The sequence below is a fragment of the Streptomyces sp. NPDC056580 genome, from assembly GCF_042793175.1.
Lineage (GTDB): Bacteria > Actinomycetota > Actinomycetes > Streptomycetales > Streptomycetaceae > Streptomyces.
Map to the genome: position 1 here is coordinate 1 of NZ_JBHTVE010000030.1, position 42,879 is coordinate 42,879.

Consider the following 42,879-nt stretch of genomic DNA (forward strand, 5'->3'; position numbering starts at 1 on the left):
AGCTTGCGGGGCCCTTGCTCCTTGCGGCTCTTCCGGATCTCGAAGTCCATCGCATCCCCTGAACTGGGGTGTTGCGACGACCACTAGAACGGAAGAAGGGAAGCGGGGCCTTCGGCGTGCTCAGCCCTTCCAGGCGCGGGTCACCCGGCCGTCCCGCACCTCGAAGTTGAGCCGGCCCACCCGGTACTCCATGGTGATGATCGCGCCCGGCGGCAGCGACCGTACCGCCGACCATCCGCGCTGCCGGGCGAGCCGCTCGGCGTCCGGCGCTTCGAGGCCGACGTACCCGTCCGGACTGTCCTGGGGCTCCGCTGGCGGAGTGGGAATCGGTGCCATGCGGCCACGCTAGGCCGCATCGGGCGGCGACGGAAGCCGCGGCGGCGGCCCGCTCCGGCCCCTCTCCTGTCACGCTTCTGTCACAGGTTCCGGGCGCCGCTCTTTCTTGAACTCCTTCACACGATCGGGGGTTTCCGACTCGTTCGCCGGGGTATTCGAACACAATTTCCGCGCGTCGGAGGACCCCGCCGAATTGGCCGGCGGAAACGCGCCGCGGCACCCGTCGGGCCGGGTCCGCGGCGCGTTTCCGCGCCGAATCCGCCGCGGCGCCGGGTGGGCCGACACCACAGGGAATTTCAGGGATTCGGCGGGTCACCGGCGTGCGTCCGCGCCGACCGGGCCAGGACGCCGTCGAGCCGGTCGCGGATCCTCCTGACCGACTCGGTCAGCTCGACGGGCTCCAGGATCTCGAACGGGAAGCCGGTCATCATGATGTGAATCACCATCACGTCCAGGCTTGGCGCGCCGCTGCGCAGGACGCAGGCGTCGGGGCCGTCGGCCTCCAGCGTCCCGGCGGACGGCGAGATCCGCTCGGCGGCCTCGTGCAGCGGTACCAGCAGCCGGACCGCGGACCGCTCGGCGTACGCGCGCGTGGAGACGCCTTCGGACACATACCCGGCCAGGTCGACGGCGGGCGGTTCGCGCGGGGTGAAGCGGGGGCCGTGCGGCGGCCTGGGGGTGATGCGGTCGACGCGGAAGGTACGCCAGTCCGACCGGTCCACGTCCCAGGCGACCAGGTACCAGCGGCGCTCGGTGCACACCAGCCGGTGCGGTTCCACGGTGCGCCGGCTCGCGGCGCCGTCGTGCGTGCGGTACTCGAAGCGCAGCCGCTCGGCGTCCCGGCACAGGTGGGCGATCTCGGTGAGCAGCGCCGGGTCGACCGGGGAGGCCGGCGGACCGCCGCGCAGCATCGGCACGGTGAAGGCGTTGAGCGCGCCCACCCGGCGGCGCAGCCGGCCTGGCAGCACCTGCTCCAGCTTGGCGAGGGCGCGCACGGAGGTCTCGCCGATGCCCTCGATGCCCTGCCCGGCGACGGTGCGCAGGCCGACGGCCACGGCGACGGCCTCGTCGTCGTCCAGCAGCAGCGGGGGCAGTTCGGCGCCCGCGCCGAGCTGGTAGCCGCCGCCGGTGCCGGGGCTGGCGTTGACCGGGTAGCCCAGCTCGCGCAGCCGGTCGACGTCCCGGCGGACCGTGCGCGGGGTGACGCCGAGCCGGTCGGCGAGTTCGGCGCCGGACCACTCGCGGTGGGACTGGAGCAGCGAGAGCAGGCGCAGCAGCCGTGCCGAGGTCTCCAACATGGGGCCGAGTCTGCCGGACGATGCGGACAGCCGCTGTCCTCGACGGGACAGCGGCTGCGCGTGCGCGGGCGGCTCAGAGTGCCAGGCGCCGGCCGGGCACGATCAGGTTCGGGTCGTCGCCGATGACGTTCCGGTTGGCGGCGTAGATCCGCTGCCAGGTGGTGCCGTGCCGGGCGGCGATGGCGCTCAGGGTGTCGCCCTCGCGGACGGTGTAGCCGCCGCGGGCCGCGTGGCCTTCGGTGCGGGCCGCCGTGCGCTCGGGTTTCGGCGCGGGCGCGGACTTCGTCGTCGCGCCGCTCGCGGTGCCGGCGGCCGGAGCGGCCGCGGGCGCGGTTCCGGAGGCGCCGGCCCGGCCCGAGCAGACCGGCCAGGCGCCCCAGCCCTGGGCCTGCTGGACCTTGGTGGCGACGGCGATCTGCGCGCCCCGGGAGGCCTGGTCGGCCGTCGGGGCGTAGGCGGCGCCGCCGTACGCGCGCCAGGTGCCGGCGGAGAACTGGAGCCCGCCGTAGTAGCCGTTGCCGGTGTTGATGTGCCAGTTGCCGCCGCTCTCGCACTGGGCGATGCGGTCCCACACCCCGTTGTCGGCCGCGGCCGCGTTGCCGGTGGCGGCCAGGAGGCCCAGCGGGGCCAGCAGCGCGGCTCCGGCCAGGGCGGCCGTCGCACGGCCCTTGCGGGCGCCTTCGGGACGGGCGGTGTTGCGGGTGGTATCGGCACACTCGGACATGTGATTCCCTCTCCACGAACCCGGGCTCCCCCGGGCGGAGCGCGCCTCCCCGCGCAGGACCGCGGTTCCTCGCGCCCGCCCCGTCCGCCGCGGCCGGTGCGGCGTTGGTGCTCTGCCTGGCCGGCCGGCGGACGTACCCGAGCGGTGCTCGTTGCACACGGCGGAGGAATGTAGAGAGAACGGGCGGACGGTTTCAACCAACTCGCCGTCCTTCCAGGCCAGTTCGCCGTTACCTCGGGTATCGGCGATTTTCGGCCAGCCCATTCATACGTTGATTTCACGATTTTTCGGCCACCCGCTCGGCCGATCTGTGACCCACTTCACCCGTTCAAGTTCCTTGACGCGGCGCGCACTTGACGGTGAGTGTCCGGTTCCGCACCGGCCGTGACCCTGCGCGGTGGATGGTTCGATTCCGTTGTCCCGGGGGCGTGACCCCCACCACAGGACGCCCGTTGTCTTCTTCATGAGCCCGGAACCCCGGGGCTCATCGGCCGGGAGCCACCCGGCCGACCCAGCACCGCATCCCGAGGGAGCCACCGTGCCGCGCATGCTCGACGTCAGTGACGCAGTACGCGCCGAGATCGGCGACGAAGAAGCCGACCGGCTGCTCGCCGGAGACAACGCCCCGGGCAGTTACGACTGCACCTCCTGCCGCACCCCGGGCGACTCCGAGCAGGAGCGCACCAGCACCGTTCTGTTCGTCGGCGACGAGACGGCCGTCCTCGCCTTCGCCCACGCCGGCTGCCTGCCCTCGCAGGTCGTCCAGGTCACCGAGGAGCAGTTGCAGGGCGCCGTCCGGTCCATCGGGGGCCGTCCGGCCGTGGACGGCGAGCCGCAGCGGTCCGTGCCGGAGCAGGCCGTGCTCGGTGTGACCAGCGGACTGGTCCTGATCGAGGGCGAGTTGCACCCCGCCCTCGTCGTCGAACCGACGGCGCCCATCGTGCGCCCCGGCTCCTACGGCTCCGGCGACGACTTCCTGCCGCTGCTCATCGAGCAGGGCTTCATGCCGGTGATGGAGCTGACGTCGGTCCCGCCGGTGCTGCACGGCTGGTCGGTGCTGCTGGCGATGGGCCAGCTGCACGCGGTGCTCCAGCCGGGCGTGGGCGGCGGTCAGCCGGTCGCCTGGTGGCAGGCGCACCAGCCGCTGCAGGTGACGGACAGCTGGCGGGCCGCCGCCAACAAGCACCAGCAGGTGCTGATGTTCGCGGCGCCGGTGGGCTCCATCGGCCGGCAGCCCCGGGAGGACCTGCTGCGCGACTCCCTCGACCGGGCCGCGGCGAGCGGCAAGCTGGTGGCGGCCGCGCTGCCGCTCGCCGGCACCTGAGAGGCGTTCCCGCGGGCCGGGAGCACGCCCGAGTCGTCCGACCGCATCCCTTCGGGGTTCCGGTCGTTTGGACATACGTGCACGCATATGACACCCCTCCTCCCCGCCGGCCCGCCTTCGCCTCCGTCCCGTCCGCCCGGTCGGGGGAGAGTCCGGTCGCCTCATCGGCCACGCCGATCTACGACTCGCTCTACGCGGAGTGGGTCAAGGCCTTCCGCACGCTGCCGGGTGACCGCAGTGGTGAGGAGGAGCTGGGGTTCACCGCCTTCGGCACCACCCCGCACAGCACCGGCTCGTACCGCATGACCTCCTACAGCGCCTACAGCGCGGGGGCGTACAGCGCACGGCAGAGCGGCGGCCAGCAGCAGCCGCAGTGGCAGCGGGTCGGCACGCTGGGCCGGCAGCAGGACACCGGGATGCACCACGTCCCGGCGGGGCTGCCGCCCGCCCCGCGGCGCGGCGCCTGAGGCATGACGAAGGGCGGCCCCCGTTCCCACGGGAGGGCCGCCCTTCGTCATGCCGCGAGGGGGCAGGTCACTTCTTCTTGCCGCGCTTCTCGCGCACCCGCACGGAGATGTGCAGCGGAGTGCCCTCGAAGCCGAACTCCTCGCGCAGCCTGCGCTCGATGAAGCGCCGGTAGCCCGCCTCGATGAAGCCCGAGGCGAACAGGACGAACCGCGGCGGCTTGGTGCCGGCCTGGGTGCCGAACAGGATGCGCGGCTGCTTGCCGCCCCGCACCGGGTGCGGGTGGGCCGAGACCAGCTCGCCGAGGAAGGCGTTCAGCCGGCCGGTGGGCACCCGGGTCTCCCAGCCGGCGAGGGCGGTCTCGATCGCCGGGACGAGCTTCTCCATGTGCCGGCCGGTACGGGCCGAGACGTTGACCCGGGGCGCCCAGGCGACCTGGCCCAGCTCGGTCTCGATCTCCCGCTCCAGGTAGTAGCGGCGCTCCTCGTCCAGGGTGTCCCACTTGTTGAAGGCCAGGACGACCGCGCGGCCCGCCTCCACCGCCATGGTGACGATGCGCTGGTCCTGGACCGAGATGTTCTCCGAGGCGTCGATCAGGATGACGGCCACCTCCGCCTTCTCGACGGCGGCCGCGGTGCGCAGCGAGGCGTAGTAGTCGGCGCCCTGCTGGAGGTGGACACGCTTGCGGATGCCCGCGGTGTCGACGAACTTCCAGGTCACCCCGCCCAGCTCGATGAGCTCGTCGACCGGGTCGCGGGTGGTGCCGGCCAGCTCGTTGACGACGACGCGCTCCTCGCCCGCCACCTTGTTCAGCAGGGAGGACTTGCCGACGTTCGGGCGGCCGATGAGGGCGATGCGGCGCGGGCCGCCGACCACGGCGCCGAAGGTCTGCTCGGGCGCCTCGGGCAGTGCCTCGAGGACGGCGTCCAGCATGTCGCCGGTGCCGCGCCCGTGCAGGGCCGAGACGGGGTGCGGCTCACCGAGGCCCAGGGACCAGAGGTAGGTGGCGTCGGCCTCGCCGCTCGGGCCGTCGACCTTGTTGGCGGCCAGCACGACGGGCTTGCCGGCCTTGCGCAGCAGCCGTACGACCGCCTCGTCGGTGTCGGTGGCGCCGACCTTGGCGTCCACGACGAAGACGACCGCGTCGGCGGCCTCGATCGCGTACTCGGCCTGCGCGGCCACGGAGGCGTCGATGCCGAGGACGTCCTGCTCCCAGCCGCCGGTGTCGACGACCTTGAAGCGGCGCCCCGCCCACTCGGCCTCGTAGGTCACGCGGTCGCGGGTGACGCCGGGCTTGTCCTCGACCACGGCCTCACGGCGGCCGATGATCCGGTTCACCAGGGTCGACTTGCCGACATTGGGACGGCCGACGACGGCGAGCACGGGCAGCGGGCCGTGGCCCGCCGCCTCGATGGCGCCCTCGACGTCCTCGATGTCGAAGCCCTCTTCCGCGGCGAGCTCCATGAACTCCGCGTACTCGGCGTCGCCGAGAGCCCCGTGGTCGTACTCGTGCTCAGCCGAGTCGCCGGGCTGGGTCTGGTCGTTCATGAAGTCCGTACCTCGTCGTTCATCGTGGTGATCGGTGGAGCGGCCCTGGTGGGCTGATCCACTACTCAAGTGTCGCTCAGCGCCCGGTGAGGCGCCTTGCGTTTTCCAGGTGGCTGGTGAGCTGCTTCTGGATGCGCTCGGTGGCCTCGTCCAGCGCCCTGCGCGTACGCCGCCCGGACCCGTCGCCCGCGTCGAACGGGTCGCCGAAGACGACGTCGACGCGGGAGCGCAGCGGTGGCAGTTGCTTTATCAACCTGCCGGGCCGCCCGGAACTTCCCAGGACGGCCACGGGCACGATCGGCGCACCGCTGCGCACGGCGAAGTAGGCCAGCCCGGCCCGCAGCGAGGCGAAGTCGCCCTCGCCCCGGGTGCCCTCCGGGAAGATGCCCAGCACTCCCCCGGCCTCCAGCACGCCGAGGGCCCGGGTGATGGCGGCGCGGTCGGCGGCGGTGCGGTCCACCTTGAGCTGGCCGATGCCGGTCAGGAAGGGGTTCAGCGGGCCGACGAACGCCTCCTTCTTGATCAGGAAGTGCGTCGGCCGGGGCGAGACGCCCATGACCATCGGGCCGTCGATGTTGTGCGAGTGGTTCACGGCGAGGATCGCCGGGCCGCTCGCGGGCAGCTTCCAGGCGCCGAGCACACGCGGCCGCCACAGCCCGTGCATCAGGCCGACGCCGATGCGCCGCCCGACCTCGGCGCCCCGCTCCGACGGAAGGCTCACTTCCCGGCCCGCTTCTCCTCGACCAGGGTGACGACGCACTCGATGACCTGGGTGAGGGTGAGCTCGGTGGTGTCCACCTCGACAGCGTCGGCCGCCTTGGCGAGCGGGGAGGTCTTGCGGCTGGAGTCGGCCGCGTCCCGCTTGATCAGGGCCTCGCGGGTGGCGTGGACGTCGGCGCCCTTCAGCTCGCCGCTGCGGCGGGCCGCGCGGGCCTCAGGGGAGGCGGTGAGGAAGATCTTCAGGTCCGCGTCCGGCAGCACGGTGGTGCCGATGTCCCGGCCCTCGACCACGATGCCGTGCTCGGCGCCGGCCGCCAGCGAGCGCTGCAGCTCGGTGATCCGGGTGCGCACCTCGGGCACCGCGCTGACCGCGCTGACCTTGGAGGTGACCTCCTGCGTGCGGATCGGGGCGGCGACGTCGACGCCGTCGACCGTGATGGCCGGGGCGGACGGGTCGGTGCCGGAGACGATCTCCGGCTTGCCCGCGACGGCGGCGATGGCGGTCGGGTCCTCCAGGTCGATGCCGTTGGTCACCATCCACCAGGTGATGGCCCGGTACTGGGCGCCGGTGTCGAGGTAGCTCAGGCCGAGCTTGGCGGCCACGGCCTTCGACGTGCTCGACTTGCCCGTGCCGGAGGGGCCGTCGATCGCGACGACGACGGGCTTGGCGGTCGGGGCGCCGTTTTCCACGGGTGACACCTTCCTGGTGCGGTGCGGGGGCGGGGGGCCGGAGCGCGAGGGCGCCCCGCACAAGGTTACTGGGTTCGGGTGACCCCGGCGGACGCCCGCCCGCCTACTGCCGCAGCGCCCAGCCCCGCTCCCGCAGCGCCTCCTTCAGCATCGGCGCAGCGTTGGGCTCGACCATGAGCTGGACGAGACCGGCCTGCTGCCCCGTCGCGTGCTCGATCCGGACGTCCTCGACGTTGACCCCGGCCCGGCCCGCGTCCGCGAAGATGCGGGCGAGCTGGCCGGGCTGGTCGTCGATGAGGACGACGACGGTCTCGTACCGGCGCGGCGCGCTGCCGTGCTTGCCGGGTACCCGCACCTGGCCCGCGTTGCCGCGGCGCAGCACATCCTCGATGCCCGTGCCGCCCTCGCGGCGCTTCTCCTCGTCGGAGGACTGCAGGGCGCGCAGGGCGCGGACGGTCTCCTCCAGGTCGGCGGAGACGTCGGCGAGCAGGTCGGCGACCGGGCCGGGGTTGGCGGAGAGGATGTCGATCCACATCCCGGGGTCGGACGCGGCGATCCGGGTGACGTCCCGGATGCCCTGCCCGCACAGCCGCACGGCCGCCTCCTCGGCGTGCTGCAGGCGGGCCGCGACCAGGCTGGAGACCAGGTGGGGCATGTGGGAGACGAGGGCGACGGCCCGGTCGTGGGCGTCGGCGTCCATCACGACCGGCACCGCCCGGCAGTGCGAGACCAGCTCCAGCGCGAGGTTGAGGACCTCGGTGTCGGTGTCGCGGGTCGGGGTGAGCACCCAGGGGCGGCCCTCGAAGAGGTCCGCGGTGGCCGCCAGCGGGCCCGACTTCTCCCGGCCCGACATGGGGTGGGTGCCGATGTAGGCGGACAGGTCGAGGCCCCGCCCCTCCAGCTCGCGGCGCGGGCCGCCCTTGACGCTGGCCACGTCGACGTAGCCGCGGGCGGCGCCGCGGGTCATGGCGTCCGCGAGGACGCCGGCCACGTGTGCGGGCGGTGCGGCCACGACGGCGAGGTCCACCGGGCCGTCCGGGGCCTGGTCGGTGCCCGCGCCCAGCGCGGCCGCCGTGCGGGCCTGCTCGGGGTCGTGGTCGGCGAGGTGGACGACGACGCCCCGCTGGGTCAGGGCGAGCGCGGCGGAGGTGCCGATGAGCCCGGTGCCGATGACGAGTGCGGTTCTCACTGGGCGATGTCCTTGCGCAGGGCGGCGGCGGCGCCGAGGTAGACGTGGGCGATCCGGGCGCGGGGCAGGTCCGACTCTATGTGCGCGAGCACGCGGACGACCCGTGGCATGGCGCCCTCGACGTCCAGTTCCTGCGCGCAGATCAGGGGGACGTCGACGATCCCGAGCTTGCGGGCGGCGGCGGCCGGGAAGTCGCTGTGCAGGTCGGGGGTGGCCGTGAACCAGATGCTGATCAGGTCGTCAGCGGTGAGCCGGTTGCGCTCGAGGACCTCGGTGAGCAGCGCTCCGACCTGCTCGTCCATGTGACCGGCCTCGTCCCGCTCCAGTTGGACGGCCCCCCGGACCGCTCGTACCGCCACGGCGCTGCTCCTCGCTGACGTGCGTTTTCGTTGCTGGCCCTCCAGCCTAGTCAGGGCCGGGCCGCCGGGCGCGCGGCGCCCGCCCGCTGAGACGCGGGGCCGACCCGGTGACGGGCGTGTCCGCCCTCCCGCCTCCTCCCTCGACGGGGGCGGCTTTGGTGCGAAGATGTCGAAAATGTTGCTTTTCCTCCATCCGATGTGCGGAGTGACGACATGACCTACAGCACGACGCGGCGCACGGTTCTCGCGACGGGCGCGGCGGCGCTCGCCACCGGCTGCGGGGGCGGCGGCGGTTCGGCGGGATCCTCCCCGTCGCCCAGCGGCCGGGCGCTGGCGAGCACGAGCGACATCCCGGAGGGCGGCGGCAGAATCTTCGCGGAGCAGAAGGTCGTGGTCACCCAGCCGTCGAAGGGCGACTTCAAGGCCTTCTCGGCGATCTGCACACACGAGGGCTGCACGGTGAGCAAGGTGGCCGACGGCACCATCGACTGCCCCTGCCACGGCAGCAGGTTCGGCATCACCGACGGCTCGGTGGTGCACGGCCCGGCGACCCGGCCGCTGCCCGCCGAGACCATCAAGGTGGAGGGAAATTCGATCCGCCTGGCGTGAGCGGCCCGCGTACGCTCCGGGAATGCAGCCCGAGGACCTGGTACGCGACCACACGATCTACGCCTGCGTCATGGGTTCGCGGGCCTTCGGTCTGGCCACCGAGGCCAGCGACACCGACCGGCGGGGTGTCTTCCTCGCTCCCACTCCCCTGTACTGGCACTTCGACAAGCCGCCGGCGCACGTGGAGGGGCCGGGCGAGGAACGCTTCTCCTGGGAGCTGGAGCGGTTCTGCGAGCTGGCGCTGCGCGGCAACCCCAACATCCTGGAGTGCCTGCACTCCCCGCTGGTGGAACACGTGGACGACACCGGCCGCGAACTGCTCGCCCTGCGCGGCGCCTTCCTGTCCCGGCGGGTGTACGACACCTTCACCGGCTACGCCCTGGGCCAGCGCAGGAAGCTCGACGCCGGCATCCGCACGACGGGCGCCCCGCGCTGGAAGCACGCCATGCACCTGCTGCGTCTGCTGACGAGCGCCCGGGACCTGCTGCGCACCGGGGAGCTGCGGATCGGCGCCGGGGACGAGCGGGAGCCGCTGCTGGCGGTGAAGCGGGGCGAGGTCCCCTGGCCTGAGGTCGAGGCGCGCATGGCCCGGCTGGCGGCGGAGACCGAGCGGGCCCTGCGCGGCACCCCGCTGCCGCCGGAGCCGGACCACGCGCGCGTGGCCGGCTTCCTGTTCCGGGCGCGCCGCGCCTCAGCCCGCCAGGCGGACGCGTACGACGAAGTCGTGCAGGGCGTCGTGCGCGCTGGGCGCGTCGGGCAGGGCTGAGGCGGCCTGCGCCTCGTCGAGCACCGCGTGCAGCCGCTCCACGTCGGCCTCCACGCGCGCGTGGTCGACGTCGGCGGTGCCGTGCTCGCGCTCGGCCTTGGCCGCGATCAGCTCGGGCAGGTAGGCGGGCGCGTCGACCTGCTCCAGCAGGGTGGGCAGGTGGGCCTGCACCTCGCCGCTGCGCATCAGGTGGATGCCGGTGAGCAGTACGCGGAACGTGTAGAGCAGCGGCTTGAGTTCGCCGGTCTTGTCGAACAGCCGCCACTGGGTCACCGCGAACCCGCGGTAGTGGTGGGCGTGGTGGCCGGTGAGGACGCCCGGCGCGAGCGCGGCCAGTTCCCGGTGCGCCTCGGAGGTGTGCGCCACCAGGGGCGACAGGAGCTGCTCCAGCACATAGCCGTTGCGCCGGAGCATCAGCCGGGCGAACTTGCGCACGTCGTGGGTGACGAGGTCCATCTCGACACCGAACCGCACCCACGTCCGCGACCGCGTCTCCTCCGGCTCGCGCAGCCCGACCAGGTCCGCCGCGGGCAGCAGGTGGGCGCCGCGCAGGTCCAGGTCGGAGTCCTGGGAGGGGAACCCGTACAGGTGGGCTCCGGAGACGGTCGTGAACAGCAGGGGGTGGGGCTGTTCGGCGATCACGGGCGTCAGGTCCATGTCGAGGTCGTCGATCATGGGCCTAAGCGTCCCAGAGCGCTCCCAGTGCCGACAGATCGCCCCGGTACTCGATCCGGCCGGCCCAGTCGGCGGGCCAGGCTTCCGCGCCCAGCCAGGCGCCCGCGAAGGCCCCGGTGAGGCAGGCGATCGAGTCCGAGTCGCCCGAGGAGCAGGCGGCCCTGCGCAGCGCGGTGACGGGCCGGTCCGGGAAGAGCAGGAAGCACAGCAGCCCGGTGGCGAGGGCCTCCTCGGCGATCCAGCCCTCACCGGTGGCCAGGCAGGGGTCGGTCTCCGGGGAGGCGGTGCGCACCGCCTCCTGGAGCCGCCCGAGCACGTCCAGGCACTCGTCCCAGCCGCGCGCGATGAACTGTTCGGGGGTGCGGTCCTCGGAGCGGGTCCACAGGTCGCCGAGCCAGGTGTGGTGGTAGCGGGTGCGGTTGTCGTAGGCGTAGCTGCGGAGCCGTCCGACGAGTCCGGCCGGGTCGGTGCCGCGGGCGAGCAGGTGCACGGCGTGGGCGGTCAGGTCGGAGGCGGCCAGGGCGGTGGGGTGTCCGTGGGTGAGCGCGGACTGCAACTGGGCAGCGCCGGCGCGCTGTTCGCCGGTCAGGCCGGGGACGAGTCCGACGGGGGCGACGCGCATGTTGGCGCCGCAGCCCTTGGAGCCGGCCTGGCTGGCGTCCTGCCAGGCGCGGCCCTCCTCCTTCAGCAGGCCGCAGGCGGTCAGGCAGGTGTTGCCCGGGGCGCGGTCGTTGTCCGGCGACTGGTACCAGGCCACGAACTCCTCGCGCAGCGTCCGCTCCAGCCGCCGCGGCGCCGGCTCCCCGTGTTCCAGGGCCGCCTGGAGCCCGCGGCCGACGGCGAGGGTCATCTGGGTGTCGTCGGAGACGCGGGCGCGCCGTGACAGCTCCATCTCCCGCCAGGGCCCGAACACCGAGAGGATGAGCGGCACGGTCTTGAACTCGGTCGGGAAGCCGAGGGCGTCCCCGAGGGCGAGGCCCACGAGGGAGCCGGTGGCGGCGCGTTTTCCCGGTCGGGTGGTGGTCATGCGGGGCTTCCTTCCCGGGACGGCCGGAGCAGGGGCGGGTGCAGGACGGTGGCGGGGCCGGCGCGGTAGAGAGCGGCGGGCTTGCCGCGGCCCCCGGTGAGCCGGGCGGCGCCGGGGACGGGTTGGACGAAGCCGGGGGTGGCGAGCACCTTGCGGCGGAAGTTGGGCCGGTCGAGGGCGGTGCCCCACACCGTCTCGTAGACTTGCTGCAGCTCACCGAGGGTGAACTCGGGCGGGCAGAAGGCGGTGGCGGCGCGGGTGTTCTCCAGCCGGTCGCCGACGCGTTCGTGGGCGTCGGCGAGGATGCGGTCGTGGTCGAAGGCGAGCGGCCCCACCGAGCGGTACGGCAGCCAGCGGGCCTGGGCCGCGTCGCCGCCGCCGCGGGGTTCGGGAGGTTCGGGCAGCAGCGCGGTGAACGCCACGGAGACGACCCGCATCCGGGGGTCGCGGTCCGGCTCGCTGTAGGTGCGCAGCTGTTCCAGGTCCAGCCCGGAGACGTCCACCAGGCCGGTCTCCTCGGCGAGTTCGCGCCGGGCCGCCGTCTCCGCCGACTCGTCCGGCAGCAGGAAGCCGCCGGGCAGCGCCCAGTGACCTGCGTACGGCTCCTGCCCGCGCTGGACCAGCAGCACGTGCAGGGCGCCCTCGCGGACGGTCAGGACGGCGAGGTCGACGGTGACGGCGAAAGGCTCGTAGGCGTGCTTGTCGTAGCCCTGCAGCACGGACACCCCCTTTTATAGTCACTGCGACTATAAAAGGGGGTGTCCGGGAGCACAACCTCTTTAGAGGTCGACCTCCTTCATCAGCATGCCGACCTCGGTGTTGGACAGGCGGCGCAGCCAGCCCGACTTCTGGTCGCCCAGGGTGATCGGACCGAAGGAGGTGCGCACCAGCTTCTCGACCGGGAAGCCGGCCTCGGCGAGCATGCGGCGCACGATGTGCTTGCGGCCCTCGTGCAGGGTCACCTCGACCAGGTAGTTCTTGCCGGTCTGCTCGACCACCCGGAAGTGGTCCGCGCGCGCGTAGCCGTCCTCGAGCTGGATGCCGTCCTTCAGGCGCTTGCCCAGGTCGCGCGGGATGGGCCCGACGATGGCGGCGAGGTACGTCTTCTTCACGCCGTACTTCGGGTGGGTCAGCCGGTGCGCCAGCTCGCCGTGGTTGGTGAGCAGGATGACGCCCTCGGTCTCGGTGTCGAGCCGGCCGACGTGGAAGAGCCGGGTCTCGCGGTTGGTGACGTAGTCACCGAGGCACTGGCGGCCCTCCGGGTCCTCCATGGTGGACACGACACCGGCGGGCTTGTTCAGCGAGAAGAACTGGTAGGACTGCGTGGCGACGGTGAGGCCGTCGACCTTGACCTCGTCCTTCTCGGGGTCCACCCGGCGGCCCTGCTCCAGCACGATCTCGCCGTTGATCTCGACCCGGGCCTGCTCGATCAGCTCCTCGCAGGCGCGGCGGGAGCCGTAGCCCGCGCGCGCGAGCACCTTCTGCAGCCGCTCGCCCTCCTGCTCGGCGCCGGGGAAGGTCTTGGGCAGCTTGACGTCCTTCTCGCCCGCGTACCGCTCCCGGTTGCGCTCCTCGACCCGCGTCTCGTACTCGCGCGACCGCGCGGGGGCGCTACGGCCGCCCTGCTGGGGCCTCTTCGGGCCGCCCTTGGCGCCGCCACGGGCGGCACCGCCGCGCCCGGACTTGGGGCCGTCCTGGGAGGCGCCGGGGCCCACGTCGTAGCGGCGCTCCTCGGGGCGGGGCTTGCGGGGACGGTCCTGCCCCTGCTTCTGGTCCCTGTCGTTGCCGGCACCGCGGTAGTTACCGCGCCCGCCGCTCTTGCCGCTGCCGCTGCTTCGCATCAAGGTTTCCGTCTTAGTCGTCTGCGTCCTGACCGCCGGGCGCGTCGGGCGCGTCCGGGTCGAACGACGGGACTCCCTCCTGGGTCTCGGCCTCGATCGCCTCCGCCTCCGGGAGGAAGGGCGCGAGCTCCGGAAGCTCGTCCAGGCCGCGCAGGCCCATCCGCTCCAGGAAGTAGTTCGTCGTCCTGTACAGGATCGCACCTGTTTCGGGTTCCGTGCCCGCCTCCTCGACCAGACCGCGCTGCAGGAGGGTGCGCATCACGCCGTCGCAGTTCACTCCGCGTACCGCGGAGACGCGGCTGCGGCTGACCGGCTGGCGGTAGGCGACGACCGCGAGGGTCTCAAGCGCGGCCTGGGTGAGGCGGGCCGTCTGGCCGTCCAGGACCAGACGCTCGACGGCGGGGGCGTACTCGGCGCGGGTGTAGAAGCGCCAGCCGCCGGCGACGAACCGCAGCTCGAAGCCGCGGCCCTGCACGGTGTAGTCGTCGGCCAGCTCGCGCAGCGCGTCCGCGATCCGCCGCCTGGGCCGCTCGAGGATGCGTGCCAGGTGCTCCTCGGTCGCGGGTTCGTCCACGACCATCAGGACCGCTTCGAGGGCGGGCTTGAGGTCGAGCCCGGCGACCGTGCCCGGTCCGGCGGGCACGCCGCCGGTCGCTCCGGCGGTTCCGGCGGGCAGGCCGGTGACCGCGGCGGATGCCTCTGGGCGGTCCGCGGGCGCCTCTGGCCGGTCCGCGGGCGCTCCGGTGGTCTCGCTCACGCCTTCTTCTCCTCCTTGGGCTCCTCGGGCGGCCGGTCGAACTCGTCGGTGACCATCGGCGCCGCGTCCCCGTCCCCGCCGGTCCAGCGCACCAGCAGCTCCCCCAGTGCGGCCTCCTGCTCCAGGGCGACGGCCTTCTCCCGGTACAGCTCCAGCAGCGCCAGGAAGCGGGCCACGACGGTCAGGGTGTCGTCGGTGTCCTCGACCAGCGCCCGGAAGCTGGCCTCGCCCAGTTCCCTGAGCCGCGCCACCACGATCCCCGCCTGCTCCTGCACGCTGACCAGCGGGGCGTGGATGTGGTCGACGTAGACCTGCGGCTTGGCCTTCGGCTGCATCGCCTTGACGGCGAGCCTGGCGAACCCTTCGGGTCCGATGCTGATGACGACCTCGGGCAGCAGCTCGGCGTACTGGGGTTCCAGGCCGACGGTACGGGGGTGGCGGCGGGCCTCCTCGTCCAGGCGCCCGTTGAAGATGTCGGCGATCTGTTTGTACGCGCGGTACTGCAGCAGCCGTGCGAACAGCAGGTCCCGGGCCTCCAGCAGCGCGAGGTCTGCCTCGTCCTCGACCTCGGCGGCGGGCAGCAGCCGCGCCGCCTTGAGGTCGAGCAGCGTGGCGGCGACGACCAGGAACTCCGTGGTCTGGTCGAGGTCCCAGTCGGGGCCCATGGCCCGGATGTGCGCCATGAACTCGTCGGTGACCTTGGACAGCGCGACCTCGGTGACGTCCAGCTTGTGCCTGGAGATGAGCTGGAGCAGCAGGTCGAACGGCCCCTCGAAGTTGGCGAGCCGCACCTTGAAGACACCGCCGGCGGCGGCCTCGGAGCCATCACCGGCCGCGGCATCGGCACCGGCACCGCCCTCAGCCGACGACCCGGCCCCGGCGAACGACTCCGGCGCGTCTGCTGTGACAGTCCCGGTCCCGGCCGGCGCCTCGACAGCGGCTCCCGCCGACGACACGGCCCCAGTGCCCGGCCCGATCCCGGCAGGCGGTTCCAGCACGCCTCCCGCTGCCGCCGCTGCCCCTGCCGCCGCCTCGGCACCGGTCTGCCCGGGCGGTTCGGGTGCGGGCTCGGTCGTCGGTTCCCGGGCGGGCGGCGAGGCTTCGCTGGGAGTCGCCGGCCCGGGTTCGGTGCTCGTGGGCGGCTGGGCTTCGTCCCGGGCGGCCGCCCATGGGCCGTGCTCGGTGCCGGGCGCCCGCGGCTCGGGCGGGGCGGCCCCCTCCGCGGCCGGCGGGCCCGGCTCGGTCCGCGCCCGGGTGGCGGGAGCCGTTCGCGGGGGCGCGGTGTGCGGCGCTGCGGGGGCCTCGGGGGGCTGTGGGCGGGAGGTGCCGGGTCCACGGCCCAGCGCACGCCTGCGGCCGGCACCGGGGCCGGAGGCGGGGGCGTCGTTCGGGGTCATGGCCGTCGCAGGCTATCGTCTGGCGCCCGCGTGGCCGACTACCGACCCCGCAGCCGCCGTACCAGGATGCTCGCGTCCCCGCGGGACTCCAGGTCGGCCAGGACCACCGCGACCGCCTCGCGGACGATGCGGCCGCGGTCCACGGCGAGGCCGTGCTCGCCCCTGAGGACCAGCCTCGCGTGTTCGAGGTCCATCAGTTCCTCGGCGGACACGTACACCGTGATCTTCTCGTCGTGCCGCTCCCGCCCGCTGGGCCGCCGGTTCGCCGCCCGGCCGCGCTTGCGCGGCTGGGCGGCCGCGGCAGCCGCGGCGGCGGCCGAACCCTCCGGCGGCGGCTGGCGCCGGGAGGGCCGGGTGCGGGACTCGCCGGCCTCGGCCGGGTCCGCGTCGGCCGCGACGTGCTCCGCGCCCTCCCCGTCACCACCCTGTACTGGCACCGACGGCGGGGCGTCCTCCGCGGCCGCCTCGTCGCTCTCCCCCGCGGGAGCCGGCACCCGGGCCTCGCCGTTGGCCCCGCGCCGGGGCGTGGACGGCTGGAGTGCCATCCCCCCTGTCGTTCGGAACAGTTCGTCGGCCCCGGGCAGACTCACTCGGCGTGACACCGGGCGAGCACCTCCCTGGCGAGCTGGCGGTAGGCGGCGGCGCCGACGGAGTTGGAGGCGTACGTGGTGATCGGCTCACCGGCGACCGTGGTCTCCGGGAAGCGGACCGTGCGGCCGATGACCGTGTGGTACACGTGGTCGTCGAACGCCTCGACCACGCGCGCCAGCACCTCACGGCTGTGCACGGTGCGCGAGTCGTACATCGTGGCGAGGATGCCGTCGAGCTCCAGGTCGGGGTTGAGCCGCTCCTGGACCTTCTCGATGGTCTCGGTCAGCAGGGCCACACCGCGCAGCGCGAAGAACTCGCACTCCAGCGGAACGATCACCTTGTGGGCGGCCGTCAGCGCGTTGACCGTGAGCAGGCCGAGCGAGGGCTGGCAGTCGATCACGATGTAGTCGTAGTCGTCCATCAGCGGCTTGAGCGCCCGCTGCAGGGTCGACTCGCGCGCGACCTCCGAGACCAGCTGCACCTCGGCGGCGGACAGGTCGATGTTGGAGGGCAGCAGGTCCATGTTGGGGACCGCCGTCTTCAGCAGGACCTCGTCCGCCGACATGCCCCGCTCCATGAGCAGGTTGTAGACGGTGAGGTCGAGCTCCATGGGGTTGACGCCGAGACCCACCGACAGCGCGCCCTGCGGGTCGAAGTCCACGAGCAGCACGCGCCGGCCGTACTCCGCGAGCGCGGCGCCCAGGTTGATGGTCGACGTGGTCTTGCCGACGCCGCCCTTCTGGTTGCACATCGCGATGATCTTCGCGGGGCCGTGGTCGGTCAGCGGGCCCGGGATCGGGAAGTACGGCAGCGGGCGCCCGGTCGGGCCGATGCGCTCACGGCGCTGACGGGCCGCGTCGGGCGCGAGCGTGGCCGCGTACTCGGGATCGGGCTCGTACTCGGCGTCGGGGTCGTAGAAGTGCCCCTCGGGCAGTTCGTCGTAGTCGGCGAGTTGGTTGTGGGGCGCGCCACTTCCGTCGCCGGCCATGGCGTTCACGTGATGGCCATCCATGCTCTGGTGTGCTGTCCGGACCGTCTGCGGACCCGGAGTCTGATGGGCTGCGAAGGTGCGCACAGCTACGGAGCCGACAGCCTCGAATCCCGCGGAACCGGCCTGGCCCCGTACCGGCATTCCTGGTTGACCACCCCCGGGAGTAAATGTCGACTCATTCACAAGTCGTCTTACCTCCTTGGTGACCAGGAAACTTCTAGACAAGGTCAGCGTGGCACCATGCCGACGGTTGGCGACTCTATGGCGTGTCGGCGGTCCGCAGCAACACAATCCGCCGGACCCGGCAGGATGTGTCGGCAATGAAACATCCCTCTGTCAAGGGCGTACGGGCGTCGCACGGCAGGTTTCACCGGTGTGCGAATCGGTCGAAGGGTTACGTTCGAGGCGAGTTGACCGCAAGCGGCAAAGTGACCATACACACATCCGGCCGGACCTTGACGGGCAAGGTCCGGCCGGGCGTTCGGTGTTGACGGGGCGTGTTGACGAATCGTCTTTCGCCCGTTGGCGACTTGGCGACACGCCAGGCCGCGTGGGTCAGCCGAGCACGGACTCCAGCTCCACGTGCTCCAGGCCGAGCGCCTCGGCGACCTCCTTGTAAACCACCTTGCCGTCGTGGGTGTTGAGGCCCTTGGCGAGCGCGGCGTCGCGGCGCAGCGCCTCCACCCAGCCGTTGTTGGCGAGCGAGACGATGTACGGCAGCGTGGCGTTGGTGAGGGCGTTGGTGGAGGTGTTCGGCACCGCGCCGGGCATGTTGGCGACGCAGTAGAAGACCGAGTTGTGGACGCGGAAGGTCGGCTCGGCGTGCGTGGTGGGACGGGAGTCCTCGAAGCAGCCGCCCTGGTCGATCGCGATGTCGACAAGGACACTTCCGGGCTTCATGCGCGACACCAGCTCGTTGGTGACGAGCTTCGGGGCCTTGGCGCCCGGGATGAGCACCGCGCCGATGACGAGGTCGGCGTCCAGGACGGCCTTCTCCAGCTCGTAGGAGTTGGACATGATGGCCTTGACCTTGGTGCCGAAGACCTTGTCGGCCTCGCGCAGCTTGTTGATGTCGCGGTCGAGCAGGGTCACGTCGAAGCCCATGCCGACGGCGACCTGGGTGGCGTTCCAGCCGGAGACGCCACCGCCGATGACGACGGCCTTGGCCGGGGTCACGCCCGGCACGCCGCCCGGCAGCACACCGCGGCCGCCGGCCGGGCGCATCAGGTGGTAGGCGCCGACCTGCGGGGCCAGCCGGCCCGCGACCTCGGACATCGGGGCGAGCAGCGGCAGCGCGCGGTTCGGCAGCTCGACGGTCTCGTAGGCGATGGCCGTGGTGCCGGACTCGATGAGCGCGTCCGTGCACTCCTTGGAGGCGGCCAGGTGCAGGTAGGTGAAGAGGATCTGGTCCTTGCGGAGGCGGTGGTACTCCTCGGCGACCGGCTCCTTGACCTTGAGCAGCAGATCGGCGGCGGCCCACACCTCGTCGGCGGTGCCGAGGATCGAGGCCCCCGCGGAGACGTACTCCTCGTCCGTGATCGAGGAGCCGAGACCGGCGCCCCGCTCGACGACGACCTGGTGGCCGTTGCGCACCAGCTCGTGCACACCGGCGGGGGTGATGGCCACCCGGAACTCGTTGTTCTTGACCTCGCGGGGGATGCCGACCTTCACGTCGATCACGGTCCTTGACTCAGAGGGTATGGGGGTGCAATGCAAGACGTACCCAGACATGCAGGGGCATACCGGGAGACACCGCAGGAGAACGAGCGGCAGAGCCAGTTTAATGAAGGCGTTCCTGCTGTCTAGCCTTTCATTGCATCAATCTTCGCTCGCGGCACTACGGATTTCGCAGGCGTCATCGCCGTGTTTCGACGGGACGTCGTCCTCCTGTGCCTCCTTACCCAGCATGCGCTCGGCCGCGGCCCGGTGCAGGTGGGCGGCGGCGGGGTCGCCGAGCCGGTCCAGGGTGTCGGCCAGTCTGAGCTCCAGCGCGGCCTGCAGCCGGGCGTCCTGGGCACGCCGCGCCCAGTCCACCGCCTCCCGGCAGGTGTGCAGCGACTCCTCCGGCCGCCCCGCGTACTCCTGCACCCGGGCCAGCTCGCTCAACGCCCGCGCGTGGGCGGCCACATCGCCCTCCTTGCGGTACCCGGCGGCCGCCGCGCGCCAATTCCTGAGCGCCTCGCCGTAGCGGCCCGCGTAGGTGTGGGCGGTGGCCGTGCGTCCGTACAGCCGGGCGGCCTCCGCGCGCTCGCCCCTGGCCAGCCGCTCGGCCAGCGCCCGGCCGAACCAGTCGGCGGCCCGGTCGTAGTCCCCCAGCTCCTGGTGGGCGCCGCCTACGGATTCCATCGCGCGGCCGGTCGCGTACGGGTCGTTCGCCTCGCGTCCGGCGTCCAGCGCGGCCCGGTACCGGGCCAGCGCGACCGCGGTGCGCCCGGTCCGCGCGTCCACGTCGCCGAGGTTCAGCAGGGCCGCGGCCCGCTCCCGGTGCAGGCCGCGCCGCTCGGCGACGTCGAGGACGAGGCCGTGCACCTCGTACAGGTCGGGCGCGGCCGCCTGCGCGCCGAAGTGCGCCGCCATGGCCCTGACCAGCTGGGACATCAGCCGGCGGGCCAGGGTGTCCAGCTCGCCGTCGGCGACGGCCACACGGGCGGCGGCCAGCAGGGCGGCCCTGCGCACGCTCAGCCACTCGGCGGCCGCCCGGGGGCTGGGGAAGCGCAGCGCCTGCGGCATCTCGCGCAGCTTCTCCCGGGCCTGCGGACTGTCCGTCTCGGTGATCACCCGGCAGGACTGCAGCAGCCGTACGTTGCGCTCCAGCATGCGGGCCCGGGCGAGCTGCAGCTCGCCCGGGCGCTCCTGGCTCTCGGCGCGGGCGCGCAGCAGCGGGTGCAGACAGCCGGGGACCTCGTACTCGGGCAGCGGGGAGTCCACCGCCCGCACCAGGCCGAGCGCGGCGAACTCCTCCAGCGCGGCGCGGGCCGTGCTCACCGAGCAGCCGGCCAGGGCGGAGGCGGTGTGCGGGTCGGCCAGGCCCGCCGGGGCCAGGCACAGCAGGCGCAGTATCCGGGCGGCCTGGCCGGGGAGCTGGTCGTGGACGAGTCGGAAGACCCGGGCGAGCGGGGTGGCCTCGGCTCCGTCGCCGGCATCGGCGTGCAGCCGCTTGGCGAGGTCGGAGACGGCCGCCTGTGGCCGGGAGGCGAGCCAGCCGCCGGCCAGGGTGAGCGCGGCCGGCTGGCCGAGGCAGGCCTCGGCCAGGCTCTCGGCGGAGCGCGGGTCCACGGTGATGCGGACCGAGCCGGTGTAGCGGGTCAGGAGTTCCACCGCCGACTTGGTGTCGAGGCCGCCCAGGGTGCAGGGGCGGACGTCGGCGATGCCGGTGAGCGGGCCGCCGGCGACGGCGACGGCCAGGCAGTCGGGAGCGTCCGGCAGCAGGGCGTCGACCTGCTCGGCGCCGGCCGCGTCGTCCAGCAGGAGCAGCACCCGCCGGCCGGCGAGGGCCGCGCGGAGCACCTCGGTCAGCTCGTCCTCGCCGGCCCCGGCGGGGGCCGGCACGTCGAGCGCGGCGAGCAACTCGCGGGCGGTGCGCGCGACCGGTACGGGGGTGCCGTCGGGTTCGCTGAGGCGGGCCCGCAGCACCCCGTCGGGGTAACGCTCGGCGACCTGCCGGGCGAGTTCCCGGGCCAGGGAGGTGCGGCCGGAGCCGGGGCGGCCCGCGATGAGGAGCACGCGCGCTCGGGGCGCCTTGCGGCCGGAGAGGGTGTCCAGGCCGGCCCGCTCGATGTCGGCGCGCAGTCCCTTCAACTCCCGCGTACGGCCCAGGAAGTGGTCCTCCGCGGCCGGGTGCGCGGGCAGCCGTGCGCCGCCTGTGTCCACCGCCTGGTCCGTCACGGGCCACACTCCCGTCCCACCGCACGCGCAAGCCCGCCGGGTCCTCCCGGAACAGGCATTTCCAGAGCCTAGTTCACGCTCTGCGACGTTCCGGTGGGAGCGCGGCGGGCACGTCCCCCGATCGGATCAGGCGATCGTCACATCAATGCGCGGACGGGCGGGACGGACCCCGGGGAGCGTCGGCCCGGAGCGGGGGCGACAGGGTCCGCGACGGCCGTCAGGGCCCCTGCCGGGGCCCTGGGCCCGGAACCGTTGCGTGGCTGTCCGTCCGGGTCCGGAAGCGGTGCGTGGGCCGCTGCCCGGGCCGGGTCCCGCGGCTCAGGACTCGAAGGGACGCGCGGGCCAGGGCGCGTCGGCCGGGCGGAGGGCGTCCAGGCCGTCCCCGTCGCGGGCGGCGACCAGGGAGAGCACGCCCACCACGAGGCAGTTGTTGTGCAAGTCTCCGGCGAGCACCCGGCGCACCAGGTCGCCGACCGGCACGCGCGCGTGCTCCATGTCGGTCTCCTCGTGCTCCGCCTCGAACCGCTCACCCTCGGCCTCGGAGAGGTCACGGGCGAGGAAGATCCGCACGGCCTCGTCGCAGCCGCCGGGAGAGGTGTACACGTCGGTCAGCACCCGCCAGTCCTCGGCCTTGACGTGCGCCTCCTCGTACAGCTCGCGCTGGGCGGCGTGCAGCGGGTTCTCGCCGGGCACGTCGAGCAGGCCGGCCGGGATCTCCCACAGCTTGTGCCGCACCGGATGCCGGTACTGGTTGATGAGCAGCACCCGGTCCTCCTCGTCCAGGGCGACGACGGCGACCGAGCCGGGGTGCACCTGGTAGTCGCGGCGGACCACGGAGCCGTCGGGCATGACGACCTCGTCCGTGCGCACGGAGGTCTTGTTGCCCGTGAAGGGGGTCTCCGTCGCCCGGATCTCCCATTCCTCGGGGGTGTCCTTGATCGTCATGCCCTGTCCTTCCCCACGCGCACGCAAAATCACGGCCTCCCGCGAAAGCCGGGGTGCCCACCTTTGAAGGTTCGCACCCCGGCCACCGTACAACCGGTGTGTTACTTCGAGATCTTCCGCTCGACCGAGGCCTTCACCAGCCCGGCGAAGAGCGGGTGCGGACGGGTCGGCCGCGAGCGCAGCTCCGGGTGCGCCTGCGTGGCGACCAGGTAGGGGTGGACGTCGCGCGGGTACTCCACGTACTCCACGAGCTTGCCGTCCGGCGAGGTGCCCGAGAAGAGGATGCCGGCCTTCTTCTCCAGCTCCGCGCGGTAGGCGTTGTTCACCTCGTAGCGGTGCCGGTGCCGCTCCTCGACGTACTCCTTGTCGTCGTACACCTCGCGGACGATGGAGCCCTCGGCCAGCTTCGCCGGGTACATGCCGAGGCGCATGGTGCCGCCCATGTCGCCCTCGCCGGCGACGATGTCCATCTGCTCGGCCATGGTGGAGATGACCGGGTGGGCGGTGGCCGGGTCGAACTCGGTGGAGTTGGCGTCCGGGATGTCGGCGAGGCTGCGCGCGGCCTCGATCACGATGCACTGCAGGCCCAGGCAGAGGCCGAGCAGCGGGATCCTGTTCTCGCGGGCGAAGCGGATCGCGCCGACCTTGCCGAGCACACCGCGGTCGCCGAAGCCGCCCGGGATGCAGATGCCGTCGACGTCGCCGAGCTGCGCCTTGGCGCCCGCCGGGGTCTTGCAGTCGTCGGAGGTGACCCACTTGATCTTGACGCGGGCCTTGTTGGCGAAGCCGCCGGCGCGCAGCGCCTCGGTGACCGACAGGTAGGCGTCGGGCAGGTCGATGTACTTGCCGACCAGGGCGAGGGTGATCTCGTGGTCGGGGTTGTGGACCCGGTCCAGCAGGTCGTCCCAGGTCGTCCAGTCCACGTCGCGGAAGGGCAGGTCGAGCTTGCGCACGACGTAGGCGTCCAGGCCCTCGGAGTGCACGACCTTCGGGATGTCGTAGATCGAGCGGGCGTCCGGGCAGGCGACGACGGCGGCCTCGTCGACGTCGCACATCAGCGAGATCTTGCGCTTGATGGCGGTCGGCACCTCGCGGTCGCAGCGCAGCACGATGGCGTCCGGCTGGATGCCGATGTTGCGCAGCGCGGCGACGGAGTGCTGGGTGGGCTTGGTCTTCAGCTCGCCGGAGGGGCCGATGTACGGCAGCAGCGAGATGTGGACGACGAAGACGTTGTCCCGGCCGACCTCGTGTCGGACCTGGCGGACGGTCTCCAGGAACGGCAGCGACTCGATGTCGCCGACCGTGCCGCCGACCTCGGTGATCACCACGTCGACCTCGTCCGTCGCCATGCGGCGGATGCGGTGCTTGATCTCGTTGGTGATGTGCGGGATGACCTGGACGGTGTCGCCCAGGTACTCGCCGCGGCGCTCCTTGGCGATCACGGTCGAGTAGACCTGACCGGTGGTGACGTTGGCGGAGCCGTCCAGGTCCCGGTCGAGGAAGCGCTCGTAGTGGCCGATGTCCAGGTCGGTCTCGGCGCCGTCGTTGGTGACGAACACCTCACCGTGCTGGAAGGGGTTCATCGTGCCCGGGTCAACGTTCAGGTACGGGTCGAGCTTCTGCATCACGACGCGCAGGCCGCGGGCCTTGAGCAGCATGCCCAGGCTGGAGGCGGTGAGGCCCTTGCCGAGCGAGGAGGCGACACCCCCGGTGACGAAGATGTGCTTGGTCGTCGTAGATTTCGGCGGCATGGCCAAGAGGGGGCTCCCGTGGTCGCTGGCTGTCGTGCGGTACGGCCGCCGGACCGGATTCCTCCGGGGGCGCCGTCGCTGCGGTTCGGGGGTTCATCTCCCACCGGTCCACGGGCTACCAGCGTAACAGCGCCCGGAGGAGATGGCTCCCGGCCACGCTCCGCTTCCGGGCCGGTACGCAGCGGTCCGGTTCGCCGGGGGGCTCACGGGGCACCGGCGCGCACACGTACGCTCTGGTCACACGCCCGTCACCCGTTGCTCACTCGTTCGGCCCACACGGGTTGCCGGGAGCGGCGCGCAGATCATCTACGTGCGTCGTATCCTGCTCGGACACTCACCTGCCGAGCCCGTCCGGTAAAGACGGCACACCCCCGCCCGCACCAGCCGGAACAACGAGAGCGCGGCAGTTCGTTGAGCAAGGACTGTCGTTTTGCCCCAGGGCTCGGCGGGCTGCTTTGCTTCACCGCTCAACGACGCACAACAACGACCCCCCTTGACCGCACTAGCGACAGCCCCCTGCGCGGGGGTGACGTGGCCGTTCGACTGGAGTTGCACGTGGCCGGGCGCATCGAAGACTACGCACTCATCGGAGACATGCAGACCGCTGCCCTGGTCTGCCGGGACGGCACAGTCGACTGGCTGTGCCTGCCCCGCTTCGACTCGCATGCCATCTTCGCCGGCCTGCTGGGCACCGAGGAGCACGGCTTCTGGCGGCTCGGCCCGGCGCACGCGGCCGACTCGCAGCCGCCCACGGCCGCCCGGCGCAGCTACCGGGGCGACTCGCTGATCCTGGAGTCCGAGTGGGACACCCCGCGCGGCACCGTGCGCGTGACCGATTTCATGCCCCCGCGTGACGGCGCCCCGCAGCTCATCCGGATCGTGGAGGGCGTCACCGGCCGCGTGCCGATGCGCTCGGCGCTCCGGATGCGGTTCTCCTACGGCCGGGTCGTGCCCTGGGTGCACAGGCACGAGGGCCGTACGGTGGCGGTCGCCGGACCCGACTCCGTGTGGTTCGACACGGAGGCCGAGACCTACGGCAAGGCGCTGACGACCTACTCCGACTTCACCGTCGCGCCGGGCGACCGGATCACGTTCACCGTCTCGTGGCAGCCCTCGCACAATGAGCCGCCGCAGCTGCCGGAGCCGGAGGCGTCGCTGGTGGCGACCGAGGACTTCTGGCGCGACTGGGTCGAGCAATGTACGTACCACGGTCCGTACCGCGAGGCGGTGGTCCGCTCGCTGATCACCCTGAAGGCGCTGACCTACGCCCCCACCGGCGGCATCGTCGCGGCCCCCACCACCTCGCTGCCCGAGGACATCGGCGGCGTCCGCAACTGGGACTACCGCTACACCTGGCTGCGCGACGCGGCGATCACCCTGTCCTCGCTGCTGCGCACCGGCTACCGCGAGGAGGCCCGAGCCTGGCGCGAGTGGCTGCTGCGCGCGGTCGCCGGCGACCCCGAGAACCTGCAGATCATGTACGGCATCGCGGGCGAGCGCGAGCTGGGCGAGGCAGAGCTGGACTGGCTGCCCGGCTACGAGCACTCGGCCCCGGTCCGGGTCGGCAACGGCGCGGCGCACCAGCTCCAGCTCGACGTGTACGGCGAGGTCACCGAGGCCCTGCACCTGGCCCACATGACGGGTCTGGCCCGCAACGACTACGCGTCCCTGCTCCAGCTCAAGCTGATCCGCTACCTGGAGGACCACTGGCAGGAGCCGGACGAGGGCATCTGGGAGGTGCGCGGCCCGCGCCGGCACTTCGTGCACTCCAAGGTGATGGCCTGGGTGGCGGTGGACCGCACGATCAAGCTGATCCAGTCCGGTGACGCGGACGGCCCGCTGGAGCGCTGGAAGGAACTGCGCGACGACATCCACCGGGACGTGTGCGAGAAGGGCTACGACAAGGAGCGCAACACCTTCACGCAGTCCTACGGCTCCCAGGAGCTGGACGCCTCGCTGCTGCTGATCCCGCAGATGGGCTTCCTGCCGCCGGACGACAAGCGGGTGATCGGCACCATCGAGGCGATCCAGCGCGAGCTGTCCACCTCGGACGGGTTCATCCTGCGCTACCCCACCGAGGGCATGGACGAGGGCGTCGACGGCCTCCCCGGCGACGAAGGGGCCTTCCTGGCCTGCTCGTTCTGGATGGCGGACGACCTGGCGATGATCGGCCGCGTGGACGAGGCCAGGAAGCTCTTCGAGAAGCTGCTCGCGCTGCGCAACGACCTCGGCCTGCTCGCCGAGGAGTGGGACCCGCGGCTGCAGCGCCAGGTCGGCAACTTCCCCCAGGCGTTCAGCCACGTGCCGCTGATCGACACCGCCCTGCGGCTGACGGCCTCGGGGGCCTACGGCGGCTGAACGCGACCGGGCGCGCGGGCCCGCCTAGGCTTGGAGCGGACTATTGCCCCTCTCCGGAAGGGGGCGGCCATGGCTTCCCCTTCGAAGGCGGGCGCGGCCCTCGCCGCGTTGCGCGAAGACCTGACCGGCGATGTGTTCGCCCCCTCGGATCCGGGCTACGACGAGGCCCGGTCCGTCTTCAACGCGATGATCGACCGGCGGCCGGCCGTCATCGCCCAGTGCGCGGGCCCGGCCGAGGTGGTCCGCACCGTGCGGTTCGCCCGCGACCTCGATCTGCCGGTCGCGGTGCGCGGCGGCGGGCACAGTGTGGCCGGCACGGCCCTGGGCGACGGCGCCGTGGTGGTGGACCTGCGCCGGATGCACGGGGTGAGCGTGGACCCGGCCGCCGAGGCGGTCCGGGTCGAGGGCGGCGCCACCATGAGCCATCTGGACCGGGCCACCCAGCCGCACGGCCTCGCGACCACCGGCGGCCGGGCCTCGACCACCGGCGTCGGCGGTTTCGTCCTCGGCGGCGGCACCGGGTGGCTGGACCGCGCCTTCGGCTACGCCTGCGACAACCTGCTCGGCGTGGAGCTGGTGACCGCCGGTGCGGAGCGGGTGCACGCGAGCGCCGACGAGAACCCGGAGCTGTTCTGGGCCCTGCACGGCGGCGGCGGCAACTTCGGCGTCGCCACCGCGCTCACCCTGCGGCTGCACGAGATGCCCGAGTTCTCGATCGCCCTGCTGCTGTACCTGCCGCAACTCGGCCGGGACGTGGTCCGCATCTTCCGCGAGATCGTCGCCACCGGCCCCGACGAGGTGAGCGGCGCCGTGCTGTACCTGACCGGCCCGCCCGAGGAGTTCGTGCCGGAGGAGCTGGTGGGCAAGCTGGTGTGCGTCGCACTGCTGACCTACGCGGGCGGCGAGGAGGACCTGCGCGGGCTCGCCGAGCCGCTGCGGGCGCTGCCCCACGAGGCGGAGATCGCCGGGGCGATGCCGTACGCCGACGTGCAGTGCATGCTGGACGATCCGCCCGGCCAGCGGAACTACTGGTCGGCGGAGTACGTGACCGGTATGCCCGACGAGTTGGTGGCCGTCTACTGCGCCCGCGCGGAGAGCATGCCGGTGCCGACCAGCACCCAGCACCTGCTGTTCCCGCAGGGCGGCGCCATCGCCGCCGGTCCGCACGGGTACCCGGTGCCCTACCGGGACGCCGCCTGGGCGGTGCACCCCTTCGCCATCTGGCAGGACCCGGCCGACGACGAGCGGGCGGTCGCCTGGGTGCGCGACGTCCGCGCCGACGTCCGGCCGTGGAGCACCGGCGCCGTCTACCTGAACTTCATCGGGGACGAGGGCCGGGACCGGGTCAGGGCGGGACTGGGCGAGGGCAACCTGCTGCGGCTGGAGAAGGTCAAGCGCGCCTACGACCCCGACAACGTGTTCCGCTTCAACCACAACATCCGCCCGGTGTAGCGGGGGCGACCGGCCCGGTGTAGCGCGGGCGCACGCTGTCGTCCGGGCGTTTGCGCAGGTAGCGTCCGCTGCATGGACAGCGGTACGGACAGCAGACTCGCCTCTCAGGGCGCCGGGATCACCGTTCAGCGGGCGCTGGAACTGCCAGGGCTGCGCAGCGGGCTCCCCGAGATCCTGGCGGGCGGCGACCGGCTGGGGCGCACCGTGCGCTGGGTGCACGCGGGCGAGGTGCCGAACATCGCCTCGCTGCTCAAGGGCGGGGAGCTGCTGCTCACCACCGGCTACGGCCTGGGGACCCGGCCCGCCGAGCAGCGGGCGTTCGTGCGCACCCTCGCCGAACGGGGCATCGCCGCGCTGGTGGTCGAGCTGGGGCCGCGGTTCGCCCGGCTGCCCGCGGCGCTGGTGGACACCGCCCGTGCCGCCGGGCTGCCGCTGGTCCAGCTCCACCGCGAGGTGCCCTTCGTGGCGGTCACCGAGGAGATCCACACGGAGATCGTCAACGGGCACTACGCGCTGCTGCAGCGCGCCGAGGAGGTGCACCGGCGGTGCACTCAGGCGCTGCTGGGCGGTGGCGGGGTCCCTCAAGTGCTCGGCATCCTGGCCGACTTCTGCGCCAACCCGGTGTTCCTGGAGACCGCGGAGGGCCGGCTGCTGTACGCCGCCGGGCCGGGGCCGGAGGGCGCCGACCCGCTGCAGGTGTGGGAGGGGCTGCGCGGTCCGCACAAGGACGCGCCGCCGCCCACCGGTTCGGTGCTGGTGGACGTCCCCGGCGGCGGGCCCGGGCCGGGGTCGGTGCGGGCCAGGCTGGTGCTGCTGCCGGTCCGCTCGGCGCTGGCTCCGGTGCACCGGATCGCCGCCGAGCGGGCCGCGGGCATCCTGGCCGTGGTGCTGATGCAGGCCCGGCAGGAGGAGGAGCTCGCCGCGCGCGGCCGGGGCGACTTCCTCACCGACCTCGCGGAGGGCCGCATCACGGCGCAGGACGCCCCGGCACAGGCCCGCGTCCTCGGGTTCAAGCCGGGCGGCAGCCCGCTGCTGCCGGTGGTGATGCGGGCCGGGGACTCGCTGTCCCCGTCCGGGGGCTGGGCGGTGCTGGCGCGCGCGGTCTCCGAGGAGCTGGCCGCGGTGGGGGTTCCGGTGCTGCTGGGCGTCCGGCCGGTCGAGGGCCGGGTGCTGGTCCTGGTCGGGCTGCGCTCGGAGTCGGAGCGAACGTCGGTCGCGGACCGGGTGGCGGCGGCGCTGCGGGCGGGCGTGGAGCGGGCCGGGATGCGGCGGCCGGGCGCGGCTCCGCCGGTCGTGGTCGTCGGGGTGGCCGGCGGCTGGGCGGCCGCCTCGGCCGGGCTCCGGCACGCGGCGGAGACGGCGACGGCGGCGCAGGGCCTGACCGACCGGCCCTGGTACGACGCCCGCCGCCTCGACATCGACCTGCTGCTGTGGCGGCTGCGTGACCACCCGGACCTTGCGGCGTTCGTGGACCGCGCGATCGGTCCGCTGCGCGATCACGACCACCGCTCCAAGCCGCCGCTGCTGCCCACCCTGGAGACCTATCTCGCACACGCGGGCCGCAAGGCGGAGACCGCCCGCGAGCTGCACCTCAACCGCCAGACCCTCTACAACCGCCTCGCCCGCATCGGCGAGCTGCTGGGCACCGACCTCGACGACCCGCAGACGGTCCTGGCCCTGAGCCTGGCCCTGCGCGCCCGCCGGCACACCTCCTAGGCGGCCCGGCTCCCGGCCGCATCTCCGGCGCGGCGGTGCCGCGTGCCGGAGACGGTGGAGCGGGACCTGCCGGCCCTGGACACCCGTGTGGCCGGCGTGGCGTCGGCCCGCCGCGGCCCGGTCGGCGGCGAAGCGGGGCTGGGCGCCGGCGCAGGTGGCGCGGCCGAAGCCGTCGCCGGCGGTGGCGCTCGGTCGCGCAGTCACCGTAACCCGGCCCTGGGGCCCGTCTGACGATTCGCGTCGGATCAGCCCGCGGCGTCCGGTGCCGTGCATCGCAAGGCGGAGGGTCGCCCTCGTACTGGATCTACCTGGGCGTACCCGACAACGCGGCGAGGTGCGGTGCCAGACGTGGCCGGCCCGGCGGGAAGCGTCAGACAGGCCCTCAGGGCAGCGGTGCGGGCTGGGTGAGTTCGTCGTAGACGCTCAGGACCTGGGCGACGGTCTCGTCCTCGGTGGGCCAGGTCGCGGCCTGCCGGGGGCCGCGCTCGCGCAGCAGTTCACGGCGTGCGGGATCGGCGAGGAGCCGCACGACGGCGGTGGCGAGGGCTCCCGCGTCGCCGTAGGGGACCAGTTCGGCGGCCTCGCCCACGAGGTCGGGGACGCCGCCGACGCGGGTCGCGACGAGCGGCACGCCCGCGTGCAGCGCCTCCTGGGCGAGGACGGACCGGGACTCCCACCTGCTGGTCAGCAGCGCCAGATCGGCGGCCGCGAGCAGCTCGGGCACGTCGTCACGGCGTCCGACGAGCCGTACCGGCAGTTCCTCGTCCTCGATCCGCCGCTGCAGTCCGGGACGGAGCGGCCCCTCCCCCGCGACGACGACCAGCGGGACGGGGTCGAGGCCCCGCCAGGCACGCGCCGCGTCCAGCAGCACGTCGTAGCCGCGCTCCCGGTCGAGGGAGCCGACGGCCATGAGCAAGGGGCGTCCGGTGGCGCCGAGTTCGGCACGGAGCTTGGGCCGTTCCTGGTCCGCTTCGTCCTGATCGGCGCGCCGGCGCCGCCCGGGCAGGGCCACGGCCGCCAGCCGGGCGTCCCGCGCCCCGGCGCGGCGCGCCCGGTCCACCAGGTCGGAGGTGCTGCCGAGGACCACGGCGGCGGCCCGCACCACGCGCCGCTCCAGCAGCCGCAGCAGGTGCGCCCGCGCACCCTCCGCCCGGGCCCGGTTGTGCCAGGTCACCACCAGCGGGGTGCCGCGCCCGCTGAGCGCGAGCACGGTGCGGAAGGAGGCGTGCAGACCGTGGGCGTGCACGAGGTCGGCGTCGGCGCAGGCGGCCCGGAGCGCGGCCACGGAGGCCGGGTCGCTGCTGCGCGGCACGTGCACGTGGTCGGCGCCGGTCCCGGTGAAGTCGTACACGCGGTCGGCCTCGGCGGGGGCGCACACCGTGACCCGCACGCCCCGGGCGACGAGCCCCTCGGCCAGCGAGCGCACGTGCGCGCTGCTGCCGGCGTCGCCCCCGCCCAGCACCTGCACGGTGCGCAGCGGCGACTGGCCGTGCGGTGCGTTGCTGCTCACGGGGCTCACGGGGCCGGGGGCTCCTGATTCGGGGCGGGCGTCACGAGGGAACGTACCGAAGGTAGCGGGCCGGCAGGACCGGAAGGCCGGACCGCGCGCCTCCCGCGCGGACCGCGTTCACCGCCAAGCATGCCAGGGCGTACGGCTGTTCCGGCGAAACCCCGCGAGGAGCGCACCGCGGGGGCCCGGAGCGCTGCGCCGGAGCACGCTCACCCGTACGGGTGAGCTTCGGCCCTGTGGGCCCGAACGGCGGGGTCAGAGATCGGCGCGGGCCGTTTCCAGGAGTTCCTCGGCGTGGGCGCGGGCCGTCTCGGAGTCCTCCTGACCGGCCAGCATCCGGGAGAGCTCGCGGACCCGTTCCTCGCCCTCGAGGACCTTGACGCCGGAGCGGGTCACCGAGCCGTCGTTCGTCTTCTCCACCAGGAGCTGGCGGTCGGCGAAGGCGGCGACCTGGGGCAGGTGGGTGACCACGACGACCTGCGCGGTCCTGGCCAGCTTGGCCAGCCGCCGCCCGATCTCCACCGCGGCCTTGCCGCCGACACCCGCGTCCACCTCGTCGAAGAGGTACGTCGGCACCGGGTCCGTGCCCGCGAACACCACCTCCACGGCCAGCATCACGCGGGACAGCTCACCTCCGGACGCGCCCTTGGCGATGGGCCGCGGCGGGGCGCCCGGGTGCGGGGCGAGCAGCAGTTCGACCTCGTCGGCGCCGGACGGGCCGTACGCCACGGTCCGGCCGCCGACCTCGACGCCCTCGGGGTCCTCGGTCTGCCGGATGTCGAAGGACACGCGCGCGTGCGGCATCGCCAGCGAGGCCAGCTCGGCGGTCACGGCGGCGGCGAACCGTTCGGCCGCCTCGGTCCGGGCGTCCGTGAGGGCCTGCGCGAGTCCGCCCAGCTCGGTGCGGAGCGCGTCCCGCTCGGCGGTCAGCTCTCCGGTCCGCTCGTCGTCGCCCTCCAGCTCGGTGAGCCGGGCGGCGCTCTGCTCGGCCCAGGCGAGGACGGCGCCCACGTCGTCGCCGTACTTGCGGGTCAGGGCGCCCAGCGCGGCCCTGCGCTCCTCGACGGCGGCCAGCCGCAGCGGGTCGGCGTCCAGGTCGTCGGCATAGCCGGCCAGCTCTCCGGCCACGTCGGCGAGCAGGATGCCGACCTCACCGATCCGGTCGGCGAGGGAGGCGAGCGCCGGGTCGTGCGAGCGTACGGCCTCCAGGGCCCGGTGAGCGCCCGCGACGAGGGTGGTGGCGTCGATCCCCTCGGGGTCCTCGGGATTGCCCGCGAGAGCGGCGTGCGCGGCGGCCGCGGCGGACGCCAGGGCCTCGGCGTGCCCCAGCCGTTCCGCCTCCTCGGCCAGCTCCACGTCCTCCCCGTCACGGGGCTCGACCGCGGCGATCTCCTCGAGCCCGTACCGCAGCATGTCGGCTTCCTGGGCGCGCTCACGCGCGCGGGTGACGATCTCCTCCAGCTCGGCGGAGACGGCCCGCAGCCGCCGGTAGGCCTCGGTGTACTTGGCGAGCGGCACGGTGACGGCGTCCCCGGCGTACCGGTCGAGCGCCTGGCGCTGCCGGGTGAGCTTCAGCAGCCCCTGCTGGTCGGTCTGGCCGTGCACGGCCACCAGGTCGTCGGCCAGCTCGGCGAGCAGCCCCACCGGCACGCTGCGCCCGCCCAGGTGGGCCCGCGAGCGGCCCTCCGCGGAGACGGTGCGGCTGATCAGCAGGGCGCCGTCGTCCAGCTCGGCCCCCGCCTCCTCGGCACGTACGACGGCGGCGGCGTCCGCGGGCACGGCGATCCGCCCCTCGACGACCGCCTTGCCGGCGCCGAGCCGCACCAGCGCCGGATCGGCCCGCCCGCCGAGCAGCAGTCCCAGGCTGGTGACCACCATGGTCTTGCCCGCACCGGTCTCGCCGGTGACGGCGGTGAACCCCGGTGACAGCTCGACCACGGCATCGTCGATGACCCCGAGCGACCGTATCCGCATCTCCTCCAACACGGAACAGACCATACGAGGTCCGGGGCGGGGAGCGCACATGGCCCGCCCGTGTCACCCCGGCGAGTGGCCCCGCGTGGTCCGGGACCGCCGGGCGGCTACTGGTGGGGGGCGCCCCGCCAGCCGGTGGTCGGCAGCGCGAACTTCGCGACCAGCCGGTCGGTGAACGAGGCGTGGTGCAGGCGGGCCAGCCGCACCGGCACGGCGCCGCGCCGCACCTCCACCCGCGCCCCGGGCGGCAGCTCGATGGTCCGCCGCCCGTCGCACCACAGCACACCCGGCGGGATGTGCGGCAGCACCTCCACCGCGAGCACCGAGTCGGGCGAGGTGACCAGCGGCTTGGCGAACAGCGCGTGCGCGCTGATCGGGACCATCAGCAGCGCCTCGACCTCGGGCCACACCACGGGCCCGCCGGCCGAGAAGGCGTACGCGGTGGATCCGGTGGGCGTCGACAGCACGATCCCGTCGCAGCCGAACGCGGTGACCGGCCGCCCGTCGATCTCGAGGACGACCTCGAGCATCTTCTCGGCGCCGGCCTTCTGCACGGCGGCCTCGTTCAGCGCCCAGTCGGTGTGCACGATGTCCCCGTTGCGGTGCACGACGACGTCGATCGTCATCCGCTCCTCGACCTCGTAGGAGCGCGCCACGACCCGGTCGACGACCCGGTCCAGGTCGTCCCGCTCGGCCTCGGCGAGGAACCCGACCCGTCCGAGGTTCACGCCGAGCATCGGCACCCCGGAGGCCCGGGCGAACTCGGCGCCGCGCAGCAGGGTCCCGTCACCGCCGAGGACGATGAGCAGCTCGCAGCCGTCGAGGCACTGCGGGGTGGCCTCCTTGACGAGTTCGACCTCGTCCGGCAGCGGCAGGTCGCGCGCCTCCTCCTCCAGCACCCGCACCCCGATGCCGTGCCCCAGCAGCCCCTTGACCACCAGCTCCGCACTGCGGATGGCCGCGGGCCGCCCGGTGTGGGCGAGCAGGAAAACAGTACGCGCTCGGTTCTGTGTCAACGCGGCCCCTCCGCCACTGCTCGGTCGATGTCGGCCGGGTCCAGGCGGGGAGCGCCGGACCGCAGCCACAGGAAGTACTCGACGTTGCCCGAGGGTCCGGGCAGCGGACTCGCGGTGACCCCCCGCACCCCGAGCCCGAGTTCCCAGGCCTTCTCGGCCACCCCGCGCACGGCCTCCGCCCGCAGCTGCGGACTCCGTACGACACCCCCGCTGCCCAGCCGTTCCTTCCCCACCTCGAACTGCGGCTTGACCATCATCACCAGGTCGGCGTCCGGCTTCACGCACCGCTTCAGGGCGGGCAGCACCAGCCCGAGCGGGATGAAGGACAGATCACCCACGACAAGATCCACAGGTTCCCCATCGATCGCCTCAAGCGTCAACTCGCGTACGTTCGTACGGTCCTTGACGGTGACGCGTTCATCGTTCTGCAGGGACCAGGCGAGTTGGCCGTATCCGACGTCCACGGCGACGACGTGGGCGGCGCCCGCGCGCAGCAGGACGTCGGTGAAGCCGCCGGTGGACGCGCCGGCGTCCAGCGCGCGCCGGCCCTCGACGACGAGGCCCAGCGGCACGAAGGCCTCGAACGCGCCGGCGAGCTTGTGGCCGCCCCTGGAGACGTAGTCGGGGTCGCTCTCGTCGGTCTGGACCACGATCGCCGCCGCCTTGTCCACCTGCGTGGCCGGTTTGGTCGCCACGGTCCTGCCGACGGTGACCCGTCCGGCGGCGATCAGCTGGCTGGCGTGCTCGCGCGAACGCGCCAGTTTCCGGCGGACCAGCTCCGCGTCCAGACGAAGGCGTGCGACTCCTGCCACGTTCGGTTCAGCTCCTGTGTCAGTACGGCGGTGCGGGGACCGGGGGGCCGGGACGGGTGTCGAGCGCGGTGAGCGCGTCGCGCAGCCCCCTGTGTACATCCTCGTACACCTCCACGTGGCCGTCGGTGGCGAGGTGGTCGGCGTCGGCCAGCCGCTGGAGCCGCGCGTCGACGCCGGCGTCGCCGGTGGGGGTGCGCGGGACGTTCAGGGGTGCGGGGGCCGCGGGGTCGTGCTCGGCTCCGGGGGCGTCCCCGGGGCCGTCCCCTGCGCCGGGAACGGTCGCGGGGACGGCGGCGCCGGCCGCCGGGGCGACCGCGGGCGGCGCCTCGGATTCGGCCTCCGCCACGGCCTCGGCCCGGGCCTCAAAAACGGACTCGCTCATGCCCAGACGCTACCGCGAACCGCTGGGGTACCGTCGGTGGCCATGGCCACGATCGAGGAGTGCCGCACGGCGCTGGGAAGGCTCTCGGACAACATGCAGGGCGCCGAGGGCGACGTCCGGGCGGCAGCCGCCCTGGACCGCTCGGTGAGCTGCCACATCACCGACCTCGACGTCACGTTCGTGGGCCGGATGACCGGCGGCCGGATCGTTGTCGACACCACGCATCCCGGGCCGCCCCGCGAGAAGGCGCAGATCAGGCTGGCCATGGCCGGCGACGACCTGGTGGGGCTGGTGGACGGCGAGCTGAACTTCGCGACCGCCTGGGGCCGGGGCCGGGTACGCCTGGAGGTGAGCCTGCTGGACCTGTTCCGGCTCAGGAAGCTGCTGTGATCCGTGCCTTTCGGGCCGCCGGGACCACCAGCGGGGTCCCGGTCTCGGGGTCGTCGATGATCTGGCAGCGCAGCCCGAAGACCTCCTCGACCAGCTCGGCCGTGACGATGTCGTTCGGCGCGCCCTCGGCGATCACCTCGCCGCCGCGCAGGGCGATGAGGTGGGTGGCGTAACGGGCCGCGTGGTTGAGGTCGTGCAGCACGGCCACCAGTGTCCGCCCGTGCGTCTCGTGCAGCTCGGCGCACAGGTCGAGGACGTCGATCTGGTGCTGGATGTCCAGGTACGTGGTCGGCTCGTCCAGGAGCAGCAGCGGGGTCTGCTGGGCCAGGGCCATGGCGATCCAGACGCGCTGGCGCTGGCCGCCCGACAGCTCGTCCACGTACCGGTCGGCCAGTTCGGCGATCCCGGTGCGCGCCATGGACTCCTGGACCACCCGCTCGTCCTCGGCGGACCACTGGCGCAGGATGCCCTGGTGCGGGTAGCGGCCGCGGCCGACGAGGTCGGCGACGGTGATGCCGTCGGGCGCGATGGACGACTGCGGCAGCAGGCCGAGCGTCCGGGCGACCTTCTTGGCCGGCATCGACTGGATGACCTGCCCGTCCAGCAGGACCCGGCCCTGGCTGGGCCGGAGCATCCGCGACAGGGCCCGCAGCAGCGTCGACTTGCCGCACGCGTTCGGCCCGACGATCACCGTGAAGGAGTTGTCGGGGATCTCCACCGACAGCGCCTCGGCGATGACGCGCTGGTCGTAGGCGAGGGTGACGTCCTCGGCGGACAGGCGGTTCACAGTGCTCCTCGGGATGTTCGGGTGCGTGCCACGCGGGTCCGGCCCGCCCTTCGTGCCGCTCATATCCGGCCCGCCCTGCGCTCGGCGACCAGCAGCCACAGCAGGTAGCAGCCGCCGAGCACGCCGGTGACCACGCCCACGGGAAGCTGGTCGGCGCCGAAGGCACGCTGCGCGGCCCAGTCGGCGGTGACCAGCAGGGCGGCGCCCATGCACAGGGAGGGCAGCAGGTTGGGGCCCGGCGAACGGGTCAGCCGCCGGGCGAGCTGCGGCGCGGTGAGCGCCACGAAACTGACGGGGCCGGCGGCGGCGGTGGCGGCCGCGGTGAGCAGCACGGCGCAGACCATCAGCACCAGCCGCACGCGCTGCACGCGCACCCCGAGGGCGTTCGCGACGTCGTCGCCCATCTCCATCATCCTGAGCCCCCGCGCACCCGCGAGGGCCGCCGGCACGAGGACGGCGCACAGCCACAGCAGCGGCCGGACCTGCTCCCAGTCACGGCCGTTGAGCGACCCGGTCATCCACACCACCGCACGCGTCGCGTCGACCAGGTCGGCCTTGGTGAGCAGGTAGCCGTTGACGGCGGTGACGACCGCGGAGACGCCGATGCCGACCAGCACCAGCCGGTACCCGTGCACCCCCCGCTTCCAGGCGAGCAGGTAGATGGCGAACCCGGTGACCAGTCCGCCGATCAGCGCACCCGCGGTGACCTGGGCGGCGCTGCCGGACATCAGCACGATCACGACCAGCGCGCCCGCCGTCGAGCCCTGGGACAGGCCGAGCACGTCCGGGCTGCCGAGGGGGTTGCGGGAGACCGCCTGGAACAGGGCGCCGCCGAGGCCGAGGGAGGCGCCCACCAGCAGCCCGACCAGCACCCGCGGCAGCCGCAGCTCGTTGACGATGAAGTCCTGGTAGGCGGTGCCGTCGCCGGCCAGGGTCCGCAGCACGTCGGCCGCCGGGATCCGGGCGTCGCCGGTGCCGATCAGCGCAACACCGGCGGCGCACGCGGCGAGCAGCAGCACGGCGACGACGACCAGCGAGCGGACGTCCAGGCGCAGGGACAGCCCCCCGGGGACGCGTACGGCACGGCTCATCCGTCGGGTCTTCACAGCTGGGCCGTCCTCCGCCGTCGTACGAGAAAGATGAAGACCGGGCCGCCGATGAGCGCGGTGACGATGCCGACCTGAAGCTCCGCGGGCCGGGCGGCCACCCTGCCGAGGACGTCGGCGCCGAGCAGCAGCACGGGCGACAGGACGGTCGCGTAGGGCAGGATCCAGCGCAGGTCGGGGCCGGTGAAGGAGCGCACCGCGTGCGGCACCATCAGGCCGACGAACATGACCGGACCGCACGCGGCGGTCGCGGCGCCGGAGAGCACCGTCGCCGCGAGCATGGCGAGCGCCCGGGTGCGGCCGAGGTTCGCGCCGAGGGCGCGGGCGGTGTCGTCCCCCATCGCCACGGCGTTCAGCGGCCGGGCGAGTCCGAGCGCCAGCAGGGTGCCGGCCGCGAGGAAGGGCAGCACCTGCGCGATGGTCGAGCCGGTGGCCGAGGCCAGCGAACCCACCGTCCAGAAGCGCATCTTGCCCAGCGCCGCGCCGTCCATGATCATCACGGCCTGGAGGTAGCCGTACAGCGCGGCGCTGATCGCCGTGCCGGCGAGCGCCAGCCGGACCGGGGTGGCGCCCCGGCTGCCGCCGAGGAACCACACCAGCGCGCCGACCGCGGCGGCGCCGCCGAAGGCGAACCACACGTATCCGGTGAGGCTGGTGACGCCGAAGAAGGTGAGGGCCGTGACGACGGCGGCGGACGCACCGGCGTTGATGCCGAGCAGCCCGGGGTCGGCCAGCGGATTGCGGGTCAGCGCCTGGAGCACCGCGCCGGACAGACCGAGCGCGGCGCCGGCCAGCAGACCGAGGACCGTGCGCGAGATCCGCTCGTCGACGACCACGTCGCCGTACGTCCCCGTGCTGTGGAACAGGCCGTGCCAGACCTGGTCCGGCGACAGCGCCTTGGCGCCGACGGCGATGCTCGCCAGCGCGACGAGCACCAGGATCACGACCGAGATCAGGAGCCCAAGGGCCCTCGCCGCCCGGCGGGTCGGGGGCGCGGGGGCGGTGTCCGCGCGCTGTTCCGGAGGACTGTCGACCAACACGAGGTTAGGTTAGCCTACCCTCCCTCGAATCTCGATGGCGCGGTCCGCCAACAGGCCGTCAGAGCCCCAGCCGCGCCAGCGCCTTCTCTCCGTCCAGCCCGCAGGAACCGTCCCCGGCCGCGGTCCAGGCCGCCGCGCACAGCGCCCGCAGCCCGTCCAGGGCCTCGCCTTCGCCCTCGAGTTCCAGCCGGTCCGCCGCGGTCGCCGTCCACCCTCCGCACCGGAAACCGTCACCCTCGCGGGTGATCTCGGGCTGCCCCGTGAGCAGCCCGCGCAGATCGGCGTCCACATACGTCGGCCGGTGCCGCGGCGGCGCGGCGAGCAGCTGCGGGCCGTCCGTGACACCGGTCAGCACCAGCAGCGAGTCCACCCCGCCGTTGATCGCGCCCTCGATGTCCGTGTCCAGCCGGTCGCCGACCACCAGCGGCCGCTCGGCGCCCGTCCGCAGGATCGTCTCCCGGTGCATGGGCGGCAGCGGCTTGCCCGCGACCTGCGGTTCCGCGCCCGTAGCGATCCGCACCACCTCCACGGCCGCGCCGTTGCCCGGAGCGATCCCGCGCCCGCTCGGAATCGTCAGGTCGGTGTTGGACGCGAACCACGGCAGGCCCCGCGCCACCGCGTACGAGGCCTCCGCGAACCGCCCCCACGGCAGGTCCGGACCGCCGTACCCCTGCACCACGGCCACGGGGTCGTCGTCCGCCGACTCCACCGGCGTCAGACCGCGCTCGCGCAGCGCCACCCGCAGCCCCTCACCGCCGATCACCAGCACCCGGGCGCCGGCCGGCACCTGCTCGCTGATCAGCCGGGCGACCGCCTGCGCCGAGGTGATGACGTCGTCCGCCCCGGTCGGTATCCCCAGCTCCGTCAGGTGCTCCGCGACGACGTCCGGCGTGCGCAGGGCGTTGTTGGTGACATACGCCAGGTGCATGCCGCCCGCCCGGGCCCGCTCCAGCGCGCCGACGGCGTGGGCGATGGCGTTCCCGCCCGCGTACACCACCCCGTCCAGGTCGAGCAGCGCCGTGTCGTACGCCTCACTCAGGGGCTGCCCACTGCCCTCGGGCCTGGTCCTGACGCTCCCGCTCATTGCGCATCGCTCCTCGTTCGACCGTCTTTCCCCCGATCATCCCCCACCCCGCCGACACACGTACGATGCCGGGATGAACACAGCAGGTCACTCGGAAGCAACGGCGCGCCGGGGCTTGGAACTGACCCCGTTCCGAGGCCTACGTTACGACCCCGACCGGGTCGGCAGCCTGGCCTCCGTCACCTCGCCCCCGTACGACGTCGTCGTCCGTCCCGACGGCCTGCACCACCTCCAGTCCGCCGACCCGCACAACATCGTCCGGCTGATCCTGCCCCAGGCAGGTACCCCGGACGCGCGCAACGAACAGGCGGCCGACACGCTGCGCCGCTGGCTCGCCGAGGGCGTGCTCGCCCCCGACCCGCACCCCGCCCTGTACGTGTACGAGCAGCGGGACGGCGACGGCATGCTCCAGCGCGGCGTCATCGGCGCCCTGCGCGTCTCCGGCCCCGACGAGGGGGTGGTGCTGCCGCACGAGGACGTGATGCCCCCGGTCGTCGCGGACCGCGCCGCCCTGATGCGCGCCACCCGCGCCAACCTGGAGCCCCTGCTGCTGACCTACCACGGCGACGGCAGGGCGGCCGAAGTGGTCGAGCGGACGGTGGTCCGCCCTCCCCTGCTGGCGACGACCACCGAGGACGGCTTCCACCACCGCCTGTGGTCGGTCACCGACCCCGCCGACCTGGCCGGCATCCAGTCCGACCTGGCGCAGCACCAGGCCCTCATCGCCGACGGCCACCACCGCTGGGCCACCTACCTGCGGCTGCGCGCGGAACACCCGTCGCCGAGTCCCTGGGACCACGGCCTGGTCCTGCTGGTCGACACCGCCCGCTATCCGCTCCGGGTGCGCGCCATCCACCGCCTGCTGCACGGAATGCCGGTCGGTGCGGCCCTGGCGGCCCTGACCGGGCTGTTCCGGGTACGGCGCCTCGACGTACCGCTGCCCAAGGCGCAGGAGGTGCTGGCGGACGCGGCCGGCGCGGGCAACGCCTTCCTGCTGGCAGGCGACGGCGCCTTCCACCTGGTGGACCGACCGGACCCCGCCCTGCTGGACCGGACGATCCCCGCGGACCGCCCGGCGGCCTGGCGCTCCCTGGACGCCACCGTCCTGCACGCCACCCTCCTGGAACACGTCTGGCACGTCCCCGAGGACTCCCCCGCCCACATCGCCTACATCCACGACACCGCGGCCACCGTCGCGAAGGCCGAGCAGGACGGCAGCACGGCCGTCCTGCTGCATCCGGTGCGCGAGGAGGTCGTACGCGAACTGGCACGGCAGGGCGTGAAGATGCCCCGCAAGTCCACGTCCTTCGGTCCGAAGCCGGCGTCGGGGCTGGTGCTGCGCGCGCTGGAGATCTGACCCGGATGGACGAAAGGGCGGAACCCCCCCAGGGGTCCCGCCCTTTCACCTTCTCGGACGTCAGTCCTCGTCCTCGGCCGGCTTCTCGTCGCGGGTCTCCTCGCGACCCTCGTCGGCGGGCCGGTCGCCCTGGGCGGAGTCGCCGTCGCTCTCGTCGAGCGCGTCGACGAACTCCACGCCGTCCAGCTCGGCGAGCCGGTCGGAGGCGTCCGTGCTGCCGTCGCGGTCGGCCTCGACGGCCTTGGCGAACCACTCCCGCGCCTCGCCCTCCCGGCCGGCGGCCAGCAGCGCGTCGGCGTAGGCGTAGCGCAGGCGCGCGGTCCAGGGCTGGACCGAGTTGGAGGCCAGCTCGGGGCTCTGCAGGGTCACGATGGCCGCGTCGAGCTGCCCCATGTCACGCCGGGCGCCGGCCGCCACGAGCCGCATCTCGACCTGACCGGCCTTGTCCAGCTTGTGCACCTCGGGGGCGCCCGCCATGTCGAGGGCCTTCTCCGGGCGGCCGAGGCCGCGCTCGCAGTCGGCCATCACGGGCCACAGGTCCACGGTGCCGGTCATGCGCCGCGCTGCCCGGAACTCGGCGAGCGCCTCGCTGTACTTCTGGTTGGCGTAGGCGGCGAATCCGGCGGCCTCGCGCACGGCGGCCACCCGGGACGCCAGCCGCAGGGCGACCCTGGAGTAGCCGTAGGCGCCCTCGGGGTCCTCGTCGATGAGCCGCGCGACCATCACCAGGTTCTTGGCGACGTCCTCGGCGAGCCCCTTGGGCAGGCTCTGCAGCTCCTGCCGGACGTCCTTGTCGATCTCGTCACCGGTGACGTCCTCCGGGATCGGCAGCCGCTTGATCGGCTCGCGGTCCCGGTCGCGGTCGTCGCGGAAACGGCCACCGCCACGGCGGTCGTCACGGCGGTCGTCACGCCCGTCGCGACCCCGGTAGCCGCCGGGCCGTCCGCCCCGGTCGTCACGGCGCGGCCCACGGCCACCCCGGTCGTCCCGGCCACGGAAGCCGCCCCGCTCACCCCGGTTGTCGTCCCGGCGGAAGCCGCCGCGGTCGCCGCTGCGGTCGTCGCCGCGACGGTCGCCGCCGCGGTCGTCGCCGCGACGGTCGTCACGGCGGTCGTCGTCGCGACGGAACCCGGGGCGGTCGTCGCGGCGGAAGCCGCGGTCGCCTCGGTCGTCCCTGCGCGGTCCGCGGTCGCGGTCGTCGCGCTGGAAGCCGGGACGGTAGCCGCCACGGTCGTCCCCACGGCGGTCGTCGCGCCGGCCGTAGCCGCCACGGTCACCGCGCTCGGCACGCTCGCCGTGGCCGCCACCACGGCGGTCATCACGGCGGTCATCACGCCGGTCGTCGCGGCGGTAGCCGCCACGGTCGTCGCCACGACGGTCATCACGACGGAAGTCGCCACGGCTGTCGTCCCTGCGGAAACCACCGCGGTCACCACGGTCGCCGTGGCCGCCACCGCGGCTGTCATCGCGACGGCCGTAGCCACCACGGTCGTTGTCCCGTCGGTCGTTGTCCCGGCGGAAGCCACCCCGGTCTCCGCGATAGCCGCCGCGGTCACCACTGTCCCGTCGGCGCTGGTCGCGTTCCGGTCGATCCTCGGGAGAGTTGGTGGACATGGTGACTCCTGTCTTAGGTACCGCAAGCATTGTAAAAACAAAAGGACCCCTGGTCCCAGCTGAACGCTGGGACCAGGGGTCCTCCAAAGATTGTTCGGCGGCGTCCTACTCTCCCACAGGGTCCCCCCTGCAGTACCATCGGCGCTGTGAGGCTTAGCTTCCGGGTTCGAAATGTAACCGGGCGTTTCCCTCACGCTATGACCACCGAAACCCTAATGGTTTCGAGCGAACAAGCACACTTTTTACTTGTGTTATGAGTTCAGCTCTAAGCCGGCAACTGTTCGTTGCCTCAGAACTTACACAGTGGACGCGAGCAACTGAGGACAAGCCCTCGGCCTATTAGTACCGGTCACCTCCACCAGTTACCTGGCTTCCAGATCCGGCCTATCAACC

The 42,879-nt window shown here is 73.3% G+C and carries 39 protein-coding genes and 1 rRNA gene; 9 read left to right on the forward strand and 31 right to left on the reverse strand.

The genetic code is table 11. The features are described from left to right. Nucleotides 1–120: 120 nt before the first annotated feature. The 3 genes from ACFQ9Z_RS37480 to ACFQ9Z_RS37490 form a co-directional block, all read right to left on the reverse strand. Nucleotides 121–336 carry an I78 family peptidase inhibitor gene (locus ACFQ9Z_RS37480; protein WP_383030804.1) on the reverse strand — a complete coding sequence of 72 codons (216 nt, stop codon included), beginning with the start codon at nucleotides 334–336 and terminating at the stop codon, nucleotides 121–123. Nucleotides 337–632: 296 nt separating this feature from the next. Further along, nucleotides 633–1,634 (reverse strand): helix-turn-helix transcriptional regulator, encoded by a 1,002-nt coding sequence (locus ACFQ9Z_RS37485; RefSeq protein ID WP_383030807.1) that lies wholly within the window; start codon nucleotides 1,632–1,634, stop codon nucleotides 633–635. 73 nt (nucleotides 1,635–1,707) lie between these two features. Further along, nucleotides 1,708–2,358, reverse strand: a complete 651-nt coding sequence (locus ACFQ9Z_RS37490) for a transglycosylase family protein (RefSeq protein ID WP_383030809.1) — start codon at nucleotides 2,356–2,358, stop codon at nucleotides 1,708–1,710. Nucleotides 2,359–2,896: 538 nt separating this feature from the next. Here ACFQ9Z_RS37490 and ACFQ9Z_RS37495 point away from each other — a divergent pair. Next, complete coding sequence (locus tag ACFQ9Z_RS37495; protein WP_383030812.1) at nucleotides 2,897–3,682, forward strand: hypothetical protein; 786 nt, start codon at nucleotides 2,897–2,899, stop codon at nucleotides 3,680–3,682. A gap of 77 nt (nucleotides 3,683–3,759) precedes the next feature. Next, nucleotides 3,760–4,149, forward strand: a complete 390-nt coding sequence (locus ACFQ9Z_RS37500) for a hypothetical protein (protein WP_383030815.1) — start codon at nucleotides 3,760–3,762, stop codon at nucleotides 4,147–4,149. Between the two features lie 67 nt (nucleotides 4,150–4,216). On the opposite strand, the gene der is transcribed toward ACFQ9Z_RS37500, so the two are convergent. From der to aroH, 5 genes are all read right to left on the reverse strand, one after another. Then, nucleotides 4,217–5,695 carry a ribosome biogenesis GTPase Der gene (gene der / locus ACFQ9Z_RS37505; RefSeq protein ID WP_383030818.1) on the reverse strand — a complete coding sequence of 493 codons (1,479 nt, stop codon included), beginning with the start codon at nucleotides 5,693–5,695 and terminating at the stop codon, nucleotides 4,217–4,219. A 76-nt stretch (nucleotides 5,696–5,771) separates the two neighbouring features. After that, nucleotides 5,772–6,359, reverse strand: coding sequence for a lysophospholipid acyltransferase family protein (locus tag ACFQ9Z_RS37510; protein WP_383030889.1), 588 nt, complete (start codon nucleotides 6,357–6,359; stop codon nucleotides 5,772–5,774). A gap of 53 nt (nucleotides 6,360–6,412) precedes the next feature. Then, nucleotides 6,413–7,105, reverse strand: coding sequence for a (d)CMP kinase (cmk, locus tag ACFQ9Z_RS37515; RefSeq protein ID WP_383030820.1), 693 nt, complete (start codon nucleotides 7,103–7,105; stop codon nucleotides 6,413–6,415). 103 nt (nucleotides 7,106–7,208) lie between these two features. Then, nucleotides 7,209–8,294: a prephenate dehydrogenase gene (locus ACFQ9Z_RS37520; protein ID WP_383030823.1), complete on the reverse strand. Its 1,086-nt coding sequence runs from the start codon at nucleotides 8,292–8,294 to the stop codon at nucleotides 7,209–7,211. Continuing rightward, entirely contained in the window at nucleotides 8,291–8,653 is a 363-nt protein-coding gene (gene aroH, locus ACFQ9Z_RS37525; protein WP_360670301.1) for a chorismate mutase, read from the reverse strand. Before aroH ends, ACFQ9Z_RS37520 begins: the two co-directional genes overlap by 4 nt. A gap of 213 nt (nucleotides 8,654–8,866) precedes the next feature. Here aroH and ACFQ9Z_RS37530 point away from each other — a divergent pair, with 213 nt between their 5' ends. After that, the gene (locus ACFQ9Z_RS37530; protein ID WP_383030826.1) at nucleotides 8,867–9,262 is read left to right on the forward strand and encodes a Rieske (2Fe-2S) protein; all 396 of its coding nucleotides are present in this window, start codon (nucleotides 8,867–8,869) and stop codon (nucleotides 9,260–9,262) included. A 22-nt stretch (nucleotides 9,263–9,284) separates the two neighbouring features. Then, nucleotides 9,285–10,028 carry a DNA polymerase beta superfamily protein gene (locus ACFQ9Z_RS37535; RefSeq protein ID WP_383030828.1) on the forward strand — a complete coding sequence of 248 codons (744 nt, stop codon included), beginning with the start codon at nucleotides 9,285–9,287 and terminating at the stop codon, nucleotides 10,026–10,028. Here the strand turns inward: ACFQ9Z_RS37535 and ACFQ9Z_RS37540 are convergent. The 12 genes from ACFQ9Z_RS37540 to ACFQ9Z_RS37595 form a co-directional block, all read right to left on the reverse strand. Further along, nucleotides 9,954–10,703 carry a DNA polymerase beta superfamily protein gene (locus ACFQ9Z_RS37540; protein WP_383030831.1) on the reverse strand — a complete coding sequence of 250 codons (750 nt, stop codon included), beginning with the start codon at nucleotides 10,701–10,703 and terminating at the stop codon, nucleotides 9,954–9,956. The two genes, ACFQ9Z_RS37535 and ACFQ9Z_RS37540, sit on opposite strands and share 75 nt — an antisense overlap. A 4-nt stretch (nucleotides 10,704–10,707) precedes the next feature. After that, complete coding sequence (locus ACFQ9Z_RS37545) at nucleotides 10,708–11,730, reverse strand: ADP-ribosylglycohydrolase family protein (protein ID WP_383030834.1); 1,023 nt, start codon at nucleotides 11,728–11,730, stop codon at nucleotides 10,708–10,710. After that, nucleotides 11,727–12,455: an NUDIX domain-containing protein gene (locus ACFQ9Z_RS37550; protein WP_383030836.1), complete on the reverse strand. Its 729-nt coding sequence runs from the start codon at nucleotides 12,453–12,455 to the stop codon at nucleotides 11,727–11,729. The genes ACFQ9Z_RS37545 and ACFQ9Z_RS37550 overlap by 4 nt, the downstream gene beginning before the upstream one ends. Nucleotides 12,456–12,509: 54 nt before the next feature. Continuing rightward, nucleotides 12,510–13,571: a pseudouridine synthase gene (locus ACFQ9Z_RS37555; RefSeq protein WP_383030838.1), complete on the reverse strand. Its 1,062-nt coding sequence runs from the start codon at nucleotides 13,569–13,571 to the stop codon at nucleotides 12,510–12,512. 13 nt (nucleotides 13,572–13,584) lie between these two features. After that, the gene (gene scpB, locus ACFQ9Z_RS37560) at nucleotides 13,585–14,247 is read right to left on the reverse strand and encodes an SMC-Scp complex subunit ScpB (RefSeq protein WP_383030892.1); all 663 of its coding nucleotides are present in this window, start codon (nucleotides 14,245–14,247) and stop codon (nucleotides 13,585–13,587) included. A gap of 77 nt (nucleotides 14,248–14,324) precedes the next feature. After that, nucleotides 14,325–15,284, reverse strand: a complete 960-nt coding sequence (locus ACFQ9Z_RS37565; RefSeq protein WP_383030841.1) for a segregation and condensation protein A — start codon at nucleotides 15,282–15,284, stop codon at nucleotides 14,325–14,327. Nucleotides 15,285–15,763: 479 nt separating this feature from the next. After that, nucleotides 15,764–16,327, reverse strand: coding sequence for a hypothetical protein (locus tag ACFQ9Z_RS37570; RefSeq protein WP_383030844.1), 564 nt, complete (start codon nucleotides 16,325–16,327; stop codon nucleotides 15,764–15,766). Further along, nucleotides 16,312–17,448, reverse strand: coding sequence for a ParA family protein (locus ACFQ9Z_RS37575; RefSeq protein ID WP_358934856.1), 1,137 nt, complete (start codon nucleotides 17,446–17,448; stop codon nucleotides 16,312–16,314). The genes ACFQ9Z_RS37570 and ACFQ9Z_RS37575 overlap by 16 nt, the downstream gene beginning before the upstream one ends. A gap of 414 nt (nucleotides 17,449–17,862) precedes the next feature. Further along, entirely contained in the window at nucleotides 17,863–18,987 is a 1,125-nt protein-coding gene (ald, locus tag ACFQ9Z_RS37580; RefSeq protein WP_383030849.1) for an alanine dehydrogenase, read from the reverse strand. Between the two features lie 138 nt (nucleotides 18,988–19,125). Continuing rightward, entirely contained in the window at nucleotides 19,126–21,192 is a 2,067-nt protein-coding gene (locus ACFQ9Z_RS37585) for a tetratricopeptide repeat protein (protein WP_383030851.1), read from the reverse strand. A 318-nt stretch (nucleotides 21,193–21,510) separates the two neighbouring features. Further along, nucleotides 21,511–22,137 (reverse strand): NUDIX domain-containing protein, encoded by a 627-nt coding sequence (locus tag ACFQ9Z_RS37590; protein ID WP_383030853.1) that lies wholly within the window; start codon nucleotides 22,135–22,137, stop codon nucleotides 21,511–21,513. A 101-nt stretch (nucleotides 22,138–22,238) separates the two neighbouring features. Beyond that, nucleotides 22,239–23,888, reverse strand: coding sequence for a CTP synthase (locus ACFQ9Z_RS37595; protein ID WP_143635630.1), 1,650 nt, complete (start codon nucleotides 23,886–23,888; stop codon nucleotides 22,239–22,241). A 555-nt stretch (nucleotides 23,889–24,443) separates the two neighbouring features. On the opposite strand from ACFQ9Z_RS37595, the gene ACFQ9Z_RS37600 reads away from it, so the two are divergent. From ACFQ9Z_RS37600 to ACFQ9Z_RS37610, 3 genes are all read left to right on the forward strand, one after another. After that, the gene (locus tag ACFQ9Z_RS37600) at nucleotides 24,444–26,246 is read left to right on the forward strand and encodes a glycoside hydrolase family 15 protein (RefSeq protein ID WP_383030897.1); all 1,803 of its coding nucleotides are present in this window, start codon (nucleotides 24,444–24,446) and stop codon (nucleotides 26,244–26,246) included. A 69-nt stretch (nucleotides 26,247–26,315) separates the two neighbouring features. Next, entirely contained in the window at nucleotides 26,316–27,698 is a 1,383-nt protein-coding gene (locus ACFQ9Z_RS37605; protein ID WP_383030856.1) for an FAD-binding oxidoreductase, read from the forward strand. A 72-nt stretch (nucleotides 27,699–27,770) separates the two neighbouring features. Further along, nucleotides 27,771–29,414, forward strand: coding sequence for a PucR family transcriptional regulator (locus ACFQ9Z_RS37610; protein WP_383030858.1), 1,644 nt, complete (start codon nucleotides 27,771–27,773; stop codon nucleotides 29,412–29,414). A gap of 382 nt (nucleotides 29,415–29,796) precedes the next feature. On the opposite strand, the gene ACFQ9Z_RS37615 is transcribed toward ACFQ9Z_RS37610, so the two are convergent. The 5 genes from ACFQ9Z_RS37615 to ACFQ9Z_RS37635 form a co-directional block, all read right to left on the reverse strand. Then, a complete protein-coding gene (locus ACFQ9Z_RS37615; protein WP_383030860.1) occupies nucleotides 29,797–30,933 on the reverse strand; it encodes a glycosyltransferase family 4 protein in 1,137 nt (378 codons plus the stop codon). Nucleotides 30,934–31,179: 246 nt separating this feature from the next. Next, nucleotides 31,180–32,922 carry a DNA repair protein RecN gene (gene recN, locus ACFQ9Z_RS37620; RefSeq protein ID WP_383030863.1) on the reverse strand — a complete coding sequence of 581 codons (1,743 nt, stop codon included), beginning with the start codon at nucleotides 32,920–32,922 and terminating at the stop codon, nucleotides 31,180–31,182. A gap of 83 nt (nucleotides 32,923–33,005) precedes the next feature. After that, nucleotides 33,006–33,914, reverse strand: a complete 909-nt coding sequence (locus ACFQ9Z_RS37625) for an NAD kinase (protein WP_383030865.1) — start codon at nucleotides 33,912–33,914, stop codon at nucleotides 33,006–33,008. Beyond that, complete coding sequence (locus tag ACFQ9Z_RS37630; protein WP_383030869.1) at nucleotides 33,911–34,726, reverse strand: TlyA family RNA methyltransferase; 816 nt, start codon at nucleotides 34,724–34,726, stop codon at nucleotides 33,911–33,913. The genes ACFQ9Z_RS37625 and ACFQ9Z_RS37630 overlap by 4 nt, the downstream gene beginning before the upstream one ends. A 19-nt stretch (nucleotides 34,727–34,745) precedes the next feature. Next, entirely contained in the window at nucleotides 34,746–35,072 is a 327-nt protein-coding gene (locus tag ACFQ9Z_RS37635) for a hypothetical protein (protein WP_383030901.1), read from the reverse strand. Nucleotides 35,073–35,150: 78 nt separating this feature from the next. Here ACFQ9Z_RS37635 and ACFQ9Z_RS37640 point away from each other — a divergent pair, with 78 nt between their 5' ends. Beyond that, a complete protein-coding gene (locus ACFQ9Z_RS37640; protein WP_383030871.1) occupies nucleotides 35,151–35,498 on the forward strand; it encodes a sterol-binding protein in 348 nt (115 codons plus the stop codon). On the opposite strand, the gene ACFQ9Z_RS37645 is transcribed toward ACFQ9Z_RS37640, so the two are convergent. From ACFQ9Z_RS37645 to ACFQ9Z_RS37660, 4 genes are read right to left on the reverse strand one after another with little or no spacing between them, the layout of a single operon-like run. After that, nucleotides 35,482–36,348 carry an ABC transporter ATP-binding protein gene (locus ACFQ9Z_RS37645; RefSeq protein ID WP_383030874.1) on the reverse strand — a complete coding sequence of 289 codons (867 nt, stop codon included), beginning with the start codon at nucleotides 36,346–36,348 and terminating at the stop codon, nucleotides 35,482–35,484. The two genes, ACFQ9Z_RS37640 and ACFQ9Z_RS37645, sit on opposite strands and share 17 nt — an antisense overlap. Beyond that, nucleotides 36,345–37,376, reverse strand: coding sequence for a FecCD family ABC transporter permease (locus ACFQ9Z_RS37650; RefSeq protein WP_383030877.1), 1,032 nt, complete (start codon nucleotides 37,374–37,376; stop codon nucleotides 36,345–36,347). Before ACFQ9Z_RS37650 ends, ACFQ9Z_RS37645 begins: the two co-directional genes overlap by 4 nt. A gap of 11 nt (nucleotides 37,377–37,387) precedes the next feature. Continuing rightward, entirely contained in the window at nucleotides 37,388–38,431 is a 1,044-nt protein-coding gene (locus ACFQ9Z_RS37655) for a FecCD family ABC transporter permease (RefSeq protein WP_383030881.1), read from the reverse strand. 58 nt (nucleotides 38,432–38,489) lie between these two features. Next, nucleotides 38,490–39,515, reverse strand: a complete 1,026-nt coding sequence (locus tag ACFQ9Z_RS37660) for an HAD hydrolase-like protein (protein WP_383030884.1) — start codon at nucleotides 39,513–39,515, stop codon at nucleotides 38,490–38,492. A 73-nt stretch (nucleotides 39,516–39,588) separates the two neighbouring features. Here ACFQ9Z_RS37660 and ACFQ9Z_RS37665 point away from each other — a divergent pair, with 73 nt between their 5' ends. Beyond that, the gene (locus ACFQ9Z_RS37665; RefSeq protein WP_383030886.1) at nucleotides 39,589–40,872 is read left to right on the forward strand and encodes a DUF1015 domain-containing protein; all 1,284 of its coding nucleotides are present in this window, start codon (nucleotides 39,589–39,591) and stop codon (nucleotides 40,870–40,872) included. Between the two features lie 60 nt (nucleotides 40,873–40,932). On the opposite strand, the gene ACFQ9Z_RS37670 is transcribed toward ACFQ9Z_RS37665, so the two are convergent. Both ACFQ9Z_RS37670 and rrf read right to left on the reverse strand, forming a co-directional pair. After that, nucleotides 40,933–41,703: a hypothetical protein gene (locus ACFQ9Z_RS37670; protein ID WP_383030906.1), complete on the reverse strand. Its 771-nt coding sequence runs from the start codon at nucleotides 41,701–41,703 to the stop codon at nucleotides 40,933–40,935. Nucleotides 41,704–42,578: 875 nt separating this feature from the next. Next, a 5S ribosomal RNA gene (rrf, locus tag ACFQ9Z_RS37675) occupies nucleotides 42,579–42,695 on the reverse strand. Nucleotides 42,696–42,879: the final 184 nt, after the last annotated feature.

Coding starts and splice junctions, on each gene's coding strand:
- ACFQ9Z_RS37480 (WP_383030804.1), bottom strand. CDS start 336: ATGGCACCGATTCCCACTCCGCCAGCGGAGCCCCAGGACAGTCCGGAC.
- ACFQ9Z_RS37485 (WP_383030807.1), bottom strand. CDS start 1,634: ATGTTGGAGACCTCGGCACGGCTGCTGCGCCTGCTCTCGCTGCTCCAG.
- ACFQ9Z_RS37490 (WP_383030809.1), bottom strand. CDS start 2,358: ATGTCCGAGTGTGCCGATACCACCCGCAACACCGCCCGTCCCGAAGGC.
- der (WP_383030818.1), bottom strand. CDS start 5,695: ATGAACGACCAGACCCAGCCCGGCGACTCGGCTGAGCACGAGTACGAC.
- ACFQ9Z_RS37510 (WP_383030889.1), bottom strand. CDS start 6,359: ATGCACGGGCTGTGGCGGCCGCGTGTGCTCGGCGCCTGGAAGCTGCCC.
- ACFQ9Z_RS37530 (WP_383030826.1), top strand. CDS start 8,867: ATGACCTACAGCACGACGCGGCGCACGGTTCTCGCGACGGGCGCGGCG.
- ACFQ9Z_RS37535 (WP_383030828.1), top strand. CDS start 9,285: ATGCAGCCCGAGGACCTGGTACGCGACCACACGATCTACGCCTGCGTC.
- ACFQ9Z_RS37540 (WP_383030831.1), bottom strand. CDS start 10,703: ATGATCGACGACCTCGACATGGACCTGACGCCCGTGATCGCCGAACAG.
- ACFQ9Z_RS37545 (WP_383030834.1), bottom strand. CDS start 11,730: ATGACCACCACCCGACCGGGAAAACGCGCCGCCACCGGCTCCCTCGTG.
- ACFQ9Z_RS37555 (WP_383030838.1), bottom strand. CDS start 13,571: ATGCGAAGCAGCGGCAGCGGCAAGAGCGGCGGGCGCGGTAACTACCGC.
- ACFQ9Z_RS37575 (WP_358934856.1), bottom strand. CDS start 17,448: ATGCCGGTACGGGGCCAGGCCGGTTCCGCGGGATTCGAGGCTGTCGGC.
- ACFQ9Z_RS37590 (WP_383030853.1), bottom strand. CDS start 22,137: ATGACGATCAAGGACACCCCCGAGGAATGGGAGATCCGGGCGACGGAG.
- ACFQ9Z_RS37595 (WP_143635630.1), bottom strand. CDS start 23,888: ATGCCGCCGAAATCTACGACGACCAAGCACATCTTCGTCACCGGGGGT.
- ACFQ9Z_RS37605 (WP_383030856.1), top strand. CDS start 26,316: ATGGCTTCCCCTTCGAAGGCGGGCGCGGCCCTCGCCGCGTTGCGCGAA.
- ACFQ9Z_RS37610 (WP_383030858.1), top strand. CDS start 27,771: ATGGACAGCGGTACGGACAGCAGACTCGCCTCTCAGGGCGCCGGGATC.
- recN (WP_383030863.1), bottom strand. CDS start 32,922: ATGGTCTGTTCCGTGTTGGAGGAGATGCGGATACGGTCGCTCGGGGTC.
- ACFQ9Z_RS37640 (WP_383030871.1), top strand. CDS start 35,151: ATGGCCACGATCGAGGAGTGCCGCACGGCGCTGGGAAGGCTCTCGGAC.
- ACFQ9Z_RS37645 (WP_383030874.1), bottom strand. CDS start 36,348: ATGAGCGGCACGAAGGGCGGGCCGGACCCGCGTGGCACGCACCCGAAC.
- ACFQ9Z_RS37650 (WP_383030877.1), bottom strand. CDS start 37,376: ATGAGCCGTGCCGTACGCGTCCCCGGGGGGCTGTCCCTGCGCCTGGAC.
- ACFQ9Z_RS37660 (WP_383030884.1), bottom strand. CDS start 39,515: ATGAGCGGGAGCGTCAGGACCAGGCCCGAGGGCAGTGGGCAGCCCCTG.
- ACFQ9Z_RS37665 (WP_383030886.1), top strand. CDS start 39,589: ATGAACACAGCAGGTCACTCGGAAGCAACGGCGCGCCGGGGCTTGGAA.